At 43.8% G+C, this 57671-nt stretch carries 46 protein-coding genes (1 of these 46 running past the window's edge); 3 read left to right on the forward strand and 43 right to left on the reverse strand.

The genetic code is table 11. The features are described from left to right. Nucleotides 1-65: 65 nt before the first annotated feature. Nucleotides 66-644: a TetR/AcrR family transcriptional regulator gene (locus tag ADH27_RS00345; RefSeq protein WP_048687917.1), complete on the reverse strand. Its 579-nt coding sequence runs from the start codon at nt 642-644 to the stop codon at nt 66-68. A 127-nt stretch (nt 645-771) separates the two neighbouring features. Between ADH27_RS00345 and ADH27_RS00350 the strand changes: the two genes are divergently transcribed. Beyond that, nucleotides 772-1614, forward strand: a complete 843-nt coding sequence (locus tag ADH27_RS00350) for a DegV family protein (protein WP_048714820.1) — start codon at nt 772-774, stop codon at nt 1612-1614. Between the two features lie 364 nt (nt 1615-1978). On the opposite strand, the gene ADH27_RS00355 is transcribed toward ADH27_RS00350, so the two are convergent. From ADH27_RS00355 to ADH27_RS00370, 4 genes are all read right to left on the reverse strand, one after another. Further along, nucleotides 1979-3625 carry a hypothetical protein gene (locus tag ADH27_RS00355; RefSeq protein WP_048714822.1) on the reverse strand — a complete coding sequence of 549 codons (1647 nt, stop codon included), beginning with the start codon at nt 3623-3625 and terminating at the stop codon, nt 1979-1981. Continuing rightward, nucleotides 3615-4358 carry an ABC transporter ATP-binding protein gene (locus ADH27_RS00360; RefSeq protein ID WP_048714824.1) on the reverse strand — a complete coding sequence of 248 codons (744 nt, stop codon included), beginning with the start codon at nt 4356-4358 and terminating at the stop codon, nt 3615-3617. The genes ADH27_RS00355 and ADH27_RS00360 overlap by 11 nt, the downstream gene beginning before the upstream one ends. Nucleotides 4359-4463: 105 nt before the next feature. Further along, nucleotides 4464-6038 (reverse strand): M20/M25/M40 family metallo-hydrolase, encoded by a 1575-nt coding sequence (locus ADH27_RS00365; RefSeq protein ID WP_048714931.1) that lies wholly within the window; start codon nt 6036-6038, stop codon nt 4464-4466. Nucleotides 6039-6158: 120 nt separating this feature from the next. Next, entirely contained in the window at nt 6159-9251 is a 3093-nt protein-coding gene (locus ADH27_RS00370; RefSeq protein WP_048714826.1) for a CocE/NonD family hydrolase, read from the reverse strand. A 473-nt stretch (nt 9252-9724) separates the two neighbouring features. Between ADH27_RS00370 and ADH27_RS00375 the strand changes: the two genes are divergently transcribed. Beyond that, nucleotides 9725-11176 carry an alpha-amylase gene (locus ADH27_RS00375; protein ID WP_048714828.1) on the forward strand — a complete coding sequence of 484 codons (1452 nt, stop codon included), beginning with the start codon at nt 9725-9727 and terminating at the stop codon, nt 11174-11176. 367 nt (nt 11177-11543) lie between these two features. On the opposite strand, the gene trxA is transcribed toward ADH27_RS00375, so the two are convergent. The 12 genes from trxA to ADH27_RS00435 all read right to left on the reverse strand — a co-directional run bounded on the left by trxA (nt 11544) and on the right by ADH27_RS00435 (nt 26015). Beyond that, nucleotides 11544-11858: a thioredoxin gene (gene trxA / locus ADH27_RS00380; RefSeq protein ID WP_006595996.1), complete on the reverse strand. Its 315-nt coding sequence runs from the start codon at nt 11856-11858 to the stop codon at nt 11544-11546. Nucleotides 11859-11951: 93 nt separating this feature from the next. Continuing rightward, on the reverse strand, nt 11952-15023 hold the full coding sequence (locus ADH27_RS00385; protein ID WP_048714830.1) for a CocE/NonD family hydrolase: 3072 nt from the start codon (nt 15021-15023) through the stop codon (nt 11952-11954). Between the two features lie 114 nt (nt 15024-15137). Next, nucleotides 15138-17138, reverse strand: a complete 2001-nt coding sequence (locus ADH27_RS00390; protein ID WP_048714832.1) for a peptide ABC transporter substrate-binding protein — start codon at nt 17136-17138, stop codon at nt 15138-15140. Between the two features lie 109 nt (nt 17139-17247). Next, nucleotides 17248-18033 carry a tryptophan synthase subunit alpha gene (trpA, locus tag ADH27_RS00395; RefSeq protein WP_048714834.1) on the reverse strand — a complete coding sequence of 262 codons (786 nt, stop codon included), beginning with the start codon at nt 18031-18033 and terminating at the stop codon, nt 17248-17250. Between the two features lie 2 nt (nt 18034-18035). Beyond that, the gene (gene trpB / locus ADH27_RS00400) at nt 18036-19238 is read right to left on the reverse strand and encodes a tryptophan synthase subunit beta (RefSeq protein WP_048714836.1); all 1203 of its coding nucleotides are present in this window, start codon (nt 19236-19238) and stop codon (nt 18036-18038) included. Continuing rightward, nucleotides 19235-19816 (reverse strand): phosphoribosylanthranilate isomerase, encoded by a 582-nt coding sequence (locus ADH27_RS00405; protein ID WP_048714838.1) that lies wholly within the window; start codon nt 19814-19816, stop codon nt 19235-19237. The genes trpB and ADH27_RS00405 overlap by 4 nt, the downstream gene beginning before the upstream one ends. Further along, on the reverse strand, nt 19803-20570 hold the full coding sequence (gene trpC, locus ADH27_RS00410) for an indole-3-glycerol phosphate synthase TrpC (protein ID WP_048714840.1): 768 nt from the start codon (nt 20568-20570) through the stop codon (nt 19803-19805). Before trpC ends, ADH27_RS00405 begins: the two co-directional genes overlap by 14 nt. Then, nucleotides 20567-21571 carry an anthranilate phosphoribosyltransferase gene (gene trpD, locus ADH27_RS00415; RefSeq protein ID WP_048714842.1) on the reverse strand — a complete coding sequence of 335 codons (1005 nt, stop codon included), beginning with the start codon at nt 21569-21571 and terminating at the stop codon, nt 20567-20569. Before trpD ends, trpC begins: the two co-directional genes overlap by 4 nt. 64 nt (nt 21572-21635) lie before the next feature. Then, nucleotides 21636-22202, reverse strand: a complete 567-nt coding sequence (locus tag ADH27_RS00420) for an aminodeoxychorismate/anthranilate synthase component II (protein ID WP_048714844.1) — start codon at nt 22200-22202, stop codon at nt 21636-21638. Continuing rightward, the gene (gene trpE / locus ADH27_RS00425) at nt 22199-23554 is read right to left on the reverse strand and encodes an anthranilate synthase component I (RefSeq protein ID WP_048714846.1); all 1356 of its coding nucleotides are present in this window, start codon (nt 23552-23554) and stop codon (nt 22199-22201) included. Before trpE ends, ADH27_RS00420 begins: the two co-directional genes overlap by 4 nt. 490 nt (nt 23555-24044) lie before the next feature. Continuing rightward, nucleotides 24045-25082: a M42 family metallopeptidase gene (locus tag ADH27_RS00430; RefSeq protein WP_048714849.1), complete on the reverse strand. Its 1038-nt coding sequence runs from the start codon at nt 25080-25082 to the stop codon at nt 24045-24047. Between the two features lie 324 nt (nt 25083-25406). Continuing rightward, nucleotides 25407-26015 carry a hypothetical protein gene (locus ADH27_RS00435; RefSeq protein WP_048714850.1) on the reverse strand — a complete coding sequence of 203 codons (609 nt, stop codon included), beginning with the start codon at nt 26013-26015 and terminating at the stop codon, nt 25407-25409. 235 nt (nt 26016-26250) lie between these two features. Between ADH27_RS00435 and ADH27_RS00440 the strand changes: the two genes are divergently transcribed. After that, on the forward strand, nt 26251-26946 hold the full coding sequence (locus ADH27_RS00440; RefSeq protein ID WP_048714852.1) for a VIT1/CCC1 transporter family protein: 696 nt from the start codon (nt 26251-26253) through the stop codon (nt 26944-26946). A gap of 30 nt (nt 26947-26976) precedes the next feature. Here the strand turns inward: ADH27_RS00440 and ADH27_RS00445 are convergent, their stop codons facing one another. From ADH27_RS00445 to pheT, 26 genes are all read right to left on the reverse strand, one after another. Next, entirely contained in the window at nt 26977-27516 is a 540-nt protein-coding gene (locus ADH27_RS00445; protein WP_048714854.1) for an NADPH-dependent FMN reductase, read from the reverse strand. A gap of 147 nt (nt 27517-27663) precedes the next feature. Next, the gene (locus ADH27_RS00450; protein WP_048714856.1) at nt 27664-28515 is read right to left on the reverse strand and encodes a VOC family protein; all 852 of its coding nucleotides are present in this window, start codon (nt 28513-28515) and stop codon (nt 27664-27666) included. 150 nt (nt 28516-28665) lie between these two features. After that, entirely contained in the window at nt 28666-30267 is a 1602-nt protein-coding gene (locus ADH27_RS00455; protein WP_048714858.1) for a type I restriction-modification system subunit M, read from the reverse strand. Between the two features lie 21 nt (nt 30268-30288). Continuing rightward, the gene (locus tag ADH27_RS00460) at nt 30289-30582 is read right to left on the reverse strand and encodes a helix-turn-helix domain-containing protein (protein ID WP_048714859.1); all 294 of its coding nucleotides are present in this window, start codon (nt 30580-30582) and stop codon (nt 30289-30291) included. Then, complete coding sequence (locus tag ADH27_RS00465; RefSeq protein ID WP_048714861.1) at nt 30572-30937, reverse strand: type II toxin-antitoxin system RelE/ParE family toxin; 366 nt, start codon at nt 30935-30937, stop codon at nt 30572-30574. Before ADH27_RS00465 ends, ADH27_RS00460 begins: the two co-directional genes overlap by 11 nt. 230 nt (nt 30938-31167) lie before the next feature. Continuing rightward, entirely contained in the window at nt 31168-33033 is a 1866-nt protein-coding gene (locus ADH27_RS00470; protein ID WP_048714863.1) for a DUF4435 domain-containing protein, read from the reverse strand. 9 nt (nt 33034-33042) lie between these two features. Then, nucleotides 33043-34260 (reverse strand): restriction endonuclease subunit S, encoded by a 1218-nt coding sequence (locus ADH27_RS00475; protein WP_048714865.1) that lies wholly within the window; start codon nt 34258-34260, stop codon nt 33043-33045. Then, complete coding sequence (locus ADH27_RS00480; protein ID WP_065426888.1) at nt 34257-35612, reverse strand: reverse transcriptase domain-containing protein; 1356 nt, start codon at nt 35610-35612, stop codon at nt 34257-34259. The genes ADH27_RS00475 and ADH27_RS00480 overlap by 4 nt, the downstream gene beginning before the upstream one ends. Nucleotides 35613-36127: 515 nt before the next feature. After that, a complete protein-coding gene (locus tag ADH27_RS00485; protein WP_239681761.1) occupies nt 36128-36943 on the reverse strand; it encodes a hypothetical protein in 816 nt (271 codons plus the stop codon). A gap of 486 nt (nt 36944-37429) precedes the next feature. Next, a complete protein-coding gene (locus ADH27_RS00490; RefSeq protein WP_048714871.1) occupies nt 37430-40423 on the reverse strand; it encodes a type I restriction endonuclease subunit R in 2994 nt (997 codons plus the stop codon). A 126-nt stretch (nt 40424-40549) separates the two neighbouring features. Beyond that, nucleotides 40550-40915 (reverse strand): TIGR02328 family protein, encoded by a 366-nt coding sequence (locus ADH27_RS00495; RefSeq protein WP_048714872.1) that lies wholly within the window; start codon nt 40913-40915, stop codon nt 40550-40552. Continuing rightward, entirely contained in the window at nt 40916-41293 is a 378-nt protein-coding gene (locus ADH27_RS00500; RefSeq protein WP_048714874.1) for a YbgA family protein, read from the reverse strand. A 113-nt stretch (nt 41294-41406) separates the two neighbouring features. Further along, on the reverse strand, nt 41407-42342 hold the full coding sequence (locus ADH27_RS00505) for an Rpn family recombination-promoting nuclease/putative transposase (protein WP_048714876.1): 936 nt from the start codon (nt 42340-42342) through the stop codon (nt 41407-41409). 388 nt (nt 42343-42730) lie between these two features. Next, a complete protein-coding gene (locus tag ADH27_RS00510) occupies nt 42731-44599 on the reverse strand; it encodes an ABC transporter ATP-binding protein (RefSeq protein ID WP_048714878.1) in 1869 nt (622 codons plus the stop codon). Then, nucleotides 44589-46337 (reverse strand): ABC transporter ATP-binding protein, encoded by a 1749-nt coding sequence (locus tag ADH27_RS00515; RefSeq protein WP_048714881.1) that lies wholly within the window; start codon nt 46335-46337, stop codon nt 44589-44591. The genes ADH27_RS00510 and ADH27_RS00515 overlap by 11 nt, the downstream gene beginning before the upstream one ends. A 252-nt stretch (nt 46338-46589) precedes the next feature. Next, nucleotides 46590-48356 (reverse strand): glycerophosphoryl diester phosphodiesterase membrane domain-containing protein, encoded by a 1767-nt coding sequence (locus tag ADH27_RS00520; RefSeq protein ID WP_048714883.1) that lies wholly within the window; start codon nt 48354-48356, stop codon nt 46590-46592. A 258-nt stretch (nt 48357-48614) separates the two neighbouring features. Then, the gene (locus ADH27_RS00525; protein WP_048714884.1) at nt 48615-49760 is read right to left on the reverse strand and encodes an FtsX-like permease family protein; all 1146 of its coding nucleotides are present in this window, start codon (nt 49758-49760) and stop codon (nt 48615-48617) included. Nucleotides 49761-49763: 3 nt separating this feature from the next. Next, the gene (locus ADH27_RS00530) at nt 49764-50444 is read right to left on the reverse strand and encodes an ABC transporter ATP-binding protein (RefSeq protein ID WP_048691050.1); all 681 of its coding nucleotides are present in this window, start codon (nt 50442-50444) and stop codon (nt 49764-49766) included. Next, nucleotides 50441-51016 (reverse strand): TetR/AcrR family transcriptional regulator, encoded by a 576-nt coding sequence (locus tag ADH27_RS00535; RefSeq protein WP_003002793.1) that lies wholly within the window; start codon nt 51014-51016, stop codon nt 50441-50443. Before ADH27_RS00535 ends, ADH27_RS00530 begins: the two co-directional genes overlap by 4 nt. A gap of 144 nt (nt 51017-51160) precedes the next feature. Further along, on the reverse strand, nt 51161-52084 hold the full coding sequence (locus ADH27_RS00540; RefSeq protein WP_048714886.1) for an aldo/keto reductase: 924 nt from the start codon (nt 52082-52084) through the stop codon (nt 51161-51163). Nucleotides 52085-52187: 103 nt separating this feature from the next. Continuing rightward, entirely contained in the window at nt 52188-53402 is a 1215-nt protein-coding gene (locus tag ADH27_RS00545) for an ABC transporter permease (protein ID WP_048691046.1), read from the reverse strand. Beyond that, nucleotides 53399-54292 (reverse strand): ABC transporter ATP-binding protein, encoded by an 894-nt coding sequence (locus ADH27_RS00550; protein ID WP_013903836.1) that lies wholly within the window; start codon nt 54290-54292, stop codon nt 53399-53401. Before ADH27_RS00550 ends, ADH27_RS00545 begins: the two co-directional genes overlap by 4 nt. 11 nt (nt 54293-54303) lie before the next feature. Further along, on the reverse strand, nt 54304-55026 hold the full coding sequence (locus ADH27_RS00555) for a DUF3169 family protein (protein ID WP_193389706.1): 723 nt from the start codon (nt 55024-55026) through the stop codon (nt 54304-54306). A 53-nt stretch (nt 55027-55079) separates the two neighbouring features. Further along, nucleotides 55080-55289 carry a helix-turn-helix transcriptional regulator gene (locus ADH27_RS00560; RefSeq protein WP_003002675.1) on the reverse strand — a complete coding sequence of 70 codons (210 nt, stop codon included), beginning with the start codon at nt 55287-55289 and terminating at the stop codon, nt 55080-55082. 13 nt (nt 55290-55302) lie between these two features. Further along, nucleotides 55303-55611, reverse strand: coding sequence for a hypothetical protein (locus ADH27_RS10500; RefSeq protein WP_048691039.1), 309 nt, complete (start codon nt 55609-55611; stop codon nt 55303-55305). A 236-nt stretch (nt 55612-55847) separates the two neighbouring features. Continuing rightward, on the reverse strand, nt 55848-57671 hold the 3' portion of the coding sequence (gene pheT, locus ADH27_RS00570) for a phenylalanine--tRNA ligase subunit beta (protein ID WP_048714890.1). 582 nt of this gene lie beyond the right edge of the window; the window shows 1824 of its 2406 coding nt (coding positions 583-2406); the start codon falls outside the window, past its right edge — the gene reads right to left on this strand; its stop codon occupies nt 55848-55850.

Below are 57671 nucleotides of genomic sequence, written 5' to 3' on the forward strand. Positions count from 1 at the left end.
ACTGCGTCTTGCTCAACAATCCAAAAATAATTGAGAGGCTAGGACTTTTGTCCCAGCCTCTTTTCTTATTTTCTTTTCTTTTGAGGAAACAAGGGAAGACCTAAGGAAGCCATCTTCTCCGCCGGCACCTTCATGCCATCCTTAATCCACTTGGCTAGGACAGAGACAATGGCTGAGCTGAGGAAGGAATTCAAATAACTAGCTGGTCCTTGTGAGGATTTCTGACTTTTACTCCTCTTTTCTAGAAATTCATAAACAGCCTTGGTGAGCAGTTTCTCAAAATTATAATCGACGGCCAAGCTGATAATGCGGGCTTCCTTCTTGGCCTCTTTAAAGAGATAGACCCAAATCTGGTACAAATCGGTCTTAAAATTATAGCCTTCTAAAGACTTGGTAATCTTCGAAACAGTTGATTGGAAGATGGATTCGAGCAATTCTTCTTTTGACTCATAATTTCGGTAAAAAGCTGCACGAGAAACGCCTGCTCTCTCCACCAATTCTGAAATGGTAATTTTTTTCAAGTCCTTTTTATCCAACAACTGAAGCAAGGAAATCTCCAAGGATTCCCGTGTGATGGCATTACTTTCTTGATTGGATCGCTTTAGGTTCGCTAAGGATTTTTCTGATATCTTTCTTTCTGCCATAACACTTACTTTCTATCTGTATCATCTGAATGTATCTGCTTTCAGAGAATGCAACTTCATGATATAATTGTAAAAAAAGACTAACTACTTGTCAATGTACAATTTTTTACATTTTGAGGTAATAAAAATGAAATGGAAAATTATTGCAGATTCTGGCTGTGATTATCGTACTTATGAAAGTGCTGCACCAGATACTAGCTTTGTTTCAGTTCCCCTTACCATCCAGATTGGTGAGACCATCTATACAGACGACGCCAACTTGGATACAGACAAAATGATGGAAGATATGTATGCTACTACTACTGCTTCCAAATCAGCTTGTCCTAGTCCCGATGACTATATGAAAGCCTTCGAGGGGGCTGATAATATCATCGTTGTTACCATCACTGGTACTTTGTCTGGAAGCCACAATAGTGCTCAGGTCGCAAAAAAACTTTATCTAGAAGACCATCCTGCAACCAATATCCATGTGATTGATAGTTTATCAGCTGGGGGTGAAGTGGACCTCCTCGTCCGCAAACTCCATCAACTCATCGCTCAAGACCTTGACTTTGATCAAGTGGTCGAAGTCATCACTAAATACCAAGAAAAAACCAAACTGATTTTTGTACTGGCTAAGGTCGATAATTTGGTTAAAAATGGTCGACTTAATAAAATTATCGGAACGGTTGTCGGCCTCTTAAACATCCGTATGGTCGGCCAAGCTAGCGATACTGGAACCCTTGAGCTCCTCCATAAAGCCCGTGGACAAAAGAAAGCTATTTCCACTACTTTTGAAGAAATGCTCAAAGCCGGCTATAAAGGTGGACATATCACCATCGCTCACCGTCGCAACGAGAAATTCGTAGAACAACTCTCTGCCTTGGTCCATGAAAAGTTCGCCAATGCGGATATTGAAGTTCTTCCGACCTCTGGCCTCTGCAGCTTCTATGCTGAAGAAGGTGGCCTCTTAATCGGCTATGAAATTTAACAACAAATTATAAAAGACTGGAACTCATTCCAGTCTTTTATAATGTAGACAAACTATTTTAAAGTAAAATAAGTTAAGCGATTCTGCAGAAATAGAAATGAGTTCCAATTTTTAAATCGATTCAAAAAAATACCAAAACTTTCCGCTGTGAGAAAAGTGCCTGAAACAATAACGTTTCAGGCACTCGGAATTATTGAGACCTTAGGCTCAATAATTAGTCTTGGAACTTCGAAGAAGTTCGCTGACGTCCGTACTCACCTAAGGAAAGTTTTTAATATGACTTTGTCTTCAATCTGAAAGGCTAGAACTCATTCCAGTATTTTAAAATACAGATTCCCTCCGGTCAGACCAGAGGGAATCTTTTTTATTCACCAATTTCTTGGTTAAATTTATAAAAAGTACGTTTATAGATAGAAACAGTTGCAAGAGCTCCTATAGTTGCAATGAGAAGATAAATCACACTAGCAATCAAGGTAGTAAAGGCCACAGCAGAGAGATAGAAAGCAAATCCTATCAAAATCAGCATGACGATAATAAAGATAAAGATTAATAAGCCTCTCAGGGCAGCATTCCCTCTGTTACGGTTCATCAGATCTGTCACAGTCGACCAATTAGTGGTTAAGAGCTTGTAGTCTCGTCTAAAAGCGATCACACTCAAACTCAAACTAGTCAAAAACCAAATCAAAAGCATGGCTAGAAGGGAGAGGGGATGGACCCCAAAGTAGCAAGATACCCCTACTAAGAGCACGATCGGCAAAGCAGACTGGACCGAAAAGAGGATCCAAAATTTCTTCAAACAATAGCGTTTAAAGTCAATCGGAAGGGCACGAAGATATGCGAAATTTTCCCGCTCCAAGGAGATCCCAATACTGGTCAAGCTTTCCACAGAGTTGAAGACTCCAATCATGAAAGCAATCAGAGATAAAGGAAGGAGGTATTGGGGCGTGAGGTAGTTTTCAATTTGGAGGGAAGCTCGCGATGCCCCTAAAAACAAGCCAAAGGTGAACAGATAAGGAAAAATCGCCATCATGAAGATAACCTGCGTCAGCAAGGTACCATCACTCAGAAGCCGTTTATGATAGGAAACGGTAAAACGATGAAAGGCCTTCTGATCTCCTAGCTTCATCTGACTCACCCGCTCCTTGACCGCGTGGCTGGAAGAAACCTCAAGGGCAGCATCATAGAAATGAGGCAAGACCTGACTTTTTACTAGCCAAAGGAGGACTACTAGAACCAATACCCAAGCCAACATCCCAAGTAGAGCTCCTGAATCTAAAGGATTCAAGATAAAGGTATGAAAGACCTCTATCGGAGGAAAAATGCTGGGTTGAGTGACCAGATTACCCACTGCTGAGTGCTCTGACTGGAGCATATTGATATAGAGATAGGCTCCAATGGAAATGAGACTACTCAATCCAATGATGAGGTTAGACACCAAACTGGTGTGCTTCTTAAAGACAGCTGATTTGGTAATCAGATGGGATAAGAACAAGGTGCCTAAGAAGAGGATGGAGAGGAGAATTAGGGCACAAAGAAGGCCAAGAAGGAGCCCTACCAGAATATTTCCCCCTGCTTGGATAGGAAGAATGATGAAATAACTAATCATTGGAAGCAGGGCCATCAGGAGCACTAAGATGACCGAAATACTCTTTCCTGCAATTACTTCTGTATCCGAAAAGGCATAGGGACGGTAAAATTGTAAATCCTTGCTTTCGTAAAAGACATTGTAAAAACTCATCAAGCCTTGGGATATGGCTAAGAGCGCAAAAAGCGTAATCATATTGACAAAGGGACCAGGGCTAGAGACAAAATCATTGGCACTAGAAAGTATCCCAAAAAGGAAGAGATAAAGGAGACCGATAAATATATAGGTCCGAATGGACTGGGCGGAAACATTGACCTTCCTAGTCGGATCCTTTTCCTGCTTCTTTCTAAATTTCGCTAATTGAGCGGGCTGAGTCGCATAGATGATGTTGACATCGACTAGGCGACGAACCATTTTAAGACGCATCTGGACTCACCTCTTCTCTTCGACCGGCCAGTCCAAGATAGATGGACTCTAGACTTTGTTCTGGGTGTTGCCCCTTTAATTCCTCGATGGTTCCATAAAAGATAAGATTTCCCTTCTTCAGGATGGCAATCTTATCACAGAGTTGCTCTGCTACTTCGAGGACATGGGTAGAGAAGATGACCGTGTTGCCCTTGTCCGCATGCTCCCGCATCATCTGCTTCAGATCATAAGAGGCTTGTGGATCCAAACCAGTCATGGGCTCATCTAGGACCCAGATGTCTGGATCAGATAGAAGAGCCCCGATGACAAAGACCTTCTGGCGCATCCCATGAGAGAAAGACTCGATGACCTCATAGCGATGACTAGCAAAGTCAAACAGATGCAGCAAATGCTCCAAGCGGTCATCACATTCCTGCTGGCTCATATCATAAGAAGTAGCGACCAACTCCCAAAATTCATTGGCCGTCAATCGAAGGAAGAGATCTGGCGAATCGGCTACGTAGCCAATTTTCTTCTTTATTTCCAAGCGATTGTTATAGAGGTCCTTCCCATCTACTAGGATTCTACCAGTCGTCGGGGTGATGACACTGACCAGGCTCTTAATGGTCGTTGATTTCCCGGCTCCATTATGGCCGATCAAGCCGACAATTTGTCCATCTTCAATGGTTAAGTTCAAATGGTTCAATGCCAGTTGACCATCGTAATCCTTGGTGACTCCTTGAAATTCAATCATAGATTCTCCTTCTCCTATTCCACTTCCCTAATGAAAGAAAGTAGTTACTTATTTTGCCTATATTTTAGCCCTCTTTTCCTCATTTGTCAATGGAAAACTTAAGTATTAAAGCAATTCATCAAAGCGGTAGAGAAGGCCAAACAGATAACTAGGAATGGTATCTAGGAGATCCTCCCTATAGACCCGTTCCCCTCTTTGATGGAGTTCCTTGCCCCAAGGTCCCAAATTGACTGCCGGCACTTGGATCTGGGCAATTTTTTCCAGATCCAACTCGTAGACTTGAGAAGGGGTCGCCAAACTATCCAAGACAACCTGATAGCTTGCTAGGTCTCTCTCCAAGGCGCAATAACTGGTGTCACAAATGCCCATGAAGTATTCCTCCACCTTCAGGCTCAGGCCGCGTCTTCCTAAATAGTGGCGGTAATCATCCACCAGGGTGCCAATTTTGAGACTGGTGTTTGGTAAAGAGCGACAGTTCATGGATGGGTAATAGGGTGGTGCAAAGCCAATAACGACCAATGGAGTCTTCTCCGCTAGGAAGTCTAAGTAAGCTTGGATCTGCTGGATGGCAATAGCCTGATAGCTGACTCCAGTTAAGAAAGCTTGGTAGGCCCTTTGCTCACATTGCTCTTGGAAGCTTGAAAAGCCTTCCTTCTTTTGGCAACGATCCAGCAATTCTTGATAGCTGATCACCCATGGCTGAGCTATCAAATGTTCTTGTCCCGCTTGGTCCTGGAGGGACAGGTATTTGACGTAAAACTCATCAACCGCTTCCTGGCTCAACTCCTTGATGCGTTGCAGTAATTCCTGAGGGGTCTTTTTCAGATGCAGCACACTGAAATAGCCAGCAGCGTAGAGGACCGTCGATACATCATACTGGTCCTTCAAATCTCGCAGATAAGACCAAGAAGGGAGAGGAGACTGCTCTCCCAGCGCTTGGTCGGATAGGTCTGGATGGAGATCCAATTTCGATGCGACTGCGATTAAGAGAGAGAGGGCGTTGATTCCTTTTAGAGGCTCCTTCATATGGGATAAGACACCCTGAGTCACGACGACTGGCATGAGCTTGCCGACAGTACCGATGTGCAGGACCTTCTCCTTATCACTAGTGGCTTCAAAGGGTTCTGAATCGACCGCTAAGACATAGTCCAAGTCAAACTCATCTTTTAACTGACAGAGCAAACTTAATGCTCCTCTCATCCCACGTGAATAGGACTCCTCATCTCCCACAGATAGGTAGAGGAGGTTGACCTGACCCCCTTCTGGATCGGAGGCGTAGGCTTCTAAGACACCCAGTTGGAGCGCTAAAGCCGCCTTCATGTCACAAGAACCTCGTCCAAATTGCCATTGGCCAGAATCTAGGTCCTCCTGCATTTCTGATCGAAAATCAATGCCCTTCAAGGCTTGAACCAGTGCCTCGGAATCCAAAGCTATAGGGGCTAGGGGACCGTAATCTTCTAGATCTACCGTATCGTGGTGGTGAAAAAGGATCACTGTCTTTTTCTTGCCCTTATCGACCAAGGCCCAATTGACACTGCGATGAAGATGGTCATTGGGAAGAGGGTAGCGACCAAAGTGCTGGGGGTGACTCTTGAAATATGGAATAGACCCAATTCGTTGGTCTAGATAGTCTTCTATCTCCCTTTCTGTCTCGGTATTAGTAAAGCTCGGTATGGACATTGCCTCTTGAAAAATGGTGGCAATTTGTTCTTGGAAATGCTCTATGGATCTCAATGAAAGCCTCCTTCTGATGGACTGGATCCTTTGGTATGCTATCACCCTTGGGCGATCAGTCTGGTATTATTGATCTTCTTTGCGACGGTAGACAACTTTCCACAAGCTAGTCGCAAGGAAGGTTAGCAAGCCATAAACTGTCCAGATATTTACGGTTTCTCCAGTTTCAGGCAAGTGAGCTTCCTCCTTTTCAGGCAAGCGAGCGACACTTTCCTCTCCTTGGCTTTTGCTTTCGCTGACGTGTGCTAATTGAGCCAATTCTTCTTTCTGTTCTTTACGGAAGTCCATTTGGTCTCGTCCGACTGGTGGTTGTTGTTCCAGATGACTAGCTTGATCAGCTACAGAGACCTTACCGGCTTCTTCCACTACAGTAGGCTTCTTCTTAGCGATTGGGAGAATACGATCTGCCAAGCTTGCATATTCGGTATCCTTTTCACTTGGCTGGTAGCGGAATAAAAGCGACCGACTAGCTTCGACAGTTGGGATGGTTGTTGAAATAGAGTCTGTTTTGAAGGTCACTTCATATGGATCCGCAAAATAGATATAATCCGGATCATAGGTGTGTAGACTCAAGACCAGACGATGACCTTTTTTCACTGTATACAAGTTTGGCTGCAAGTACATGGTGTAATCATGGAATTCATTTTCTTTCACATCGATGGACTGACTAGAGCTAGCAGAGTCATAGCGAGAAGCTGGATTGGCCAGATTCATCCACCCACGCGCAATTACCACACTCTTAACCTTGTGGGTCTTGTAACGTTTGAGAGGCAAGGTTTCAAGGTTGCTACCATTCCAGTAGCCTGTCTCATCGATGGTTTCTTTTTCCAGTGTGCGCGTGCTATAGCCATCTTTGTCATAGGTGATTTCTTCCTTGACCACATCAAATTCCTCATCGGAAACATCCATCAGAGTCGCACTGACATGGGCATGGTTCTTGTCTCCCTTGACAAAAGCTGCGCTAAAATGCACCGGAATATGACCTTTGATGGTCGTATCTTGGTCGACGGTGGCTGCATAGGAAGCTGCCACTTCGGAAGAATGGAAGGCTGCATCCTGGTTGCGTGTTGTCCAGTTGTTTCCCGTGCCATAATAATCCCCCGTTACCGTTACCTCTTCACGCTTGGAGTAGATCCGACCTGAGATAGCTTGATCCGTATCCCATTTGTCAAAACGGTGCCACTTGCTAGGATCCAAATTGTCCTGAGCCGTTACTTGTGGGAGATTTTCAATGCCATTTTCGATACCGTAGAGGTAATGGCTATACCAGAGATTCATCAGGTCATTAAAAGCTTGTCCTGCCACTTCTGTCCCTGACCAACGCGTGGATGGATAGATGTGATTGCCCTGGTGGAGCAAGACCTTGGGATCGATTCCTGCCTTCTTATAGGCTTCCAGCATAAGTTCGAAATGTTTAGGCTTGACGTTGTCATCATTGAGCCCTTGGATAATGAGAGGAGCTGCCTTTAAGTTGGCTGCGTTGAGCGTGTAGTCGCGTTTCGCATATTCTTCGTTATAATTATGACCATCCTTGTGTTGGAGTTCATTGAGCTTGGTGATGTAGGCTGCATAGTAATCCTTGACCTTGTCCCAATCTTCCTTGTCAAGGATACGACCAGAGGTATAGACAGATAACCAGGAAAGGTCATTGGAAGCACCTGTATCAAGGGGAGATCCTTGGCTGTTGAAATGGTCATACCAACTGGCAATCCCTGCTGCTGGCACAATGGTCTTGAGACCTTCCACTCCAGTAGACGCCACTCCAAAAGTTGTCGTACCTGCCCAAGACAAGCCTGTCATGGCGACATTGCCGTTGGACCAGTCTGCCTTGACTTCGTGGTTGCTAGTCTTATCAGAGTAGGCTTTGCGTTTGCCGTTAAGCCACTCCACGATATTCTTGTATGCGGCCACTTCAAGATCAGAGCCGGTCGTATTGATCCCATCGGATCCTTTTGAGCCCAAACCACTACTGGTCACCACTGCATAGCCACGAACCAAGTAGTAATTGTACCAGTTGAGATTTTCATAGTCATAGTGTGTATAGTCATCCGAGCTTTCACGAGGATTGACATAGTACCATTCTTTTGGATCGGTCGCCTTGGCTACTTCTTCTGTCGTTACAGTTTTGCTGGCTTGGCGTTTGGCAGGTTTTTCATAGAGCTTGGCCATCTCGAAGTTTCCACCTTCTTTGAGACCAATTCCCTCTAAGGTACGCTCTTCGGTCGTCCCTGTTACATAAGGGCTAGCTTCAAAGATACTGGCAGCCTTATAGTCCCCATTGACAGCAGCTTTTGGCACCTGTACAAAAGTCTTGACCAAGTCAGGTTTGCCGTCTCCATCCGTATCATAGTCAGTTTCAACATAGACAATATAGCGGACGATGTCACTCTTATCATAGGAATAATGCTCAATATCATCCCCAGGTGAAAATGGGAAGATGGGCTGGGCTCGTCCATTCAAAAAGAGAGGTTTCTTCCGCTCTGCTCGGTATGCAGTATGGAGCTTTTTAGCCACTTCTACCATGCTGGAGAGGTCCGTGATCGGTGCAGAACCCTCTACTCCCTCCTTGACCATCCCTAAGCTCTTAGCAAAAGCCAATCGGTCCTTATCAGTAGATCCGACTTGGTTTTCCTTGGTCGAGGCCCAGTTCAAGAGCTGGTTGACAGCGTCTATCACTGTAGCTTCCTTCTTCACATCTGACTCTGCTACTGGTTGACCAGTCACTTCTGAAAGTTCTCCTAGAGTCACTTTAGGAGCGCTAGAAACTGGAGAAGGATTCTTCTCTGCAACAGACACTTCTGCTGATTGAGGAGCATCACTAGTAGGCTGGACTGGAGCTTTTTCTGCTACAGCAGTCTCCTTGGTCGGAGAGGATTCATTTCCCGTTGTCGGCTGAATCGTTGTAGGACCTGTTTCAGCAGTCGCTTGGTCCAAGTTAGGTTGATTCGTAAGCTCCTTCTTAGGAGACAGCTCCCCACTTGCTGGAACTGCATCTGAAATAGGAGTGGCTTCAGCTGTACTTGGCTGTCCCACCTGGGTAGTCAAGGCTGGTTCTACACCATTCGTAGCTACTTCCTCCGCCTGGACATGGCGCGCCAAAACAACTGGACTCAGTAACAAACTTGCAAAAACAATCGAAACAAGGCTAGATTTTTTCATATACAAACTCCTTTGAAAGGTGTCGATTTAACGGTTTATCCGAAACGACAATAAGTAGACAAGATCATTTTTCAATAGATGCAGTAAAAACGAACCCTCCTTTCAACAACGGCATCTCCTCCTGTCCGCAAGCTAGAATTCCTCTCATTTGGTATACAGCTAGCTTTCAAACAGGATAACAACTTAACTGACAGCAGGGAAAATCCTACAGACATTCCTTCCTGTCAATCAAATGATGGAGACACTTCTTCGACTGATAGTCCCTTTTTAGACAGATTGAGCCAACTTGAACAAAACCGAAAAAAATAGTTCCTATTCATGAGGGCAAATTCCCCATTTTTCTCATGCGAGAGCTCGTTTCCAGCCCATTTATCCTTAATCCAATAAAGACAGCGTTTTCGAGAGTGCAAACCTTTGCCCTATCCTGTCATTTTTGGTAAAATAAGGCATTATTCACGAAAGATGAGAACAAAATGGAAAATCAAACCTTAATGCAATATTTTGAATGGTACCTACCCTCAGATGGCCAACACTGGTCCCGCTTAGCTGCAGATGCTCCTCACCTGGCAGACTTGGGCATTCGTAAAATCTGGATGCCACCAGCTTTTAAAGCGACATCTGCCAATGATGTCGGCTACGGCGTCTATGACCTCTTTGACCTCGGAGAATTCGACCAAAAAGGGACTGTCCGCACCAAATATGGTTTCAAAGACGTCTACTTGCAAGCCATCCAGGCCTTAAAAGAAGCTGGAATTCAACCCATGGCTGATGTGGTCCTCAACCATAAGGCAGCAGCCGATGGTTTAGAAAAATTTGAAGTGGTCGAAGTGGACCCTAACGATCGGACCATCGTCTTGACAGAGCCTTTTACTATCAAGGGCTGGACCAAATTTACCTTTGATGGCCGAAATGGAGCCTACAATGACTTCCACTGGCACTGGTACCACTTCACCGGTACCGACTACGATGCTTCCCGCAATAAGAGTGGCATCTACCAAATCCAAGGGGACAACAAAGGCTGGGCACAGGATGATCTGGTCGATAGCGAAAACGGCAACTATGATTACCTCATGTACGCTGATATCGACTTCAAACACCCAGAAGTGGTCGAAAACCTCAACCAATGGGCTGAATGGTTTATTGAAACAACTGGGGTAGAAGGCTTCCGTCTCGATGCGGTTAAACACATCGACTCCTTCTTTATGAAGAACTTCATCCAACAAATCACGGACAAGTATGGTCAAGATTTCTACGTATTTGGTGAGTTTTGGAATGGGGATGAACAAAGCAACAATGACTACCTAGCTAGCATTGACTATCAGTTTGACTTAGTCGACGTTGCCCTCCACCAGAATCTCTTTAGAGCTAGCCAAGAAGGGGAAAACTTTGATTTAACCACTATTTTCAATGGTACACTCGCAAGCAATCATCCAGAAAGTGCTGTAACCTTTGTCGATAATCACGATACCCAAAGAGGCCAAGCCTTAGAATCCACCGTTAGTGAATGGTTCAAGCCTGCCGCTTATGCCCTCATTCTCCTCCGCGAGGCTGGACTGCCATGTGTCTTTTACGGAGACTATTACGGCATTTCAGGGGACTTTGCCCAACAAGATTTCCAAGCGGAGCTTGATCAACTCCTTCGTATCCGCAAAGACTTAGCCTACGGTGAACAAAGAGATTACTTTGACGATCCTAACTGCATTGGTTGGACTCGCTCTGGAACGGAAGAGTCTGCTCCTATCGCCTGCGTCATTTCAAATGCGACTGCATCTGCCAAACGCATGGAAATCGGCCAAGCATATGCAGGACAGACCTACTACGATGCCCTAGGAAATTACCAAGAACCCGTTCAAATCCAAGAAGACGGCTGGGCTGATTTCCCAGTCTCAGAACGCTCTGTCAGCGTATGGATTTTAGCAGACTAACTAGAAAATTTAATTGACTGAAGAGGCTAGGACAAAAGTTCTAGCCTTTCAATTGTCTTTGGATTGTCGAGCAAGACGCAGTGGTTGAGTGGGCTCTACTACGCTGATTTCATCAGCTTTTACAGCCCTACTCAACTGTGCGGAGGTGGGACGACGAAATCGAATTCTAACGAATTACCGATTTCTGTCCTACTCTCTTTCTTATATTTTATGGCAAACCACAGGTTCATTCTAACACCTTAGGAAAGCGCTGTCAATTCCTTATCTTATTCTGTTAACAAATTCATAAAAAGAAAAAAACTCGCCCACTTCCATCATCGGAAGTGAACGAGTTTGATACGCTAAGAAGCCAAGGGCTTCTTTTATCTTAGCTTAATTCCGCAACAATTGCTTTGAGTTGTTCTTTGGTGTGAACACCAGCGACTTGTTTCACCACTTGGCCATCTTTCTTGAACAAGAGTGTTGGGATAGACATGATGCCAAAATTACGAGCAGTGTTTGGATTTTCATCCACATCCATCTTAAAGATCTTCAAGTCATCTTCATGGATCTCTTCTGCCAACTGTTCCAAGATTGGTGCCTGCATCCGGCAAGGACCACACCAAGTTGCCCAGAAGTCCACCAAGACCAAGCCTTGGCTAGTTTCTTGTTCAAATGTTGCATCTGTTAGTACGTGTACCATAGTTCCTCCTTTGATCAGTGCTTTCCACTAATCTCTCATTGATAGTTCTATTCTACACCAAAATTCTAGTTTTTAGAAATATTTGCTACGTTCTCAGCCTTGGACATCTTCTTTCTTTTTCTTCCAGAAAAGAAGGCTAGACAAGAGGAGGGTACCTAACCCATAGAATCCTATCCATTCCTTTTCAGTGCCTGTTTGAGGAAGCTGACCTGCTTTTTCTTGCGCTGGAACTACTGCTTTACCCGTCTCATAGACAAATGTTTGTCCATAAGCAACAGATAGAGATTCTGGTTTTGCAGTTTCTTTCTCAGCCGTTTTGACGAGTGGACGAAGATTTGTACCAGCAGGAATCTCTGATCTACCATATCTTTCAGGCTCTGGAAGGACTGGCAGATGGTATTCTTCGATGTAATGAACTGCTGGTTCTACCAATTTGGCTCCTTGAATCTCTGGAAGGGCAGCATATGCTGTATCAGCCGCGTTAGGAAGATAAGTAGCTACTTGCGAACGCGTCCCTTCTACAATCGGAATGGTCGCACGGATAGAATCTGTCTTGAAGGTGACTTCGTAAGGATTTTCAACGGTTAAGTCAGATGGATCATAGGTATTGAAGACTAGGGCTAATTTGTGGCCCTTTTTAACCGTATAGAGGTTTGGTTGGAGATGGACCGTATAGTCGTGGAATTCTCCAACTTTTGGCTCGATACTATTTCTTGAGCTGGCTGAATCATAGCCAGACTCAGGGTTGGCCAGGTTGATCCATCCTTTAGCAATGACCTTGTATTTAGTCTTAATGGTCTCAAACTCTGCTACAGAGAGATTAGAAAGGTTACTTCCCATCCAGAAGCCGTCTGCTTTTTTATCTGCTTTGACGCCACCGTTGCCGACCACATCAAATTCCTCATCAGAGACGTCGACTAAAAGGGCATTGATCTGGAAGTTTTTGCCTTTCCCCTTAGCCAGGGCTGCCTTGAAGTGCACAGGGATATGCCCTTTGATGGTAGTATCTTCTGTCACCTCTGACACAAAGGTCATGTTGGCTTTTGAAGAACCTTGACTCACAGTTTCGTTGCGTTTAGCAATCTCTATGCCAGCTCCTGCGTAATCACTTGAAATCGTCTCTTCCAAGCGTTTCGACTGGGCATTGAGGAAGAGGCGTTGTGAAGTCTTCCAGTTATCATAAGTGGTCCACTTGCTTGGGTCATAGTTGTTTTGAGCCAAGACAGCTGGTAATTTGTCAACTTGATTCTCTACCCCGTACAAGTAATGACTAAGCCAGGTATTCAAAAGATCATAGAAATCTTGGCCATTGGCCTGAATACCATAACCACGAGACATGGCTGCTGGATAGACGTGGTCTCCCTGGTGGAGATAGAGCTTGACATTTTGGCCTGCCTTCTTGAGGGCATCGTACATGAGTTCAAAATGCTTGGTTTTAACGTTGTCATCATTCAAGCCGTGAACCAAGAGGGCACTGGTCTTGAATTTTTCAGGATGAAGGGTATAATCCCGCTCCTTCCAGACATCGCTGTAATTGCGTTCATGCGCATTTTGATCCTTGTTGAGCTGGTTGATATAGTTGGCATAATTTTGCCAAATAACAGCCCAGTCTTTTTCATCTAGAATCCGAGTACCGACATAGAGGGACAACCAAGATAAATCACTATATGGTGGGTTCCCATAAGCTGTTCCTTGACTGTTAAAGTAGTCATACCAAGAAGCGATCCCAGCAGCTGGTACGATGGTCTTCAAACCTTCGACTCCTGTACCTGCGACACCAAAGGTCGTAGTTCCAGCCCAGGATAGACCGGTCATGGCGACATTTCCTGTAGCCCAGTCTGCCTTGATTTCGACATTGCTAGTCTTATCTGTGTAGGCCTTGCGCTTGCCATTGACCCACTCAATAATATTCTTAAAGGCATTGATTTCGAGATCAGACCCTGTCGTATTGAACCCTTCTGATCCCTTGGTTCCTAGACCAGCACTGGAGATAAAGGCATAACCTCTGACCAAGAAATAGTCATACCAGTTCAAGTCTTCGTAGTCATAGATATACTCGTAGGGACTGTAGTAATACCAATCCGAAGCCTTGGCTTTCTTGGCTGCTTCGACTGTCGAAGAGCTTCCGACTGCCTTGCGTTTAGCTGGTTGCTCCCGCAATTTCTTCATATCGTAGGAGCCATCTGTCGGCAAGCCCAAACTTTTAAGAGTCACATAGTTCTCATCCAAGGTTCCTGCTACATAGGGACGCGCTTCAAGAATGGTCGCCGCCTTAAAGTCTCCCCTGGCAACCGCTTTAGGCAACTGGACAATGGCCTTGACCAAGTCAGGCTTACCATCTCCATCTGTATCGTAATCTGTCTCTACATAGACTGGGAAGCGGACGATTTCACTATCCTCATAGTGATAGTCTTCATTTGATTTTTCCCCAGTAGTATAAGGGAAAATCGGTTGAGATCGCCCATTCAAAAAGAGAGGAGCTTTCTTTTCAGACCGATAGGCATCGTAGAGCTTCTTGGCAATGCTGTACATATTGGTCAGCTCTTCTTGACTGACCTTACGGTTCAAGTCTTCTTGAGTGCTAATCATTCCTAAACTCTTCGCAAAGCGTTCCCGATCCGCAGCTGATTGACCGGCCTGCTTGGGATCCTTCGCAGCCCACTGAAGCAATTCATCAACGGCATCTTGAACCGTTAATTCCTTGTCCTTGAGGTCACTATTTGCCAAGCTACCTGTATAAGACGTTAAGGCTTGTCCTGTTGCTGGAGTTGATGTTCCCGTCGAAGTAGCTGAGCTAGCTTGGACACCTGTTCCCTGAGGCGCTTGTGGAATATTTGTTTTTTCAACAGTCGGAAGAGCCTTGTCTTGACCAACTGGCTTGTCAACCTTCTCTGTCTCTGCCGGAGCAATTGGACTCGGTCCTGCAGGTTCAGAAGTCTCTACTTCCTTCTTAGGTTCCACACTTGTAGCGGATGCTGCTTGATCTGCTTGAGATTGGGAAGCTGCTCCTTCAGAAGCTACAGGCTCCGGAGCCACCTGAGTCACCACTTCTTTCGTTGGAGAAAGCTCTGGTAGGTTCTCATCTGCTGCTACCACTTGATTTAAGACAAAGGGAGCTAGCAGAAGGCTTGAAGCCACCATGGACACCACTGTTTTCTTTTTCATAAAAGAGACCTCACTATTTTGTAATCAATACAACTATTATACTATGTAAGCGCTTTTATAGCAAATTCTGAACAAGAAAAAAATCGAGGCAAATTTGCCTCGATCAAAAGATGCTTATTTCACATGATCTTTTAATTCTTCTTGAGCTTTTTGGTTAGACTCTGCTTGCTCTTTCTTCCATTTTTCAAGAGCTTTGTTGTAATCTTCGGTTGTTACAGCCTTGTCTTGAAGTTCCATACCTTTATAGACAACGTTGTCTTTCCCTTTACCACCGGTCCAGCCAAATGGTGCTGAGAATGGTACAACACGAGTCAAGAATGGACGACCAGTCTTAGAAGTTGTTGGGATGACCAAAGCACTATCAGTCAACCAAGCTTGAGCTGCAGCATATTTCTCATAACGTTTGTTAAGGTCTTGTGTTTCAGCTCCGGCTTCATCGACCATCTTCTCAAAGTCGTAGAGACCAACTTTCTTAGCTGCCTCGTTGTTTTCGCTTGGGTCAAATCCAAGGAAGGTACGAGTGTTTTCACCAGAAGATGCTTTCAAGATATCAAGGTAAGTTGATGGGTCTTGATAGTCAGGGCTCCATCCAACGTTATCTGAGATATCCCAGTCTTCGTCTTCTGCCTTAGCAGCAAAGAGCGTCACGTTCAAGAGGTCTTCTTTAGATACCATGTGGATATCGACAACGACGTTTTCTTTTCCAAGCGTACTTTCAACCGATTGTTTGAAGGATTGAGCACGTTGAACCTTAGATTGAGTCGTTTGGTCTACTGGCATATCCAAGTGGATTGGGAATTTCACACCATCTGCTTCAAGTGCAGATTTCGCTTTGGCAAACTCTTCTTTGGCTTGTTTTTCGTTGTAAAGACCATTTTGACCATCGTCAAGATTTGCATCTTTCCACTCGTCTCCATAAGTCACCAACTCAGATTTAACCATCTCACCGAAGGTCTTGCCATCTGCTTGAACGAATGTAGGTGGGATGTACAAATTACGGATCAGTTTGCTTGCTCCATCTTTACCATTTGCTTGGGCAGCATAGGCTTCACGGTCAAAGGCAAAGCTGATTGATTGACGGAAGTCTTTGTTCAAAAGAGCTTTCTTAGTAGATGATTTTTCTTCATCTGTTGTTTTCGCAGTGTACTTGTAAGACTGACGGTCGATATTCACACCGATAACGAAGGTGCTGGCATCTTGAGGAGTGTAGATGATTTCATCTTTAAACTTCTTAGCTTGGTCTGTAAATCCAGGTCCAGTTGGGAACAATTTAGCAAGGCTAAGAGCGTTGTCCTCAAATGAGTTCGCCAATTTACTTTGGTCTTGTCCATCATAGTATTCGAGCTTAACGTCTGTGATGTGAACATTGTCCTTATCCCAGTAGTTTTCATTCTTGCTCATCTCGATAGATGATTTAGAAGTGAAGCTCTTCAAGATGTATGGACCATTGTAAAGAAGAGAGCTAGTATCACTTGCTTGCGCAAATTTATCCCCTTTAGATTCTACGAATTTCTCATTGATTGGGAAAGTGATCCCAAGAGTCAACTTAGAATTCCAGAAAGGCTCTGCCTGGTTCAAAGTGATTTGAAGGGTATGATCATCAACTGCTTTAATGCCTACATTTTTGAAGTCTGAAGTCTTACCTTCAACATAATCATTCAAGCCCTTGATAGAGTTTTGAATGATGTAGAGCATTTCAGACTTGTGGTCAGCGGCATACTTGATCCCTGCAACGAAGTCATCTGCTGTCACATCCGCATACTCTTCCCCTTCTGAATCATACCATTTGGCATCATCACGAAGTTTGTAAGTATATGTCAAGCCATCTTGAGAAACTGTCCAATCTTTAGCAAGTGAAGGAATCAAATTTCCATACTTGTCGTTTTCAAACAAACCATCAATCAAGTTTCCTGTGATTTCGTGGGTTGCAGCTTTACCAGATGTGATGTAGTTCAAGTTTTCAGGTTCTGTCTCATAGACGTAAGAGAATTTTTGACCTGACTCACTTGATTTTGAGCTTGAGCTTGATGATTTAGAACCACCAGAACATGCTGCAAGAATACCTGCTGAAAGAAGAGCTACTCCTGCAAGAGCAATGACATTTCTTTTTTTCATTGTTTACTCCTAATAAATTTTTAAGGTTGTCTTAAGATTATACCACAAAGATTTTCAGAAGAGAAGTAATTTTCTGAAAATTTATTAAATTTTGTAATTTTTCTTATCCTTAGCATTTATTAAAGTGTGAACCATAGTCTACAAAGTCCTTAACATCGCTGGTTTTGCCCTCATGAAGGTCCCGAACAATTTTTGACCCCACGATGACACCATCTGATACCTGATTAAAGCGTTGGATGTCTTCTTGGGTGGAGACCCCAAATCCTGTCAGAACTGGAATAGTGCCCAAGTCTCTCAAGGTCGCCAAGTGCTGATCCAAGTCGTCCCGGTAGTTGCCCATCTTCCCAGTAACTCCATTGATGGCTACTGCATAGATAAAGCCTTCTGCTTCTTGGATCAAAGCCATTTGGCGTTCGATACCTGTGGTCAAGCTGACCAAGGGAACAAGGGCAATATCACTCCCATCCAAGTAAGGTGCTAGCATATCGGCATGCTCATTTGGTAGATCTGGAATAATCAAGCCTTTGACAGAGGTAGAAGCTAATTCTTTGATAAAGGCTTCAATCCCATATTGGTAGACAGGATTGATATAGGTCATGATGACTAGAGGAATCTTGGACTCTTGTTCTTGGAGTTTTTTTACTATAGCTGTTAAAGTCACGCCCTTAGCCAAACTGCGTTGCCCAGCCATTTCGATGACTGGCCCATCCGCTACAGGGTCCGACCATGGAATCCCCACTTCAATAGCCGATGCTCCACTTTCTTCCAAGAGCTGGATGGTCTCAAAAAGGCCATCGAGTCCCTTCTCATGATCGCCCGCCATGATGTAAGGGACGAAAATTCCTTGCTTGCTGTCTTTAATGGCTTGTAAATGCTGTGTTAATGTCTTCGTCATCTCTACTTCCCTTCCGCTTCAAACCGTTCTTTCACCTGCATGACATCCTTGTCTCCACGACCAGATAAGCAGACGATGAGCGTTTGGTCCGGAGTCATTTTTGCTGCGACTTTTTGCGCTAGAGCGATAGCATGACTGGACTCCAATGCTGGAATGATCCCCTCCAAACGAGAAAGCAACTTAAATCCTTCTAGGGCTTCTTCATCCGTGATGGAATCATAGCTTGCCCGGCCAATTTCATTAAAATAGCAATGCTCTGGCCCCACACCAGGATAATCCAATCCAGCAGAGATAGAGAAAGCCTCCATGATCTGTCCATGGGCATCTTGAAGCACTTCCATCAAAGCTCCGTGAAGAATTCCTGGACGACCTTTGGCAAAGGTCGCTGCGTGTTTGTCCGTATCCAAACCAAGACCAGAAGCTTCTGCTCCGTACATGGCTACTGATTCGTCTTCTACGAAGGGGTAGAACATACCAATGGCATTGGAGCCTCCACCGATACAGGCTAGGACCGCGTCAGGAAGTTTTCCATCTGAGACTTCAGCAAACTGACGTTTGGCTTCCTTACCAATCACGGATTGAAAATCTCGGACAATCTCTGGGAAGGGAGCTGGTCCAAGGGCAGATCCCATGATGTAGTGAGTATCATCAATTCCAGCTACCCATGCACGAAGGGCTGCATTGACCGCATCTTTCAGCACGCGCGATCCGTCTGTCACACTATGGACTTTTGCTCCTAAGAGCTCCATCCGAAAGACATTGAGGGCTTGGCGTTTGACATCTTCTTCCCCCATGTAGATGGTACACTCCATCTCGAAGAGAGCCGCTGCCGTCGCTGTCGCCACCCCGTGTTGACCAGCTCCTGTCTCCGCGATGATCTTCTTCTTGCCCATCCGTTTAGCCAGCAAGACCTGACCAAGAGCATTGTTAATCTTGTGGGCCCCTGTATGGTTGAGGTCTTCCCGTTTCAGGTAGATTTGTGCCCCACCGATGTGCTTGGAGAGACTTTTGGCGAGGTAAAGTGGAGTTTCCCGCCCTACATAATTCTTGAGTAAGTCATCCAATTCCGCTTGAAAGCTTGGATCTGCTTTGGCTTCTCTGTACGCCTTATCCAGTTCGATCACGGCTGTCATCAGGGTTTCTGGGACAAACTGGCCCCCAAATTTTCCATAAAACCCTTTTTCATCCGGTAGTTGATAGTTCATGCTTTCGCTCCTTCTATAAATGCTTTTATCTTTTCTATATCTTTGTGTCCGTCTGTTTCGACCCCCGAAGAGACATCCAAGGCATAGGGCTGAAAGGTCTCTCGAGCTTGGCGGACATTGTCCACTGTCAAGCCCCCTGCAATAAAGAAATTCTGCTGAATCTTCTGATCTTTCAGCAAGTCCCAATCAAAGGTTTGGCCACTCCCAGCTACTGGAGCATCAAAGAGCAGATAATCTGCCTGGCTTGACACTTGGGCTTCCTGATCTCTGAGCTGGATCGCACGAATGACGGGAACTGAAATCTTTGGGATCTGATTCTCATCAAACGTTCCATGAATCTGAACGATGTCTAAGGGAACCTGAGCAATGGCTTGCTCCAAGTCCTCTAGACTGGGTGAGACAAAAACACCGACAATTTTGGTCGGACCAGTCACCAGTCTAGCCAATTCATGGGCTTGCTCCAGACTGACTTGCCGCTTGCTCTTAGCGAATACAAAGCCGATATAGTCTGCCCCAGCTAGGACAGCCGTCTCCACGCCTTCCGCTGTAGACAGGCCGCATATTTTAACCTTTGTCAATTTGTAACTCCTTGACCTTTTCTGCTACATCTCCTGCTGTCATGAGGGCAGTCCCTACCAAGATCCCATTAAAGTAGGGAGCGACAAGAGCCGCATCTTCCCCATCAAAAATAGCAGACTCCGATATATAAACTGGCTGGTCTTTCAAATGCGTGGACAATTCAAGACTAGTATTCAGATCCGTTTCAAAAGTGACCAGGTTCCGGTTGTTGACCCCGATGATGTCCGCTCCGATTCGATGGGCGATTTCGAGCTCAGCTAAGTTATGGGTCTCTACAAGCACTTCCAAACCTAGTCCCGTCGCAAAGTCGTAGAGTTCTTTGAGCCGGGCTTCTGGCAGGGCTGCGACAATCAAGAGAATGACCGTCGCTCCGGCATTACGAGAGCGAACGATTTGCTTCTCATCGATGATAAAGTCCTTGGCCAAGGTTGGAATCGACACCTGGGAAGAAATCTCACGAAGGTAGTCTAGATCTCCCTTGAAAAAGACTTGGTCCGTCAGGACTGAGATCATGGCTGCCCCGTTTTCTTCATAGGTCTTGGCTTGAGCGACAATATCCACATCCAAGTTAATATCCCCCATACTAGGGCTGGCTTTCTTCACCTCAGCGATGATTTGCAAGTGCTCTTGATGACTCTTGAGAAAATCATAGAGACGGTAGGTCTGACGAAGAGGCTGGAGGTCTTCCATGACCAGTTGCGCCACTTCTTTTTCTTTTTGTTCTAGGATTGTCGGTAGAAAGGCTTTACTCATACTTGAACCTCTTGTAAGTGTTGCAATTTAGCAAGGGCAGAACCATCCGCTATCAATTGACGCGCAAGCTCTACACCTTCTTTGATGCTTGCGACTTTTCCATTGGCATAAAAGCCAAGACCAGCATTGAGAACTGTCGTTTCCAGATAAGGGCTGGCCTCATTCTTCAAGACACTGAGGAGAATTTCAGCATTTTCCTTGGCATCGCCACCAGTTATTTCAGACAGCTCCACCTTGTCCATCCCCAGATCTTCATAGGTAAAGATATGCTGGCTGATCTTGCCGTCTTCTAGGAGAGTATAGGTATTGGTTCCATAAAGAGCTGCTTCGTCCATATTGTCAGGACCAGTGATGACGACGGCACGTTTGCGCCCCAACTGCTGGATGGCACGCGCGACAATTTCTTGCAATTCGACACGGTAGAGCCCCATGAGTTGGGTTTCAAGATCCAGTAGATTGGCAAGAGGACCGACCAGGTTCATAATGGTTGGAATCCCCATCGCTTGACGAGCAGGGCCAATGAAGCGCATAGCCGGATGCATGGTCTGCGCAAAGATAAAGGCCAAGCCAACCTCGTCCAAGGCTTTAGAGAGAGTCTCTGGCGTGGCAGCTACGTTGATACCAAGCGCTTCTAGGACATCTGCAGAGCCTGACTTAGAAGAAACAGAGCGATTGCCGGCCTTGGCCATGCGGATCCCTCCAGCAGCCAAAACGAAGCAAACAGTCGTCGAAATGTTAAAGCTATAGGATTGGTCTCCACCAGTCCCACAGTTACACATGGCATCTGAGAAGGTCTCTGGCAATACCGTCGCATGGGCCTTTAAGGCGCGTACAATTCCGGTAATTTCGTCTGCTGTTTCTCCCTTAGTTTTGAGTCCCATCAAAAAGGCAGCGATTTGACTTTCTGAAAGTTGGTTCTGCAAGATTTGATCAAAGACTTCTTGGACTTGCTCTTGCGTCAAGTCTTGGCGATTAGAGATTTGTAAGAATAGTTCTTTCATAAGGGTTTCCTCTTATCTTTTCTACACGTTTCAATAGAAATTTTAGCTGCTAGGAATTGCTGGTCTAGTCTAGGACGAGCTTCACAAAATTTTCGATCATTTTTAGACCATCTGGACTGCCGATACTCTCAGGATGATACTGAAGTCCATAGATGGGCAGGCTCTTGTGTTGGATGGCCATGATTTCTTGGTCGTCCGTGGTAATGGCTGTTACCTCAAATTCTTCTGGCATTTGGTCAACGACGATAGAATGGTAACGCATGATGGGCACATCATTCTCAATGTCCTCGAAAATAGGAGATGGTGTTTCAAAGGTAATCTGGCTTTGTTTGCCATGCATGACATTCTTAGCCAGGCGCAACTTACCACCAAAGGTCTCAGCCAGGGCTTGGTGACCTAAGCAAATCCCCAACATAGGTTTCTTACCTGCAAAGTCCTTGATCATGGCTTCCATTTTCCCAGCATCTGCTGGCCAGCCTGGACCGGGGGAGAAGACGAGGGCATCTGCCACTTCTGCATGCTCATACAAGCGCTCATCATCATTTCGCAAGACCTCAACCTCTGTAAAAGTTCCCAAGTATTGGGCCAAATTATAGGTAAAGGAATCATAATTATCCACTAATAAAATCATTGAACATCTCCTATTCTTGTCATCGATTTTGCCTTGTTAATCGTTTCGTAAAATTCATTCTCCGGAACACTGTCGTAGACAATCCCTGCTCCTGCTTGGACGTAGGCCTTTTGATTCTTGAGGATCATGGTCCGGATGGCAATGGCGAAGTCCATATCCCCTGTCGCAGAGAGGTAACCAATAGCTCCCGCATAGACGCCACGTTTTTCCTCTTCCAATTCATAGATCCGACGCATGGCCCGAATCTTAGGAGCCCCAGAGACTGTACCCGCTGGTAGTGTCGCTTTCAAGGCATCGAGAGCTGTTAGGTGTGGCAGGAGTTGCCCCTTGACCACACTGGTCAGGTGCATGACATAGCGGAAATATTCTACTTCCATATACTTGGTCACTTCGACCGTCCCGTTTTGAGCGATTTTCCCGATATCATTGCGGCCCAGATCCACCAGCATGCGGTGCTCGGCTGTTTCCTTGATATCGTGAAGGAGTTCATGAGCCAGGGCTTGGTCCTCTTCTTCCGTCGCTCCACGAGGTCGAGTTCCGGCGATCGGATTGGTGGTCACCTCTCCCTTTTTCACCGAAACCAGACTTTCAGGACTGGCTCCAATGATCTGGTAGTCGCCAAAGTCATAGAAATAAAGATAGTTGGATGGATTGGTCACGCGCAAATTCCGGTAATAATCCAAGGGATCACCTTCAAAATCTGCTGAGAAGCGTTGACTGAGGACACATTGGAACATATCACCTTCACGGATCAGTTTCTTGGCCTTATCCACCATTTCCATAAAGACTTCCTTCTCGATATGGTTGGTGAAGTGGAGGGCCTGCAAGGCCTGAGGGGTGAACTCGTTGGGCGCTTGGGTTTGCAGATCGGTCACCACTTGCCCCAGTGATTGGCGGACCGCATCATTGCTTCGACCAGAGTAGATATTGTCTTCCACCACATAGACTTTTTCCTTCTTGTGATCAAAAATCAAATAGGACTCGTAGATGAAGAAATGCATATCTGGCGTTCCGATAGTATCCTGAGGAATGGATCCAATCTCTTCATAGACTCCGATCATATCGTAGCCTGAAAAACCGATGGCCCCACCAGCGAAAGGAAGATCAGACGTCAGCCCCTTGACCGTTACCTGGTGGAGGTAGTCAAAAGGATCTTGCTCCAGCACCTTGCCATTCTCATACAGGATGCCATCCTGATAGGTCACCTCAAATACTGGATTGTAGGCCACGATAGAAAAGCGGGCATTCTCCTTTTCACGCGGGATCGACTCAAGGATGACCTTATGGTCTCCTTGGACACGCATGTAGGCTAGAATGGGGGTTAAGGTATCAGCTGGTAAAATTTTTTTCATAGGAATTCCTTTCTTTTCCTAGGGACGAAGCGATGCAAGTCCTGATCCAAGCACATCCAATACTCTTCGAAGTTAGTAGGCTAACCAACTTCAACAGAATACAAAAAACCTCACAGAGTAACACTCTGTGAGGGCATTAAATCGGGTTTAACACGGTACCACCTCAGTTAATGGTCAAAAGGGTAGAAAGCGACCATTATCTCTATCTCCTCTAACAAGGAGCTGCACGATAAGGGGTGCCTACCGAGAAGAATATGTGTTATCTTCTCCTTCTTCAAACAATCAGCCCAATGTTCACTAACTCCGACTACCTGCTCACAATACCCGCAGGCTCCCTGAAAATCTTAGACTAGTTACTTTCTGATTTACTACATATTCTACTACATTTTTTGGGGATGTCAAGAATTTTTTAACAACTTAACCTAAAAAATCTGCCTAGACCACTGGACCAGGCAGATTAAATCTTATTTTTCAACGTTTTAAAAAAAGCCTATTTCACCAAGTCACTCTTGAGATAAGCATCGACCATGCGCTCTGTCGCCACGACAGAATCCACGTGGGTCCGCTCATAAGAGTGGCTAGACTCAATCCCTGCTCCGAGAAGACCATGCTTGACTTCTGCTCCTGCACTCATGGCTGCGGAGGCATCCGAGCCATAGAACGGATAGATGTCCAGTTTGTAAGGGATGTTTTGCTCCTTAGCCAAGGCCACCAAGTGCTGGCGGAAACCGTAGTGGTAAGGTCCAGAAGCATCTTTGACACAGATAGAAACCGTGTACTCATCTGTCTGCTGGTCATCTCCCATAGCCCCCATGTCTACTGCTAGATATTCCACGGCTTGAGCTGGGATGCTAGAGTTAGCCCCATGTCCCACTTCTTCAAAGACAGAAAAGGCAAAGTGAGTCGTCACTGGTAGGGTCACGCCTTCTTCCTTGTAAACACGAAGGAGGTTAAGCAAGATGGCAGCGCTGACCTTATCATCCAGGTGGCGAGACTTGATAAAGCCTGTATCTGTGACGATGGTCCGAGCATCAAAGCTGATAAAGTCTCCCACTTCAATCCCTAAGTCACGGGTTTCTTTTTCAGAGGTCACTTTTTCATCCAAGCGCACTTCCATGTTGTCCTGGGTCCGCTCCACTGTTCCTGCATCCTTGTAGACGTGGCAAGAGGTTTGGTGGACAAGGATAGTACCGGAGTGGGTCTTACCAGTATTGGCCACATGGACCGTACAGTTTTCCCCTTCAATCATGTTCCAAGGGAAACCACCGATACGGTCTAGCTTGAGACGGCCATCTGGTTTGACAGCACGGACAATCGCTCCCAAAGTATCCACATGGGCCGTGATATAGCGGTGTTGCTCGTCATTCTCACCCTTGAGGACAACGGTTACGCCTCCCTTAGCTGTCCGAACAGGGCTGTAGCCCATGTCTGTCAAAGTCTTGACCAAGTAAGCTGCTACTTCTTCCGTAAAGCCTGTCGGTGATGCGATGGCTGTGAGTTCTTTTAGATATTCAACTGTTTGATTCATGAATTTCTCCTTCAATAATCTGCTAGTACGATTATAGCACGACTGCCTTTAAAAGACTAGCTCTGATAGAAAGCAAAAAAGGCTGGGACAAAAGTCCTAACCTCTCAATTGTCTTTGGATTGTCGAGCAAGACGTAGTGGTTGAGTGGGCTCTACTACGCTGATTTCATCAGCTTTTAAAGCCATACTCAACTGTGCGGAGATGGGACGACGAAATCGAACTCTAACGAATTACCGATTTCTGTCCCAATCTCTCTTTCTTTATTTCTTTTCAGATCTAATCTACAGCTGAGGAAACTGAGCCCCCACAGAGAAGACAGGGACCTTAGCTACTCAAACCTCCAACAAACTTATAAGCAGTTACCAAAGCATTTGTCATGGTATCACGGGTTGCTTTGAAGGCCTCGATAAAGGCTGCACGGTGCTCTTCTGGGAAAAGCGTTGTATCATCTCCAAATTGAGTAAGAGTTTCATTCACAGAAGCCAACTCTTCATCCATCTTCTTGATACCAGGTTCCAAAGTCTTGAAGTAAGATTCTTGTTCAGATTTTGGCAACTTTTCACCCAATTCATTGGCATGCTTCTTATAATTTTCAGCTAGTTTTGCATAAAGTCCCTTGATATCCCCGATTGTTTTCGCATTTTCAATTTCCTGATCTGTTACCAAAACAACTTCTGGAGTAGTTGCTTGAGCGCCAGAGCCTGAAGTAGACTGACTAGAAGAGCTACTTGTATCATCTGTCAATTCAAATTTCTTTGAAGAAAATGATTTCTTCTTAGATGAGGATGTTTTCTTAGAGGAAGAAGATTTCTTTTCCACCTTGCTTGAAGACTTCTCTGAAGAAGCCTTTGGTTTTGCAGTTTGATTTCCCGAACATGCGACCAAGGTCAAAACCGAGAGAAGGGTAATGCCGCTTGCGACTAATTTTTTCATGGTTAACTCCTATTCATAATTCATTTATAGAATTATATCTAAAATTATTTCGAATGTCAAAGCATTATAATATCTTAGCTCCTTCTGCTGACGCTATATTTTCAAGATGAGATAGGCCTTCTACCCTCTATAGTCCTTTCTTAAATTGTCGGACTTTTATCATTTAGGACAAAGGACTTGCAATATTACTTAACTTTAATTATAATCATTCTAAATAAGAAATCAGGAGACAAGTATGACTGAAACTAAACATGGCGTTGATGCCTCATTTAACGACCGCTTAAATATCTTACGAGCTGGAGTGCTCGGTGCCAATGATGGCATTATCTCAATCGCTGGAGTCGTTATCGGGGTTGCCAGCGCGACCAGCAATCTTTGGATTATCTTCCTATCTGGACTCTCTGCCATTCTGGCCGGTGCCTTCTCTATGGCGGGTGGTGAATACGTGTCTGTATCCACCCAAAAGGATACAGAAGAAGCCGCTGTGAGTCGGGAGCAAGCCCTTCTGGACCGCGATCCAAAAGCCGCCCGCGACTCCCTCTACGCAGCCTATATTCAAAATGGGGAATGCGAAACGGCTGCTCAAATCATGAGCGAGCGGGCCTTTCTCAAACACCCTCTCAAGGCCCTAGTGGAAGAAAAGTATGGCCTGGAGTATGAAGAGTTTACCAATCCTTGGCATGCGGCCATCTCTAGTTTTGTAGCTTTTGTCCTCGGCTCTCTTCCACCTATGCTGTCTATTATCCTCTTGCCAAAAGAAATCCGGATCCCAGCAACGGTGATCATCGTGGCCTTTTCCCTTCTCTTTACCGGCTACACCAGTGCCAAGCTAGGAAAAGCACCTACCAAGCAAGCCATGATCCGTAACTTGGTTATCGGACTACTGACTATGGGTGTTACCTATCTCTTCGGACAATTGTTTAGTATCTAACAAAAGCTGAGACTTCTGTCTCAGCTTTTGTTACGCTTCCAATAGGGCTTGGGCTTGTTTTTCCAATCCTGCGATTGCTTCGTCTGTCAAGACCAATTCACCTGTTGCCCAGGCTTCTGGGTTAACGGTTGTTCCTGTGAAGTCTCCTACTACTTGGGTACGAACGAATGGTAGGAGGGCTTGGTAGGCCGCAAACATTGGCTCGTGTCCTGCATTAGCGACTGAAGAGACTGTTACGATCTTGTCTTGGAGGGCAGATGGACCACGAGTTTCTGATAGGTCAAGGGCACGGCTGAGCCAGTCGATCAAGTTTTTCACTACACCTGGAATGGCAAAGTTATAGACTGGCGAGAAGATCCAGATGGCATCCGCCGCAAGGACTGCATCACGCGCCGCTTGCACTGCTGGCAAGGTTGGTGTTTCCAAATCTTGGTTCATCATTGGGATGTCTTTGTAGTCCAAGTAAGTCACTGTTGCTTTTCCTTCTAGGATGCTTTCTGCTTTCTTAGCCATTTGGTGGTTGAAAGATCCTTGACGAAGAGATCCGACGATAAATAAAATGTTTTTCATAGTTGTTTCCTCTTTCTGTTGTAAGTTTATTTATTACAAAAACTATTATACACGGCCTAGATGTAATGTCAAGAATTACATCTTGAAATATCACTAATTTTTACTATTTTGTTTTTTTATCTCAAAAGGCCTAATTTATCAAGGTTTCTAACCCTTTCTGACGCGGGTCACAATCCCATCCGGATCTGTAAACTCGAGCTCACTTGAGGTCAGCCAGATGACAGGTGCCCCCTCTTCTTTTGCTCTCTCTGCGATGGCAACCAGGTCTTCTTTCTGTTCTACGTGGACGACGTAATAGGCTAGCCCAGGAAGTTGCTCTTCACGTTTGGCTAAGTGCTTGCCACCCCACTCATTGACTGCCAGGTGATGGTGGTAGTCCCCAGAGGCAATCCAGCTAGCAGATGGGACGGTGAACTTATCCGATAACTCAAGCACCTTCTGATAAAAGGCTGACGCTGCTTGGCTATCTCTCACGGTGAGGTGGATATGACCCATGCGGGTAGCAGACGCTATCTGGAAAGGCTCCACATTGCGGCCCATCTCATAAATCTCTTGGGCAGAGAGCTCCTCTGTCACCCCAATGATGCGACCATCCTCACGGATATCCCACTCTGCCACTGGCTTATTCCGATAGAGCTCAATGCCATTGCCCTCTGGATCTTCAAAATAGAGAGCTTCGCTGTAGCCATGGTCAGCAGCCCCGACAAAGGGAACCTTCAACTCAGCCATATGCTTGAAGACATCCGCCAGGTCCTCCCGACTAGGTAGGAGAATGGCCATGTGGTAGAGACCGTAGCTAGCCTTAACAGCTTCGGTCTGATCCGTTTGGATGAGATGGACCAAGGGCTTACCTCCAGCCCCAAGAAGGACTTCCTCCTCAGTCTGAGACAAAATCTCCAACCCCAGAATCTGGGTGTAAAAAGCGGTCTGGCGAGCCAGATCCTTCACATTGAGCACTGCTTCTGCCAAGTAAATCTTGCTATTGTAGGCGTAGGTCATAGGTGTCTCCTTTTCGGTTCTGTTATTTGTTGTAACATTTTATATTACATCATTATACACTCTTTTATAAAAGAAGCAAGAAAAACAACTCGACAGAAAACCCTCCTTAGAAAACTAAGGAGGGAATTGACTGTTAGATGCTATTAAGACTTACCCCTTAAACTCCTCGACAAATTTCTTGAGTTCGGCATCGGCTTCTGGTGTCGTTCCATGAAGCTGGCTGAGCATGTCTAGAAGAGAAGCTGTCTGGGTCTCAATCGTCGCATTGGTTTGGTTAATCTTAGCCACGATCTCTGTCAGTGGCTCCACTTCTTCTTCCTCAAAGGTGTCCACATAGCGTGGGATATTGAGGTTGTAGTCATTCTCGACGATCTCCTCAAAGCTAGCCAGATGGGCAAACTTATCCATGTCCTCTCTGCTCTTATAGGCCTTGAGGATCTTCTCGATATGGGCATCCGTCATGATGTTCTGATTCTTGCCCTTATCAAATTCCTTAGAAGCATCGATAAAGTAAACGTCCCGATTGGTGCGGTTCTTCTTGAGAATAATGACCGTCGTTGGGATGCTGGTATTGAAGAAGATATTGGCAGGAAGACCGATCACGGTATCGATAGCCCCTTCTTCCAGCAAGGCCTTACGAATGGTTCCTTCAGCATTGCCACGGAAAAGGACCCCGTGAGGAAGGACGATGGCCATGACACCCTTGTCCTGCTTAAGGTGGTAATACCCGTGCAAGAGAAAGGCAAAGTCTGCCTTGGATTGAGGCGCGAGCTTGCCAAATGGGGAGAAGCGAGGATCTTGGAGGAAGCCGGAGCTTGCAGACCACTTGGCTGAGTATGGTGGGTTCATGAGGACCCCATCAAAGTTAGTCGGCTCTTGGGTTGGCCAGTCTTCGTCCAGCGTATCGGCATTGTGCAAGAACTGGTTTTCCACCGGAACCCCGTGTAGGATCATGTTCATCCGAGCCAGGTTATAGGTAGAGGTATTGAGCTCCTGACCAAAGTACTGGACAGTTTGAGGCTGGTGAGAATACTTCTTGGCATTGAGCAAGAGGGAGCCCGATCCCATGGTGGCATCGTAGATGGTAAAGCCCTGCTCATCTTCACGCCCTAAAAAGGCAATCTGGGTCATGAGCTTTGCTACAGGCTGGGGCGTATAGAACTCTCCTGCCTTCTTACCCGAGTCGGTCGCAAACTGACCAATCAAGTACTCGTAAGCATCCCCAAGCATATCACCCGCATGACCTGCCACGTCCAGCACTGCTAGCTCTTTCATAACGGCAGCCACTAGCTGGTTTTGCTTTTGAGGAGTTGCCCCTAGCTTCTTGGAATAGAGATCAATGTCCTCAAAGAGATTTTCATAGAGGTCGTCACTTTGCTCAATGTTTCGAAAGCCTTGAGCTAGATCTTCTAGCTGGAAGGTCCCTTCATTGACCCGGTCTACCAAGGCCGTAAAGGTCAAGTCAGGCTTGATGACATAGTTGAGCTCATCGGTGATGACAGTGATGAGATCCTCTTGAGAGTCTGGATCCTCGTAGTAGGTTCGGTAAAGCTCCAAGGCTTCATCTAAGCTCTCTGTCTCCTCCTCCATGGTCTCCGCCACGAAGAAGAGCAACTTATCTGAGAGGTACTTGTAAAAGATCATCCCCAAAAGGTAAGACTTGTAGTCATTGGCATCCATCTTAGAGCGGAGCACATCCGCTGAGTTCCACAGGGCTTGGTAGAGCGACTGGGAGGTTTGTGTTGTTTCCATAGTAATTCTTTCTGATATCTTTTAGACCTTTTCTTGTTCCAGTGGGACAACGGCGAGGGTCTTGCCCAGACTGGCTAAGACTTTCAAGACCGTGTCCAATTGAGGACTGGTCTTGCCTGTCTCCATCCGAGCGATGACCGGTTGACTGACCCCACTGAGTTCTTCTAGTTTCTTTTGGCTAATTCCCTTTTCATGCCGAGCTTCGATCAGCTCTGTCATAATCGCGACCCGCAGATTACTTTCCAGGATTTCTTCCTTGGTGAAGAGCTCTGCTCTCACATCTTTCCAATTGCTGCCAATGGCACTATTCTTCATCTCTTAGCCCTCTTTCCTTCAAATCTTCCAACTCCCGCTTGGCTTTCTCGATCTCTCGTCTAGGTGTCTTTTGCGTCTTTTTGACAAAATGATGCAGTAAGACAAAGCTCCCATCCAGCCAAGCCACGAATAAAATCCGATCCCGTAAAGGTCTCAACTCCCAGATTTCCGCATCCAGATGCTTGATGTAGGGTTGGCCAGCACGTGTTCCATGCTGGCTCAAAAACTCGATGTAGTCGTTGAGCTTGTTCAGTTTGATCCGGCTGTCCTTATTATCGCGACGAGCTAGCTCCCTCATGTAGTCCAAGACCGGTTGATTCCCTTGTTTGTCCTTATAAAAATAAATAGCGTGCACAAAGCAACCTCTTTTCGAATATATTATAACTCTAAAGTTATTGAAAGTAAATACTTTTAAGTTATTAAGCACTAAGGAGCTCCCTTTGAAAAGATCAAAGGGGCTCACTTATACTATTCGAAAAATGATGGGCACATGGATGCAGATAAGGATCATTTTTGTAGGTTAGATAAACATATCTTGTAAGAGTTTTTAGTGTTTAAAGTTAGGATTATAAAAAACTAGCATCCTTAATTATTATTAAGCAAAGTTACAAGTTCACTAAAATATTTGTTTCTCAATAAGTTTTGCAACTCAGAATCTGTTGCAATACTACTTAATGCCTTATTTTTAAAATTGCGAGTGATTACATTATCTCCTAGTTGATTGATTATTTCTTTTTTTAGGTTACAAATCTTTAAAATTGATGAGAAATTTGATGAAACTAAAGCTTCTTCAACAATAGAAGTTATAGTTTCAACTGTTGAAGTTACATCGAATCTAGTTACTAAACCTTTTAAAAATTTTTGAGCATCATGTTTAGTTGGTTTATTTTTCTCTATAAAATGGCTTTCCATAAATTCATCAAGTTTCTTTTTCAAGGCGATACTTATTATCTTATCTTTATTTTTTATACATAAACTTTTAATAGCTTCTTGGAATTTATTTAATTTTTGATCTTTATCTTGATCATCAGATGCCAAAACTGACTTTACTATTTCTTCATTCACTAGAAGCATCTCTATCTCATTAAAAGGGAGTACAAAAATATTTTTCTTTTTATATTTCGTAATTTTCGCATCCTTCATCCAATCATAATCAATAATGCCATATGCTTTATTTCCATGCATTTTGTCTAAATTATTATAAGCTTCAGTATGCTGAATGACTTGTTTATGCCCTTGTACCGGTTTTACAAAACAAAATTTACTGAATAGTTTAGAATAGATTTTATAATCTATACTAGTTTTAGTTCCCTCACAAAATAATATTGGTTTCCTTGTGCCAGAAACTTCTGTTAATAAGGATAAAGGAAATTCTTGTGTACCCTCCAAAACCTGATGCTCCAAATCATAAGGTGCTTCAAATTTCTTACACCATATGTAACTTGCATTTGTTCTAGATTGAACAAAGTCCATATTATGTGAAGCAAAAACAAATTGACAATCCGATCGCTCTGATATCAGCAAATCCCACAATTCATTATAGACAGCAGCGTTTAAGAAAGTCTCAGGTTCATCAACGATAATATAGCTATTTTCTGGAGCTAGAAGGACATTACCAATATAAAACAATATGCAACGTTCTCCATCACTAAGTCCATTTATACTATATTTAGATCCAGTTCTTACAACTTCTAAAACTCTATGATTAGATTCAGGATTAAATGTTATTTCTGGGAAAATTTGATTCCATATTTGTTCCACTCTATCCAATAAAGTTATAGGTAAATTTTTTTCTTTTCTTGATCTACGAGTAACTATGTCTGTGTAGTCTTTTACCAACAATGTTATTAATTTAGTAAACGTATTTGAAAAATCATTTTCAATCTTTGTTGGAAACAAATCAATTGTTTCATATTTAAGATCAACTTCTTTTAAATCTTGAATGTATCTTTCTCTAGTAATTCCATTTCGATCATGGATATTTGAAACAAAATATAATAATTTCTGTGCTGGCAAAACATACATTTCATTACTATTAATCTTACTATTATTCTTTCTTAATTCATTAATAAGACTTGATTTCCCTGCCCCGTTTGCCCCTATAATAACAGTAGTAGAATCTATTTTAGCAATAAAAGAGAAAAGTTTAATTACTTTGAAATTATATATAATTTGAGGAAATAAAGAATCATACAAATGAATATCACCACCATAACAATTGTAGATACTTTCTAACAAATTATCACGTAATGTTTTATACCTTACCGTTACATCATTAGACAAAACTTCTTCATTTAGCTCTTTATTTATAAAAGACATAAGTTCAAATAGATAATCATCTACTCGATTATATAAATCTTTTTCATAATCATATATTTGACTTAAATTATCTCGAAACCTTTTCTTTTCAGATTCTAACTTTTCAATCAAATCTTTTTTAGAACTATACATAATTCCTCCTTAGACAAACATATCCTGCAAGAGTTTCTTTTTCAAAGTCTCAAGCTGAGTAATTTTTTCTTGGTGAGAGTTAATGATATTATCGATGTTTGAGAAATAAGAGCCGATGGCTTGTTGTTCAGCTATTGGTGGTAAATAAAATGGAATCTCCGAAAAAGTTGGAAACTGTACACGTTGTTTTTCAATCAGAGTTCCTGTAGCAAATTGTTTATATTGATAAATTGCGTACGTTGTTTTCAATAGAATTTTTAAAAAATCATTATCAAATTTTTCTATATCTCTATTTTTCATCACAACATAATAACCAGAAACTGAAATAGTAACTTCATTATCGTTTAAATCCAAAGCACCTAATGTAAGATTCATTGGATTATAAACAAACTCATTTACATCAACCTTTTTAAATTTATCATTCTTTTTTACCAAAAAATCTCTTTTATAACGATCTGTTTTAGGTGTTAATCCCTTCTCAACTGTTAAACTCCATAACTCGTTTTCTACAGAAGGTTCAATATAATTTGATACTTGTTCAAAAATATCACCTAGGTAATACTTTCCCCACTCACCGTCGAATCCATCCAAACGAATCTCAGGAAGAGTTTGTCCAGGTTTCGGGAACATCTTGGAAAGCATGGTTGCCTTAAGAGATTGGTAGTTGGCAAGATTGTCCTTGCAGCTAGCCAGAAGGTCGTCGACGGTGCGGAAAAGGGCACCAATAGCAGATTGTTCATCAAACTCTGGAAGACTTATTTTCTTCGATAGCAAGTCTTCCTTGGTAATACCTTTAATTGAAGTTCCTTGTAGTTGTGCACTTTCTTTTTGGAGTATTCTATAGATACTATAGACTATGAATTGAGTATCACCATTTAAATCTGAGAGCGACAAAAAATCTTGGCTTGTTGCATAATCTTGATCTATGATAGCCAATTTACCAACACCAACTCTGGTAACAATAGCAATAGAATTTTTAGGAATTAATTTCGCTGACGAATTTTGCAATCCTTCCTCTGAAATAAATTTTTGCGGTATAACACCAAATAGTATATCCTTTTGGATATCAGATGACTGAATCCACGGTATAGAGCCACCCCAAAAAGTTGGCTCTTTTGTACTCGGAGTACCTCCTGTTTTGAACTGACTAGCTAAATCACTAATCTTTACAAAAAGCCAATTCTTATCAAATTTTTCAAATCTATATATAGGTGATTCAATTTTCATTTATTACTCTTTTCAATACGAGAGTGAATTCGGTACCCTAGCGCACTCTCAATTTTCTTCTTCCTATTTTTTAATTGTAACAACATCAAATTGTTTGTGTTTGGACTAATTTTATCAAAAATATGTTGAGCACGCTTAGCGTAGCTTATAAAATTACTCGGATAGTATTTGGATTTTCCAAAATCTGTATACAAAGAATAAATCTTATGTCGGTTAGGCAGTTTTGTTAAATTTTTATTTTTTTGAATACTTTTCGATTTGTAAATTAATTTTCTTGCTTCTCGATAAAATTTATAAATACTTTTTTCACGTAATCTAACATTAAAACCATCAAATGTAAAACCTAAATAATCAACGTGACTCTCTTTACCTAGGCTATTATATACTACATTATCTTTTATTTGATATGTTTTATTCTTTTCAGCTTGGAGACAAATCCTGTTAATTTCTGCTAAACTCTCCAATTTTGAATTCATTTTCTTTTCATAATCAATGCCATATTCATCCTTTAGCATATTCTCATTAAGTACTAAAATAAAATCGTCAGAATATCTTTGATAAAAACCATTAAAATCTCTTGCTAAAGCAGACAAATCCTTATCAAAATCAATCGCATATATATTAGCCAGCACACCACTCAAAGAATTGCCTTGTGGGATTCCATAAGAATTAGTGTTTATGTAGCATTTATGTGTTTTCTGATATTTCCTAAAATCTCTTATACTATTAAAATAACTATAATTCTTCTTTTGAACTAACGGGCTATTTGAGGATTCTAAACTTTCCTTATCAATATAAGCAAATTTTGTTATAGATTTAAAAACATTATACCAATCATCAGATAATTTTTGAACATTGAGTACTCGAATTAATCTTTCTTTCAACAATCTATGATCGAGAGTATCAAAGAAATGTTCAAAATCTCCAACAACAATTAGTGCATTTTTTTGACTTTCAATAAAAGATATAGCTTCCGCAGCAAAATTAATACTACTTTGATGCTTTTTATTGGTACGATAAGCAACTGAATATTGATTAAGCTTTGTACTTCTCATCCATTCATTATATTTTATGTTTAATAAGTCTGAGTAATATTTATAAATATAACTATCTAGGTGGCCAGAATACATTAAAGTACGAACTTTACGTTTTATAGGTCGAAAACTTGATATTTTTAATTGTTTTCCTACATACTTCTCAGTTATTCTTTCATAACGCAAAAAAGGAAGAAAGCTATGATGAGCAATCTTTTTGGAATTTGAAACATATAGTTTCACTTTATCAAAATTAATACGCTTATCAAGGTGCTTGTATTTCTTACAAATGTATAATTTTAAATTAATATCGTTCATAAAAATAAAAAAGGAGCAATATTAGTAATAGGTCGGTAATCCTATATATAACCAATATTGCACACATATTAAAATAAATTACCGATTTTTAAATTCGTCGTAATCTCAATAAGAATATTAATTAAAAGTTGTTTGAACATATCAAACATCTCCTTTCTTATTAATGAGTATTTGACTCTTTTCATAAGAGTAGAGATTGTCGTCACTAATTCTAGTTTGACAATCTCGACTCTGATACGCTGGCCGAAGGACAGTCGTGTCAAAATTCGTATTATTATCCTACATAACAACACGCCTGTAATGAAGATTACAGGTGAGAACGTCCAGAAATTATGGAGCGAAATCAAGTTCTGTACGATTGAGACAACGAAATTCATATTCCCACGCGGCTATACCCGTGGACTATATTATTATAACATTTTATAAAATTTCGTCAAGTTGTTGTTTAACTTCATTAATTGTATCTAAAAAAAGAGAAGATCATCCTTCTCCTCTTCGCACTATTCAACTTTATATTATCCTTTTGTCAAAAATTCAACTAATTCAACATCTAATAGGGATTTATTATCACTAAATTTTTCTACATGATTTAAATACTCAAGGAATAACTCTGGTGTCTTTTGTGTCTCATCAAGTATAAAATTCTTATCCTTATTTTCTCTATACTGAGTATCAATGATCCTGTCTCTAAGTTGTTTCTGAGTCAAAGGTTTACCCGAAGAATCCTGATTTTTTGGATCTTGTTGCATTCCTTTAAATATATATGATACGTATCTCTCAGGTGTTACTTCATATCTTTTATTTACGATATTTTTTGGAATTAAGATTAATAATGGATTACTTTTTTTCACATCTGGGTCAAGTAAATATCTACTCTTAAACTTCGACCATTCATGTTTCTTAATATCCCAATAATCAAATTCCATTGTATCTTCACTTATTCTCAAATTATGTTTCTTTGCTTGCTTTAATGAAAACTCAATTAGTTCCTTTTTCAGTAAACTAACTATTAAGTCAGTCATTCTATCTTTAGAAAATTTAAAAGTGAACATTGGCATAGCCACAGATGTTAGTAAGTTTTCTTGAACATGTTGTTGTGAACCATATACATATCCAAAAAATTGATTTAGCATTCTCATTGATACGCCTGTCCCACTAGATTTATTTTGAGAATATCCTAGATGAAATGCATTACATTCTTTTGAATGATTAAATAAATTTAAAGCATCATATTTCTTGTTATTTTGGTAAAGCCTATATACTGTTCTAATAAAATCATCAACAATTTTTTTAAAATTGTCTGGCAATAACAATGGATCTACAAATAACATAACATCTTCATTTGTATCAACATCTAAGAAGTCTAATCCTATTTGTATGTGTTCTCTATTTAAATACTTTGATAATCGAATACCGATCACCCACTTTCAATAAAATATGTAGAATGTAGGTTAGGATTTTTCACTTAGATTTACAATCTATCAAATAAATGATACACTAGATGTGGAGTTTTTGAATAGTGCTTTCCTGAACTAGCGAAAAATCCTAATCCTATCAAGTCGTCAGCGGCAACTGACGTCTTTTTTTCTACATTTAAAATTATAGCATACAAAAATTAAAAATCAATATCTTGTGGTATTTACTGGAAAAAAAATTACCAAACACAATATATAGTTAATCATTGCCTTATTAAGTTCATATTCCTATCATAATCTATATGTAGTGCATTTAATTTCTTAATGCAAAATCCAAAATCTCCCTTAGAACAGTCATTCTAGGGGAGATTTTGGATTTTATATTGATACTTTCTTCATTTCCTACCTCCCCACTCTCAGCGGTTCAATCACCTCTTCGATCAGTTGGGTATAGGCTTCTTTGATTTGTTTTTTGTAGCTGAGTGGGTTGAGGGCATCTGCTACTTCTGCTTTGTAGTCTTTGTAGCGTTGGCTCTTGGTCAGCTGGCTTTCACCGGCTTGTTTTTTGGCACCTTTGCGGTAGTGTTGGATATAGTAGCGCAGCTCATCGGCTCCAATATACCAGTTTTTGGCGAAGCTTACGATATGGCTATCGATGATGGATTCGATCATCTGATCCAAGACTCCAGTGATGGATTGTCCTCGGTAGCGTTCGGGCTCTTCTTGGACTTGGGTCCAGAGATTTTGGATGATCTCCGCTAGGCTTGGATTGGTCCGGTTCAGGCTCTCAATATAGCTATCCACGGTTGCGATATCTTTGTCACTCAGGGTCTGTTCGTCATTCTCCTCCTGCTGGATCATACTCTGAATCAGCATCAGGATATAGGCATAGTTGATCTCATCGACTTGGACGGACTCCAGCTCATAGTGGATGTCCAGTTCATCTTGGCTGTCCACTTCTGGGTCCCTGCTCTTGATCGCTGCCAGGATATTTTTATAGAGACCCAGATAGGCTTCGAGCTGACTGTCGCTGAGACCTGTTTCCCGATAGATCTCTTCCTTATCGTACTCTGAGTAGACGCGGATCGAGGCTTGGTACTTGTCAAAGACCTGATAGGCTTTAGCCACCTTGCGGAGCTGGGCTGTTGGAGCCTGTTCGAGGGCGACTCCTTCTTCTTCGAAGTCTGTGACTTGGCCTTTAAACTCTGCCCAGGCTTTTAAGAAGTTGCGCTTCTCTTCTTCCCAGCTGGGTGCCAGGACCTCATTTTCTCCCCCATTGGAGTAGAGCTTGAGGGCATTGTCGACGGCTTCCTTGAAGGCTAGAGGGCGCTGGAAGGTGATGATATGGCCGAAGTGCTTCTTGTCATCAAAGATCCGATTGGTCCGGCTAAAGGCCTGGATCAAGTCCTGTGGGCGCATGGGCTTGCGATCGATAAAGAGCGTAGAAAGACAAGGTGCATCAAAACCAGTCAAGAGACGGTCGACCACGATGACTAGGTCCAACTGCTCATTGCGGTAGAGGTACTTGTCCTGCTTTCTAGCCAGACGATTATTGACATCAGTGTTAAAGCCCCGCATATCTGCTAGGCTAAAATGCGTGCCAAACTCTTGGTTGTAGTCCTCCATGACCTGCTTCATGTGGTCTTGGTAGCCGATGGACTCTTCCTCATTTTCAGATACCGAGTAGGTGATGGTAAACTTTGGAAAATCTGGTAGGTGGCGTTTGACCCGCTCGGAGACCTTGACCCGCTCCTTTCCAGCGAGAATGCTCTTGAGCAGATTATAATAGGCCTGTGCACGTGGGATGGACTTGACTGTCAAGATAGCCTCATAGCTCTTTCCGACCCCTTTAGGGATATTGAGCTGTTGCTGGCTCTTATTGAGGATGGCATCTAGAACCTCTAGCATGTGCTCCTTGTCCTCATAGGCCTGGTCCGGGATTTCTTCTTCTAGGAGATCCGAGATGATAGTATTGCGATAGTCTACCTTAAAGCCCAGAACTGCTCCATCATGGATGGCTTCCTTGACGGTGTATTCATGCAGGCGATCGCCATACTGTTGGTGGGTGGTCTGAGCCAGGTCTCCCACTTGTTTGCGTTTGTTTTCCTTAAAGATCGGAGTCCCTGTAAAGCCATACCAGAGAGAGTTCTTGAAGTAGGCTTTGATCTCCTTTTGCGTCTGTGGCGTGACTGCCCGGTGGCACTCATCCACGACAAAAGCCACGCGCAGGTCCTTGATCTTCCCAGCATCCCGCTGGTACTTCCCTTCTTCGAACTTACGCATCATGGTCGTGATTTTCTGGATGGTGGTGACTACCACGCGCTTGTCATTACCACCTAGGCGCTTGACCAGTTCGTGGGTATTGTCCGTCTCGTCGATGTCGATGACATCATTGGCCGCATAAGAAAGGAAGGACGAGGTCGTCTGCTGGTCCAAGTCTCTGCGGTCGACGACAAAGATGGTCTTTTGGATCGCTGGAATCTGCAAGAGATTGCGCGCTACTTTGTAAGAGGTCAGGGTCTTGCCTGAACCGGTCGTATGCCAGATATAGCCCGACTCTTGACGGCGAGAAGCTTCCTGCACGGCCTCAATAGCATGGATCTGGTAGGGACGCAGGAGGATGAGGGCTTTTTTACTGTCGTCGATGACCGAGTACTGCATGACCATCTGGTGGGCCCGTGGGATGGAGAGGACCTCATGGGCAAAGCTGTTGAGATCGATCATGGGCTGGTTGTCCTTGTCCACCCACTTGGTCAGGAATTGCTTGTTTAGCTTGCTTTCACGGGCTGCAGCGATATAGCGTGTGTCGACTTTATTGGTCACGACAAACATCTGTAAGCTCGAGTAAATGCCCCGGAACTTACCTTCTCGGTCGTACTTTTTGATCTGGTGAAAGGCATCTAGAAAGGCTACTCGTGGACTCTTGAGTTCGATATGGATGAGAGGCAGGCCATTGATCAAAAGGGTCGTATCGAGCCGTCGATCCTGGTCTAGCGGATAAGCCTTATCGCGTTCGACTTGATTGACCACTTCATAGCTTGACTTACCAGCAGCGATATTGTCCCGCCAGATGACCGCGAGACGGATGGTGCCTAGACTGGCATCCTCACGTTGAACTTCAACCTTGGCGATGCCATTTTCACCAGCAAGCCACTTGGCTGCTTCATAGTAGCTGACAAAGTTGAGCTGGTTCTTGATCTGGCGCTTTTCTTGGTCGGTCAAGGGATGGTCCGCTAGTACGGTGACATTGTTTTGCGCCAGCTTGTCAAAGAAATTGTCCCATAACTGGTCTTCATTCTTGAGATCCTCGCGGTAGGTCCACTGACTCTCTCCTGATGTCAACTGCTGGATCAACTGTCTTTCGATCTCAAGTTCTGGAGTTGCTACTGCCTTCATCCCTCTATCCTTTTCCTGTACATAATCTCCTATTATTATAGCATGTTTGGGAAAGAAATTAACGCTCTCAAAGCATTTTGTTGGTTTTTCGCGTAAAAAAACGAACCTGGTCTGGTCCGTTTTTTCTTAATCTAATTGAATCCCTTTTTCTGCTAGGTTATCTAGGCATTCTTGGAGGTAAGTGTCCTGATGCTCGGGATAGATGGGTGTACTCAAGGCTTCTTCTCCCAGTTCTGGGTAGGCTGGGCAGGTCTTGCCTCGGTAGGTCGGCTCCCACCACTCTGGGCTTACCTTGTAGCCACGAGCGGTCATCTCCTCCATGATCAGGCGGTGATAGGCATAGAGGCGATAGGGCGAATAGTCAAAGACATAGTTGACCGTCGCGTGCTTCTTGCCCCAGCCATTGCCTCGAAGGGCGCAGCATTCCCGGTGTTGGCCTAGGAGCTGGGGACGAGGGAGTTTGGGAATCAAATCTTGGTGCCACAGTCTCATCTATTGACCTCCTAGTAGTGTCGAGTCTTGCAAGTAGCGATTGGGATAGCGCTCTAGGAGCCTCTGGATCCCCTTGATGAGATCTTCTTGACTAGCTTGCCCATGTTGGTACTTTTCAAGTACCAACATGAAATCCGCCTTTTCCTCAGGAGTCGCCTGCTTTTTGAAATAGCCCCAGACATGCTGGAAGGCATTGGAGACCTGGCCACGATTCTCCGGTAAGGCCAGCGCTTGCTGGATCAGGTCCTCGACGTGGCTGACCTCCACCTGGTCTTGCTTGAGGTATTCCCGGATCTCCTTGTAAATGTTGCTGGAATGACTCAGCACCAGGTATTTATTTTTTGCCCATAGGACTTGGCAGTGATGTTTTTGATCCACTCGTGTCTCCTTTTGATCTTCTCTATGAATAGTCCTCCCATTATACCATGGAAATGAGTTAAGTCATAAAAAAAGCGGACCTACAAGGCCCGTTTTTCTCTCTGTTTTATTTATCAAAGGGAGGCTTTTAACTGTTCTATCTGCTCTTCACTTAAATCGGTGTACTGTTGGACTTCCTCAGTGCTAAAGCCATTGGCCAAGAGTCCTTGGGCGATACGAAGGGTAGCTTCTTCTCGTCCTTGTTCTAGTCCTTTTTTTAAACCTTGTTCTAATGCAATCTTGCCAGCTTCTTCCTTGGTTTCTTTGAGCAAGGTTTCCATACACATGTTCCAGTTTTCTCTGAGGCGGATGCGTTCATCTATCATGTCTTTTTCCTCCTTGGTCCAATTGGATGGGATTAAGAGTGACTCTGCTTGTTCGATCACTTGATCTGGCTGATGACTAAAGGGATGATTCCCGAAGAATTCTAGCCACTGTTGCAATGGATCACTCACTTGCGCCCCTCTCCTTTCATTATACTTGTCCAATTCTAAAAAGGCAAGTCGCAATAGATTATGACGTTGATTCCCCTTGCTATTAGCGAGAAGGGGACCCCCATGGATGGCATGACGCACTTCATACACATTGACAGGAGAAGCCTCATCAGGGAAAATACTTTTCTCCAAGATCGCAATCCCATAGACTGGAACCAGATCCTCGTACATCTGATGGGTCTGGCCTTTCTTCCGTTTCTTCCGGACATTTTCAATCAACTGGTTGGCCAAATAATAATAAAAACGATTGACAAAATACTCCTGCTTCATGACTTGAATCTCAATAATGACTTCTAGGCCTGTATCCAATTTGGCCCTTACATCTACAGAAGTTTCAAATGGGAAATCTCCTAGGAAACCTTGTTCATGAATTTGATTGCCTTCTAAGATTTCTACCGAGCGGATGGGTAAATCCAAGACCTCTTGGATAAATTTTGCAGTGACATCTGGAATACTAAAAATTTTCTTTGCAATCAGATCCAGAGTGGGTGAAATATGGGGATGACGTTTGCGCATCTTTTTCCTCCTTTTACATTCTTAATAAGGGAGAACCAACTCCTCCCTCACTTATATCATTCGTAAAAAAATTCACTCCCACGAAAAATAGTCTGAGACCTACTCAGACATTAAATATAGAAAGACCATTTTTTCATAAAACAATCATCGATTTTACAAAAAATGTATTAGTTTAAAAGTGATTAAAATAGAGACTGAAACTTTCCGCCGTGAGAAAAGTGCCTGAAACAATATTGTTTCAGGCACTCGGGAGTTTTGAAACTTTAGGTTCAAAACTAAGGCATGGAACTTCTTCGAAGTTCGCTGACGTCCGATCTCACCTAAGGAAAGTTTCAAAGATAAGATTACCATAAGTAAAAAGCCTGAGACCAGCTCAGACTTTTTTGTATTAATCAATTTCAAGGCCACCGGTGTAGAGGCGGTAATAAGTCCCGCGTTCTGCCATCAAGGAAGCGTGGTTGCCTCGCTCGATGATGCGTCCCTTGTCCATGACCATGATCACATCCGAGTTGACGATGGTTGAGAGACGGTGGGCGATGACAAAGACAGTCCGTCCTGCCATCAGGCGATCCATCCCCTCTTGGACCATCTTCTCTGTCCGTGAGTCGATTGAGGAAGTCGCTTCATCCAGGATCAAGACTGGCGCATTGGCCAAGGCTGCACGCGCAATAGCGATCAGCTGACGTTGACCGTTAGAGAGACCAGCTCCATCATCGTTCAAGACGGTATCGTAGCCTTGGTCCAAATGTTTGACGAAGGAATCCACATTGGCAATGCGGGCTGCTTCCAGGATTTCCTCCCGGGTCGCATCTGATCGACCATAGGCGATATTTTCTGCGATAGTTCCAGTAAAGAGGTGAGTATCCTGCAAGACAATCCCTAGCGAACGACGGAGCGAATCCTTCTCGATCAGCTTCACATCAATCCCATCATAGGTGATAGATCCTGATTGGATATCGTAGAAACGGTTGATCAAGTTGGTAATGGTGGTCTTACCTGCTCCTGTCGCACCGACAAAGGCCACCTTTTGTCCCTTGTCCGCGTAGAGGTTGATATCGTAAAGGATTTGGTTCTTATCATTGTAGGAGAAGTCTACATTTGTAAAGACGACATTTCCGACCAGTTTGACCAGTTCGTAGTCGCCGTTTTCCCGAGGGTGTTTCCAAGCCCAGAGGTTGGTCTTCTTATCAGTGATGACCATGCGACCATCGACCTCTTCATAGTTGACCAAGGTGACTTTCCCTTCATCCACTTCGACTTCTTCATCCAAGAGATCAAAGATCCGATCTCCCCCAGCAAGAGCCATGAGGACAAAGTTCAACTGTTGCGATACTTGGGTGATAGGCCCATTGAAGGAACGGTTGAGCTGGAGGAAGGCCATGAGTCCCCCAATAGTAAGACCGCTGATACCATTCAAGGCAAAGATCCCACCGACCAGTGAGGTCAAGACGAAGGAGACATTTCCCAGGTTCCCCAAGATAGGCATCAAGACATTGGCATAGCGGTTGGCTTGGTAGGAAGATTCAAAGAGTTGGTCATTGATCCGCTCAAAGGCTTCAATACTTTCTTTTTCATGAACGAAGGCCTTGACCACCTTTTGACCAGACATCATCTCTTCGATAAAGCCGTTTTCAATCCCTAAGTTCTTTTGCTGATCGGCGAAATAGCGACCAGATTTGCCAGAGATATCTTTGATGACATAGGCCATGACTCCTACCATCAAAAGAACGAGAAGGAAAAGGAGAGGGCTGATCATGATCATGCTGACAGCTACCCCGATAATGGTAATGGCAGACTGCAAGAGCTGCGGGATAGACTGCTCGATCGCTTGGCGAAGAGCATCGATGTCATTGGTGTAGATCGACATGATATCCCCGTGTTGGTGGGTATCGAAGTACTTGACAGGGAGCTTTTGCATGCGGGCAAAGAGCTGGTTCCGTAGCGAGCGAAGCGTATCCTGAGAGACTGTCGCCATAATGAGGGAGAAACCATAGTTGGCCAAAACTCCCAAAATACCGACTACTGCCAGCATCATCAAGAAGCTGAGGAGAGGTCCAAAATCCTTGCTTCCACTATCCAACATAGGTTGGATGTATTGGTCCACCAAGGCCCGGATAGAGGAGGTAATATAGACCGTAGAGAGGGAGGCTGCCACAATGAGGACAGCTGCTAAGAGAAGAACGAACTTATATTGTTTCCACATATAGTCTAGCAAGCGCACCAGAGAGCCCCAGCTAGCTTTTTTCTTATTCTTCATCTGCTTGTCCTCCTTTCCCTTGGGTTTGCATGTCATAGACTTCACGGTAGATGGCATTGGTCTCGAGCAACTCTTGGTGAGTACCGATGGCATCAATCTTCCCATCATTCATGACCACGATCCGGTCTGCATCTTGGATAGAAGAGATCCGTTGGCCAATGATAATCTTGGTCGTGTCCTTGAGACTAGATGCCAGTCCTTGACGGATCAGGCTATCTGTCTTGGTATCGACAGCTGAAGTCGAATCATCCAAGATCAAGATTTTTGGATTCATCAAGAGAGCGCGGGCAATACAGAGACGTTGGCGCTGACCACCTGAGACATTGGCTCCACCACGTTCGATCATGGTATCATAGCCATCCTTAAAGTTTTGGATAAATTCATCTGCCTGAGCGATCTTACAAGCTTCCACGATTTCTTCGTCCGTCGCGTCCTTATTTCCCCAGCGCATATTTTCTTTGATGGTACCGGAGAAGAGGACATTGGTCTGAAGCACCATGGCAACTTGCTTGCGCAAAAGGTCTAGATCATAGTTTCGTACATCTTGACCAGCTACCTTGACGCTACCAGACTCTACATCATAGAGACGAGGGATGAGCTGGACCAGACTAGACTTACCAGAACCAGTCCCCCCAAGGATTCCGATCACTTCACCCGAGCGAATGCTGAGGTTGATATCGGACAAGACATGGGCCTTGTCGCCATTTTCGTCTGTGTAGGCGAAGTTCACATGGTCGAAGGTAATAGATCCATCTGCTACTTCTGTCAGACCATTCTCAGGAGAGACGATGGTTGACTCTGTCCCAAGCACTTCATTGATCCGCTCCACTGATGCCATAGAGATCGAGAGCATGACGAAGATCATCATAAACATCATGAGAGACATGAGGATGGTCATGACGTAGGCAAACATAGAGGTCAGCTCACCTGTCGTAAAGCTTCCAGCCACGATGAGTTGGGCCCCGATCCAAGAGATCAAGATAAAGGAAGCATATAAGGACAGCATCATGGCTGGACTACTCAAGATCACGATGCGAATGGCCTTCATGAACATGTTGTAGATCAAGCGAGAAGCCTTCTTAAACTTAACCGTCTCTTCTTCTTCCTTGACATAGGACTTGACCACGCGCATGTTGGTAATATTTTCCTGGATACTGTTGTTCAAGTTATCATAGGCGTCAAAGACCTTGGTAAAGAGTGGATAGACAATCTTAGTGATCAACCCCAAGACCAGCCCCAAAAAGAGGGTAATCCCGACAAAGATCATGGCCATCTGCGGATTGATCAAATAGCTAGCAACAATGGCAAAGATCAAGTTGAGCGGTGCACGCACACAGATCCGGATGACCATCTGATAGGAGTTCTGCACATTGGTCACGTCCGTCATCATGCGGGTTACTAGACCACCTGAGGAGAAGCTATCGATGTTTTCAAAGGAGAAGGTTTGGATCTTTTTAAAGATCGCCTTCCGTAGATTCTTAGCAAATCCGGCTGATGCAAAAGCCCCGTAGCGAGCCGACTGCATCCCACAGAAAAGAGAGAGAAAGGCGAAGACCAACATGAGGAGACCATAAGTAAGAACCGTGGTCATATCCCCCTTCTGAACCCCCTTGTCCAGAAGCGTCGCCATGATAAAGGGAATAGAAATCTCAAACATGACCTCAAACACCATATAGAGTGAGGCTAGAACTGAGGGTTTCTTGTATTCCTTGATTTCAGCAATCAATGACTGAAGCATAGATACCTCCTAAAATACTAGTTAGTACAGTTTTCGTCAGCATGATGTCCATTCCCAACAAAGAAAAAATCATTTGAACAGAATCAGCCATCTCTGCATGCGAAAGCTATAGAAAGAGAAAGCGCCCTGACAGCGTGACTGTAGGGACGACTTTCGTTATTTGTAATAGTTATTATAGCTTAACAATGGATAAAAATCAAACTTTTAGTCAATCCTTACCAAATAGACTGACATTCTTCTGGATACAAGTTTCTACTCTTCACTGGTACTGAGAGACACCAAACTCAGGAAGCGATCAAAGTAGGTCTTGTTCTTCTTCAAGTTTTTCTTCAGGCTTTGCGCCTCTGCTACTTCATCCGTGATGATCCCATCAACCGGCCGTTGAAGGTAGGCCGTTAACTTTTGCTCATCATTGATGGTCCAGACATAGAGCTCTTTTTTCATCTCATGGGCCTGGGTTACCAAATCCTCCTGATAAGAAAAGTCTTCAATCGCAAAGAAATCAACCGAGTAGTTTTCAAACAGTCCAAACTGAATCGGAATGACATAGCCGGTCTTAATCTCCGGAGCTTTCTTCTCCACCTTTTCCATCACCGACAGATCCAAGGACATGGTTGGATAGTCCTTTTCAACTCCCAACTCCTTCATTTTTTGGACGAAGAGATCTACGTAATTCTCTGGTTCTGCACCATGAGGCTTGAGCTCGACCAAGAGGGGCATCTTCAGCTCCTTGGCCCTGGTGACAAACTCCTCAAAGGATGGGATATGACTGGTATGACCATCCTGTTGGATCTTCAATCCCTGCACCTCAGCCAGGGTCATATCTTTGACATCCTTGTCCACTCTAGCCAAGCGTTTGAGATTGTAGTCATGCATGACGACGAATTGATGGTCCTTGGTCAATAGGATATCCATCTCGACATAGGAAGCCTTCTCCTTGGCTGCTGCCTCGAGTGCTTCGAGAGAATTTTCTACACCCTTGGCTACATAGCCACGATGGGCTACGATTTTTACCTTGTCATTGACCTCTAAGGTCGCTAAGTCAAATGCTGCCATCCCTGACTGAGCCAGGAGGAAAAGAACGGTCAGGACAAAGAGTCCCTTCATCTTGCGAGAGCCTCGAGTCTTGATGACTGAGCGACTTGGAGCCTCCCAGCCATTGTCCAGGATGATTCCCAAGGTTCCCAGTTTAGACATGACAGAAAAGAGGAAAATGTAGAGGCGGATCAAGACCAGAAAGATGGTCTGCACCCAGATATGCTGGCCAGTTTTGTCCAACTGACTAGATGCAAAGACCAGACCAAGGATCAAGAGAATACCCGTAACAGAAAGGATAAACTCAAAGGAGAAGATCCGCACGATAAGGCGAATCCCACCCTTCTTGGTCATCTCCCAACTTTTGCGCATGGCAACCCCAAAAGGAAACTCTTCAATCACGATGTTGGGTACCGTATAGATGAGACGCAGATTGAGATAGATCAGAAGCAATTGAACTATGAAGAGGCCGATGGCCCCAGCAGTCGTCTTGCTAAACTCCCCTGTGATAAAGTTTGGAATATAGAGACCGTCCGTCAGAGTAGAACCAATGAAGAGACCCGCTACAGGCAGAGTCAGAACCATATAAAAGAGAAAATGCAACAGATTCCAACCGCTAAAATCCTTTAAGCGACCAAAAGACTGGCGAAAGACCTTTTTAAAAGACAGGTGCTGATCCGTACGAGACAGATAGATCAGAGCAATCATGGTCCGCATCTCCAGCATAAAGAGAAAGGCGAAGACGATGGCAAAGAGAAGCAAAGCCACTAGACTCAGAGGATTGGTCAAGGTCGTGAGGATATTGTTCTTGTCAATGTTGGACTCACCCGATAAGAGGAGGGCCAGTTGAAAGACCCAACTCAAGGCCGCAGCCCCTATACCAACTACAAACTGCAAAAGAATCCCCACAGAGATAAAGGACCATTTATTGCGCCAGATTAAGTAAAAGGCCCCTTTCAGGTCCTGCCAATAACTCCGTTTCATGCTGTCTCTCTTTCATTTCTTTTATTCCCATAGAATAGCGGAAAAGCCTCTCCCTGTCAATGATTCTACAAGAAAAAGGCTGGGACAAAAGTCCTGGCCTCTCAATTGTCTTTAGATTGTCGAGCAAGACGCAGTGGTTGAGTGGGCTCTACTACGCCGATTTCATCAGCTTTTACAGCCCTACTCAACTGTGCGGAGGTGGGACGACGAAATCGAATTCTAACGAGTTACCAATTTCTGTCCCACTCTCTTTTCTATTTATTCTGCTAAGAGCACTTCTTTGATGGTTTGTTTTTGGAGTTTTCTGTTGGATAGATAAAAGAGGCTTTCGTAAACTACAGCAAAACCTATCAAGGTCCAAAAGCACACATTCCCATCAAAGTGATGCTCAATTTTACCAGGAACCGTATCTTTGATCACACCGATCAAGATTTCCATGATGCCATATTGATAAGCTGTCCCAAGAACAAATCCTAAATAAGCCCAAAAACGATAGGGAGCGAGAATATGACTTTGGCATTCACGATTGGTGTAGCCAAAAGCCTTCATAAGAGCCAAGGTTTCGCGGCTTTCTGAGACCACAATCCCCAATGACAAAAAGAGAATCGAGAAAGAAAGGATCAAGCCAATCATAATCATCATGGTTTGGATGATGTCATCTGTATAATCTCTTAAGCCAAAGGACAATTGAACCATGGCCGCAAAACACATGGAGCCAAAGACCACAAAAAACAAGATCGATTTTCTCCCCCAAATCAGAGATGAGGACAGCTCTTTTAGGAAGTCTTTGTCTTTCTTGGGAGCCTTCTTTCTCCTTTTGACCTTGATAGGACTTGGGGATTTTTTCAATAAGCGAAGTGCCGGCGTTTGGAGTTGTCTTCTAGCATAACCAATCGCGAGAAGCATAAAAAATGCTGTTGGAAGAATCACCAAAGCAAGCAAGAGCTGCCAGTGAAAATGAATGGTGATTTCTGGCAAAATCCCCTTCTCATTGCGGAAGTCATAAAAATGTCCCATCATGAGAAATGAAGCGAAATAGCCAATAAGCGCTCCAGCTCCAAAACTAAGTCCAAAGGCCCAAAATCGTTTAGCCAACTGACCATTGCTATAGCCCAAAGCCTTTAAAATCCCTAATTGTTCCTTGTGGTCATCGACAAATTGTTTGATATAAAAACACATGAGAAGGACCGACGTCAAAGACAAGACGACCCCACTGACCATGGCTACCATCCAGGAAAGCGAAACCTGGGCATCATAGTAGGTCTGCATCATGGGATTGGTTTTCGAAATCTCTAACTGTTCGATATCCAGGTAAAAATTCAAGAAGAGATTAGCCACAAAGACCGCACAAGCCCCAATGATACTGACGACAACTAATTTTCGAATATCTTTTACTGAAAACATGGCTTACCATCCAATCTCATAAGCAGTCTGAGGCTGATCATTGGTCACAACTTCGGTAATCTTGCCACTATTGACACGAATGATGGTTCTTGCCATATCCGCAATATTTTGGTTGTGCGTCACCATGATGAGGGTAAAGCCCAGTTTTTCCTTCAGTTTCCAGATATAGTCGAGAATCTTGCGCCCTGTTTCTTCATCCAGGGCTCCCGTCGGCTCATCTAAGAAGAGAATCTCTGGCCTTTTGGCCAAGGCCCGAGCAATGGAGACTCTCTGCTGTTCCCCACCAGACAATTCACTCGGATACTTGTCCAGCTTATCGCCAAGCCCCAAATCCTCGATGATCTGCAAAAAATCATGATTGTTTGCCAGGTCAGCTCCCATCTTTACATTTTGTCTGACCGTCAGATTCGGCAATAGATAATACTGCTGGAAAATAAAGGCAATCTTCTCCCGTCTAAAGGCTGTCAATTGAGCATCTGTGAGTTGTGATAAATCTTGTCCTTGAATGAGGATATGCCCTTCGTCTACCTTTTCTAAGCCTGATAACACATTTAAGAGAGTTGATTTCCCCGATCCAGAAGGGCCGAGGATAACCACATCATCCTGGTCTTGAATCTGCAAATCAATCTCCTTTAAAACCTTGGTTTGGCCGTAACTTTTGTGCACATTTTCTAGTTGAATCATTTCTTTCCTACCATTTCTTTGATGAGAGATTGACAAACCTCTGTCAGTAATCCAATCACTTCTTCCATGCCGAACTGGTAAATACCAGAAGCAACCATAGAGGCCATCCCGTGTGAGTAGATAAATAGATGCTGGTACAAGCGACTAGCCTCCTCTACAGTCAAAGGATAGTCTGCGACAATCGAATCCAGAACCAATTGGTAACTATGATCCTTCATGGGAAGAAAATCTTGAAAGCGACGAATCGGATCTTTGCTAGGATTTTGGAAAAGCAATTGAAAGAGTTGGGGTTCTTTTGAGGCGAAAAGGATATAAGCAACCCCGACAGATCGGAAAGGTTTCTCATCTTCTAAGGCCTTGCGAATATACTCCACCACGACCATCTCCGCAGCACCAATAACCTCTGCTTGTAACTCAGCCATATTAGCAAATTGCCCAAAAATGACTCTCGGTGTGGCTCCCAGTTTCTCCGCTAATGCTCGAGCAGTTAAACTAGCCATTCCCTCTTCTCTCACCAATTGTAAAGCTGTCCCAATGATAGCCTCTTTACTAAATTTAACCTTGGGTGGCATAAGACTCCTTTCGCGCAACATTCGTTGCGCAACACTTGTTGCATAAAGATTACCATAAAAAAGAAAGACTTGTCAAGAAAAAACTGAAAACCACAAAAAAACCAGACCACCGATAAGAGTGGAATCTGGTTTACTAACAAGATTCTAAGGCAAATCATTTCCCGCCGCCAAGTAGATTTGATACCATTCCTTGCGAGTTAGGGTGACTGTTGCTGCTTTTCCTGCTTCAAGGACATGCTGGGGCTTGGTCGTTCCGATGACGGACTGCATCTTACCCGGATAGCGGAGGACCCAGGCAAGGGCGATAGCTGTCGGTGTGACCTGGTATTTTTTCGCCAAATCATTGAGGACGTGATTGAGAGCCGCAAACTCTTCTTTACCGACAAAATTCCCCTTGAAATAGCCATGCTGGAGAACAGACCAGGCCTGAATCACCGTATCAGTTAAGCGACAATACTCAAAGACACTGCCATCTCGCACGGCTGCTTTAGGCCCTTCCATGTTGACATGAAAACCAGCTTCAAAGCTCGGTGTAAAGGCAGCACTCAACTGCAACTGGTTGATCTTGAGAGGCTGTTGGACAGCCGTTTTGAGCAATTCCATCATCATAGGGTTTTGATTGGACACCCCAAAATGGCGGACCTTGCCCGCTTGCTCCAAGTGATCAAAAGCTGCCGCCACTTCTTCCGGCTCCATGAGGGCATCCGGTCGGTGAAGGAGGAGACTATCTAAGCGCTCGATCTGCAAACGCTCGAGAATGCCATTGATGGAGTCCAAAATATAGTCCTTGGAAAAATCAAAATAGGTAAAGCCGTCTTTGCGAATCCCACACTTGGACTGGATCCACATCTGGTCCCGAAGATCCGGACGACGCTTGAGAACCTTACCCAGCAGGATCTCACACTGGCCATCGCCATAGATATCCGCCAGATCAAAGGTGTTGATCCCAATCGACAAAGCTGCCTCCACCAAGGCCTCCACCTCATCTTCACTCATCTGACTGATCCTCATCATCCCAAGGACAATCGTGGACAGACGCTCATTTTCAGCAAACTCAATATAGTTCATGTCCGCCTCCTTTTCATTCTTCTTTCATTATAATGTAAAGAAGATCAAACAGCAATGATTTCACAAAGTAAAACACCTCCAGTATCCACTGAAGGTGTCTCTTTTAACGATAGCTCAAGGCTTTTTTAACAGTCTTGACTAAACCTAGGTCATCTGTTTGTAAGATAAGGCTTGAATAGATTTTTCCAATGATCATGGTGCCGAGGAGCGTGAAGGCCAAGGCAATTCCGAATGATCCCCATGATTCAAGTCCACTTGCATAGCCATTGATGGTACGGAATGGCATGAAGAAGGTTGAAATGAATGGAATGTATGATCCAATCTTCAACAGAAGGACATCACCTGCGCTACCTAAGGTAGTTACTCCAAAGAAGCTAAAGAACACTAACATCATCAGTGGCGAAATCGCTTTTCCTGTATCTTCTGGACGAGCAACTGTTGAACCTAGGAAAGCTGAAAGAACCACGTACATGAAGATTCCAAGAATGATCAAGAATAAGGTATTCAAGGAAATGGATTGTCCAATATGTTGGGTGATAGGAGAGTCTGGAGATAAGATATCTTTCACAAGAGGAATGGAGTCTCTAAAAATCCAAACGCCTCCCAATCCGACTGCATAGATACCAATATGAGTACAAATGACTCCGAAAAGACCAATCATGCGAGCATAGAAATAGTGAGTTGCGCGAATGCTTGAGAAGACCACTTCCATAATCTTGGTCCCTTTTTCACTGGCTACCTCTTGAGCAGTGATACCTGAATAAAACATCAGAATCATGTAGATAAGAAAACCGATTCCTCCAGCTACCACGGTCTGCACCATTTTCAGCCCTTCTTTCTTCTCATCAATTTTTTCAATCAATGAGACCTGTTGCGAAAGGGCTGCTAACTGCTCTTGGCTTAAATCCGCTTTAGAAACATTGAGCATTTGTTGGACCTGACTCAATTTAGCCATAAGGATTGCTTTGAAACCTGGCTTCATGGCATCCTCACTCTGGTAGCGAGCCTCTAGCTGGCCATCCTTTTCTTCAACTGTGAGGATTCCCTTGATTTCTTCCTCTTTCATGGCCTTTTTAGCTGCTGCTTCGTCCTTATAGTCAAAGGTCAAGCCATCGGTCCCTTTCAAGACTTCCTTGACAGGAGCTTGATCTGTAATCAAGGCGATGTTGCTTTTCGCAGATGTAGAAGATCCGACGAAATAGTTCACTCCAATCGTCAATCCGAAGAAGAGAAAGGGAGTAAGCACCATCAGTAAAAAGCTCCATGATTTCACTTGGCGTAAATAAGTTTCTTTGATAACAATCAGCATCTGTTTCATACTTCTACTCCTGATTCTAGTTTAAAGATTTCATCAATGGTTGGGGCTTGTTGGTCAAAGGTTGCTAGATAGCGACCCTTGGTCAACTGATCAAAGAGGTCCGGACCTGCTGTTTCATCATCCAATACCAACTTCCACAGGCCTTGCTTGGTCATGGTCACCTTGGTCACGTGAGGCAGCACTTCCAACTCCTCTTTACTGAAGTCATTGGATACGAAGAGACGAGTCTTCCCGAAGCTATTGCGAACTTCTTGTACGGGACCTGAAAGAATCACAGATCCATCACGAATCATAACCAACTCATCACAGAGTTCTTCCACATTGGTCATGACGTGGTCAGAGAAGATAATGGTGGCACCGCGTTCTTTTTCTTCAAAAATGACCTGCTTAAGCACTTCTGTATTGACAGGATCCAGTCCGCTAAAAGGCTCATCCAGGATGATCAATTTTGGCTCATGGATCATGGTAATGATCAATTGAACCTTTTGCTGATTCCCTTTTGAGAGGCTCTTGATCTTATCGGTTAATTTTCCTTTTACTTGGAGCTTTTCCATCCAGATTGGAAGTTTCTCCTTGACCTCAGCAGTTGACATTCCTTTGAGATTAGCAAGGTAACGGACTTGCTCATAGATGGTTAACTTAGGCATAAGGCTTCGCTCTTCTGGCAGGTAGCCAATTTCCTTATAGGTTTCTTGACTGATTGCTTGGCCATCCAATTGGATATCACCGCTGTAGTCAAGGAAGCGGAGGATACTATGAAAGATAGTGGTCTTCCCAGCTCCGTTCTTCCCGATCAAACCTAAGATGGATCCTTTTTTCGCAGTCAAGTCAATGCCGAACAAGACTTGCTTCTTGCCAAAACTCTTTTCTAAATTTCTAATTTCTAACATGAATGACTCCTTTACTCTTTATAATAACGTTTGGTAATCTTGTATTGAGTGACCAAGATATAGACATAAATTAGTGATACAACTACTAATGCTAACAAGATATCTGCCTGGAAAGCAATGCCAACTAAGAATATCGCCATTAAGGAAATCGGTAAGACATAATTGCTTAACTTGAAGACAATATCGTAATTCTCCTCGTAGCAAATTTGTTTCTCTGCCTCATCTATCATGCTCATTATTAGTTCACGGACTTCTGCCCCACTAGCATTGCGTGGGATTGCTTTTCCATAAATCTGTTTGAAGGTTTTTCGAAACTGATGTTCTAGCCCAAAAGTAAGAAGGAACAAAGCAAGAAAAATAAGCGGGATGGTGTATTTCCCAAAAGCACCTGTTAGTTTTTCTTCATAGACTAGTTTTTGGCAAGAGAAGAAAATCACTAATAGATAGGGAACAATCATGACGCCTTTGAACATCGTAGCCAAGTCATAGATTCTTCTCGTTTGGCTTTCATAACGGTAGGCTTCGTCTTCATCTTCTGCCTCCTCCATCATCTGATAAGACTGGCGCGATGAGATGAGGTAGGTAGACGCAATCCCGAAAACCACCAGATATAAAATGATTGACCCTATATAGATCATATCTCGATCAAATAGCTTTTGGAATTCAATAGGATGGTCTGAACCAAAATAACCTGTCAAAAAACCAATGATTAATCCTGATAGGACCATGGCCATGTTTCTCCAAAAACGAAAACGGGCTGACCTTTCTTTTAACTTCTTTTTCACTTTTATTCCTCTCCCTCTACTAGACTAAAGACATTCTCCACCGGTTCCTTGAAAATCTGGGCGATGGTGATGGCAATAATAACCGAGGGGGTGTATTCCCCCCGCTCCAAGAGACTGATGGACTGGCGCGAGACTCCTGCTAGCTTGGCTAGCTCGGATTGGTTGAGGCCATCACGCGCCCTCAGCTCTTTCAGTCGATTTTTTAAGATCATGGCTTTCGCCCCCTTATAGTTGAATACCTTGAATATCTTCGATGCGGACTAATTTGGTTTCCCTCTGTTGTTTATGATTCACACGAGTCAGTTTGACCCAATCTTCGTCGATATCCAAAATTTCATACTCGAATCCAACACCACTCACTAAAACAGTGGCCGTTTGGCCTTTCAATTCTTCTAAAATTCTAGACATGTCTTGATTTCCTTTCACTTGTTTTTCTAATCGTCTAATGCGTTTGTTCAACCTTTTATTCTTCTTTTCTGAGCTCGCATAAACCATAATCAGAAAAGGGATAAAAAGAATCCATATGGCTCCCATAAGAAACCTCCCCTTCTTTCAACTAAAATCATTGTAACACTTCTTTTTCTTTTTGACAAGTGTATTTGTCAAAAAGAAAAAGAATATTTGTCAAAAATAGAAGGATGGTTGACATGGATATTTTGAGTACTTAAAGGAATTTCTTTATTTTTATAGGGTTTCAAGGCCTATAACTTGCAAATCCTGTAAGAAAAAAAACAGTTGAGAATTTCTCAACTGTTTCATGTTTTTACGATTTATCGCACTTCTGCGTCTACTTTTTCTTCGAGTGATGCTTGGATTTTTTCCATATAGCGAGCGACTTCTTCGTCGGTCAAGCTATCTTCTGGATTTTGGAAGGTCAAGCTGTATGCCATAGATTTCATTCCGATACCCAGTTTTTCACCTGAGAAAACGTCAAAGAGTTTGATGTCTGTCAAACGTTTCACGCCTGCAGCTTGGATGGCATCGACCACTTCTTGGTGAGTCACTTCTTCTTTGAGGAGAAGGGCGATATCACGGCTGACTGCTGGGAACTTCGTAATTTCCACAAATGGAGCAGCTGGTTGAAGGGCTGCTTCGATAGCTGAAAGGTTAAGCTCGGCTACATAAGTTTCTGGAATATCATAAGCCTTAGCCGTCACAGGGTGTACTTGACCGAGGAAACCAAGAACTTGATCCCCGAGTGAAATCAAGGCTGTACGTCCTGGATGGAGGCTAGCGATTTCAGAGGTTGCTGTATAAGTCACTTCAAGACCCAAGCGAGCAAAGAGGGCTTCCAAGATTCCCTTAGCATAGAAGAAATCAACTGGAACAGCTGGAGTCTGGAAGTCTTTTTCAGCAACTAAGCCAGTCAAAGCAAAGGCAAAGCTGTTGATTTCATTTGGCAAGTCTTCTTTTGGATTACCTGTTTGCTCGAAGACTTTTCCAATCTCATAAAGAGCCAAGTCTTTGTTCTTACGCGCTACGTTGTAGGCAACTGTATCAAGGATACCAGAAACCATATTTTGACGGAGAACTGAACGGTCCACAGTCATTGGCCACATAAGTTCTGTTAGGTTGCTTGGTGCAGTCGTAAATTCAACGGCTTTTTCAGGAGTTGTCAGAGCGTAGGTAATGATTTCAGTCAAGCCTGCCCCTTCAGCAATCGTCCGAACCTGACGACGCAATTTTTGAGTCGCAGTCAACTCACCTGCTGTCCCATCGTCTTTTGGAAGACTGGTTGGCAAGCGGTCATAACCATAGATACGTGCGATTTCTTCAAAAAGATCAGCTTCAATAGTGATGTCCCAACGGCGACGTGGAACACTCACAGTAAAGGAATCAGCATTTCCAGAAAGGCCAAAACCAAGGCGACGGAAGACATCTTCAATATCTGCGTAGGAAAGCTCTGTACCAAGGACACGGTTGACGTCAGCAAGAGTGGAAGATACTTCTACATCTGAAGTATCCAATTCACCTGCTGAAACGATGCCCTTACGCACGGTTGCACCTGCAAGCTCTGCTATCATGCTTGCTGCCGCATCAAGGGCTTCATTAACAGTTGCCACGTTGATGCCTTTTTCAAAGCGAGAAGATGATTCTGAACGAAGGTTGAGGCGACCGCTAGTCTTGCGGATTGATTTGCCATTGAAGACAGCAGCTTCAAGGACAACACGACTAGAGTTTTCAGAGATTTCCGTCGCTTGTCCACCCATAACACCTGCAAGGGCTACTGGTTTGTCTGCAACCGTAATCACTAAGTCAGTTACTTCCAAGTCACGTTCTTCCCCATCCAAGGTCACCAATTTCTCACCAGCACGCGCTTCACGCACACGGATGTCGTTTCCTTCAAAGGTATCCAAGTCAAAGGCATGCATAGGCTGACCAAAGTAAAGCAGGATATAGTTGGTCACGTCGACGACATTGTTAATCGGACGAATGCCTTCATTCATGAGAAGGTTTTGCAACCATTGTGGACTTGGTGCGATGGTCACATTGTCCAAGATACGAGCAGCATAGTATGGCGCCTTGTCTGTGTCAATGCTGACAGAAAGAGCGTCTGCTGCAGCTTGGTCTGTTTCAGTCAAAGCAAAGTCTTT

Source organism: Streptococcus sp. 343_SSPC (genome assembly GCF_001072385.1).
GTDB lineage: Bacteria > Bacillota > Bacilli > Lactobacillales > Streptococcaceae > Streptococcus.

Coding starts and splice junctions, on each gene's coding strand:
- ADH27_RS00520 (WP_048714883.1), bottom strand. CDS start 48,356: ATGAAACGGAGTTATTGGCAGGACCTGAAAGGGGCCTTTTACTTAATC.
- ADH27_RS00510 (WP_048714878.1), bottom strand. CDS start 44,599: ATGAAGAATAAGAAAAAAGCTAGCTGGGGCTCTCTGGTGCGCTTGCTA.
- ADH27_RS00375 (WP_048714828.1), top strand. CDS start 9,725: ATGGAAAATCAAACCTTAATGCAATATTTTGAATGGTACCTACCCTCA.
- ADH27_RS00550 (WP_013903836.1), bottom strand. CDS start 54,292: ATGTTAGAAATTAGAAATTTAGAAAAGAGTTTTGGCAAGAAGCAAGTC.
- ADH27_RS00505 (WP_048714876.1), bottom strand. CDS start 42,342: ATGCGCAAACGTCATCCCCATATTTCACCCACTCTGGATCTGATTGCA.
- ADH27_RS10500 (WP_048691039.1), bottom strand. CDS start 55,611: ATGGGAGCCATATGGATTCTTTTTATCCCTTTTCTGATTATGGTTTAT.
- trpB (WP_048714836.1), bottom strand. CDS start 19,238: ATGAACTATCAACTACCGGATGAAAAAGGGTTTTATGGAAAATTTGGG.
- trxA (WP_006595996.1), bottom strand. CDS start 11,858: ATGGTACACGTACTAACAGATGCAACATTTGAACAAGAAACTAGCCAA.
- ADH27_RS00435 (WP_048714850.1), bottom strand. CDS start 26,015: ATGAAAAAATTAGTCGCAAGCGGCATTACCCTTCTCTCGGTTTTGACC.
- ADH27_RS00525 (WP_048714884.1), bottom strand. CDS start 49,760: ATGTTTTCAGTAAAAGATATTCGAAAATTAGTTGTCGTCAGTATCATT.
- trpD (WP_048714842.1), bottom strand. CDS start 21,571: ATGAAAGAACTATTCTTACAAATCTCTAATCGCCAAGACTTGACGCAA.
- ADH27_RS00535 (WP_003002793.1), bottom strand. CDS start 51,016: ATGCCACCCAAGGTTAAATTTAGTAAAGAGGCTATCATTGGGACAGCT.
- ADH27_RS00495 (WP_048714872.1), bottom strand. CDS start 40,915: ATGAGACTGTGGCACCAAGATTTGATTCCCAAACTCCCTCGTCCCCAG.
- ADH27_RS00370 (WP_048714826.1), bottom strand. CDS start 9,251: ATGAAAAAATCTAGCCTTGTTTCGATTGTTTTTGCAAGTTTGTTACTG.
- ADH27_RS00540 (WP_048714886.1), bottom strand. CDS start 52,084: ATGAACTATATTGAGTTTGCTGAAAATGAGCGTCTGTCCACGATTGTC.
- ADH27_RS00515 (WP_048714881.1), bottom strand. CDS start 46,337: ATGCTTCAGTCATTGATTGCTGAAATCAAGGAATACAAGAAACCCTCA.
- ADH27_RS00545 (WP_048691046.1), bottom strand. CDS start 53,402: ATGAAACAGATGCTGATTGTTATCAAAGAAACTTATTTACGCCAAGTG.
- ADH27_RS00385 (WP_048714830.1), bottom strand. CDS start 15,023: ATGAAAAAGAAAACAGTGGTGTCCATGGTGGCTTCAAGCCTTCTGCTA.
- ADH27_RS00455 (WP_048714858.1), bottom strand. CDS start 30,267: ATGGAAACAACACAAACCTCCCAGTCGCTCTACCAAGCCCTGTGGAAC.
- ADH27_RS00345 (WP_048687917.1), bottom strand. CDS start 644: ATGGCAGAAAGAAAGATATCAGAAAAATCCTTAGCGAACCTAAAGCGA.
- ADH27_RS00355 (WP_048714822.1), bottom strand. CDS start 3,625: ATGCGTCTTAAAATGGTTCGTCGCCTAGTCGATGTCAACATCATCTAT.
- trpC (WP_048714840.1), bottom strand. CDS start 20,570: ATGAGTAAAGCCTTTCTACCGACAATCCTAGAACAAAAAGAAAAAGAA.
- ADH27_RS00445 (WP_048714854.1), bottom strand. CDS start 27,516: ATGAAAAACATTTTATTTATCGTCGGATCTCTTCGTCAAGGATCTTTC.
- ADH27_RS00560 (WP_003002675.1), bottom strand. CDS start 55,289: ATGATCTTAAAAAATCGACTGAAAGAGCTGAGGGCGCGTGATGGCCTC.
- ADH27_RS00420 (WP_048714844.1), bottom strand. CDS start 22,202: ATGATTTTATTAGTGGATAATTATGATTCCTTTACCTATAATTTGGCC.
- ADH27_RS00530 (WP_048691050.1), bottom strand. CDS start 50,444: ATGATTCAACTAGAAAATGTGCACAAAAGTTACGGCCAAACCAAGGTT.
- ADH27_RS00365 (WP_048714931.1), bottom strand. CDS start 6,038: ATGTCCATACCGAGCTTTACTAATACCGAGACAGAAAGGGAGATAGAA.
- ADH27_RS00460 (WP_048714859.1), bottom strand. CDS start 30,582: ATGAAGAATAGTGCCATTGGCAGCAATTGGAAAGATGTGAGAGCAGAG.
- ADH27_RS00450 (WP_048714856.1), bottom strand. CDS start 28,515: ATGACCTACGCCTACAATAGCAAGATTTACTTGGCAGAAGCAGTGCTC.
- ADH27_RS00430 (WP_048714849.1), bottom strand. CDS start 25,082: ATGAATCAAACAGTTGAATATCTAAAAGAACTCACAGCCATCGCATCA.
- trpE (WP_048714846.1), bottom strand. CDS start 23,554: ATGAAAAAAATTTTACCAGCTGATACCTTAACCCCCATTCTAGCCTAC.
- ADH27_RS00555 (WP_193389706.1), bottom strand. CDS start 55,026: ATGGCCATGGTCCTATCAGGATTAATCATTGGTTTTTTGACAGGTTAT.
- trpA (WP_048714834.1), bottom strand. CDS start 18,033: ATGACGAAGACATTAACACAGCATTTACAAGCCATTAAAGACAGCAAG.
- ADH27_RS00490 (WP_048714871.1), bottom strand. CDS start 40,423: ATGAAGGCAGTAGCAACTCCAGAACTTGAGATCGAAAGACAGTTGATC.
- ADH27_RS00485 (WP_239681761.1), bottom strand. CDS start 36,943: ATGTTATTTGTAGATCCATTGTTATTGCCAGACAATTTTAAAAAAATT.
- ADH27_RS00390 (WP_048714832.1), bottom strand. CDS start 17,138: ATGAAAAAAAGAAATGTCATTGCTCTTGCAGGAGTAGCTCTTCTTTCA.
- ADH27_RS00475 (WP_048714865.1), bottom strand. CDS start 34,260: ATGAAAATTGAATCACCTATATATAGATTTGAAAAATTTGATAAGAAT.
- ADH27_RS00360 (WP_048714824.1), bottom strand. CDS start 4,358: ATGATTGAATTTCAAGGAGTCACCAAGGATTACGATGGTCAACTGGCA.
- ADH27_RS00350 (WP_048714820.1), top strand. CDS start 772: ATGAAATGGAAAATTATTGCAGATTCTGGCTGTGATTATCGTACTTAT.
- ADH27_RS00440 (WP_048714852.1), top strand. CDS start 26,251: ATGACTGAAACTAAACATGGCGTTGATGCCTCATTTAACGACCGCTTA.
- ADH27_RS00480 (WP_065426888.1), bottom strand. CDS start 35,612: ATGAACGATATTAATTTAAAATTATACATTTGTAAGAAATACAAGCAC.
- ADH27_RS00470 (WP_048714863.1), bottom strand. CDS start 33,033: ATGTATAGTTCTAAAAAAGATTTGATTGAAAAGTTAGAATCTGAAAAG.